Source organism: Bacillus sp. EKM202B, assembly GCF_011066025.1.
GTDB classification, from domain to species: Bacteria; Bacillota; Bacilli; order Bacillales; family Bacillaceae_G; genus Bacillus_A; species Bacillus_A toyonensis.
Map to the genome: position 1 here is coordinate 115,343 of NZ_JAAMNK010000001.1, position 57,671 is coordinate 173,013.

Here is a 57,671-nt window from a genome sequence, read left to right on the forward strand (position 1 = left end):
CGGTTGTATATCGATACGTACCACGCGCCACATCTCGCCCCTCTATAACAACAGGAACTTCAACAACCAAATCACCACCAAGCATCGGAATTGCTCCGTCACCAGATGATCCAAATGAGTTATTAAATACTTGATTTGATACACTACTTGTCATAGCCTGTTTACTATTTGACATATTTCCATACACACCACTCATGACAGTCTTTAATCCTGATAATTGGCTGACAGAACTAGCCATCATACGGCTCATGTCACCCATTAATTGATTTATTTCGCCTGGCATAGCAAATTGTTCTCGTGGCATGGCTGCTACGATTCCAGCACCAATAGCTCCAAGTGTCTTTTTATTAAGCGGAAGCACCGCTTCGTCCCCCGCTTCTCCTGCTGCTTGATAACGTCCATTATTCATCCCAAAGATAGTCGGCTTAGTGAAGATACCACCTTTTGCACGCCAATCAATATTAATTCCTGATGGATAAGTAACATCTTTACCTAAAACGTTTTTCGTACTTGTTTGTAAACTAAAGTGTGGAAGAGGTGGCATTTCAGGCTTTGGAATTTTTAATTTTAAATCACTAAAGAATCCCTTAATCTTCCCAATAAATTCTTCTACCTTACCAACTGCTTCTTTGATTGGATCGATGATGTTACGTTTAGCCGCATCGAATTTTTCTTGTGCTGCATTCTTTACAGCATCAAATTTTTCTTTCGCTGAATTATATAGATCAGTAAATTTTTGTTTGGCTTGATTATACGTTTCAGTTACTGGATTAATTACGTATTGTTTCACTAAATTCCAAGCTGTAAGTGTATAAGATTTTATCGTTTCCCAATTACTTAATATCCAATTAGCTAAATCTCCAAGTTTTTGCTTGGTTGTATTCCACAACTCTTGGACAGGTTGAATAACATACTGTTTTACCAAACTCCACGCTGCTGATGTATATGATTTTATTGTCTCCCATTGTGAATTTAGCCATGAAACTAAATCACTGAACTTTTCTTTTACTAAGTTCCAAGTGTCTACGACTGGTTGAATGATATATTGCTTAAATAATCCCCAGGCTACTTGTGCCACAGCTTTTGCAATTTCCCATTGTGTACCAAGCCAAGTAACCATTTCACTGATTGTTGTACTCACCCAATTGTAAGCCTCTTGAATTGGTTGAATAATATATTGGCTTATAGCTGCCCAAGCGATTTGCGCTCCTGCCTGAATAAGTAGCCAACCTGCTTCTAAAACTGTTGCGATAAATGAAATGATTGGATCTAAAACGGTAACAATGGTATTCCAAGTATCTTGCCAAGCTTGTACGAGTGTTCCCCACAATTCGGAAGCCGTTGTAACTAAAGAAGTCCACCAGGAAGACGCTGTTTCCACAATTCCGGACCATAAGTTACTAAAGAATTCGCCTATCGGATCAAAGAAACTATGCATCATTTCTGTGAATGAAGCCCAAGCTCCAGAAAAGAATTCAACAATCGAACTCCATGCACTGCTGCATACCTCACCTATCCCTGTCCATAAATCGCTAAAAAACTGACCTATTGGATCAAAGAATGCATGCATTGTTTCTAAAAATGAATTCCAAGCTTCACTGGATGATTGCACGATACCGTCCCAAACTCCTACTAAATATTCCGTAATAGAATCCCAAGTATCTATAATCCATTGTTTAATATCATCAAAGTTTTTATAAATCGCAATACCTATGGCTGCTATAGCGGCTATGATAAGGGGAATAGCCGCAACAAACCCAGCCGCTGCAGCCGCTCCAATCCCGAAGATACTCATGACCGTCACAACTATAGGCGCAAGTGCCATAATCGCACCGGAAATCACACCGATAGCTACTCCGATAGTCGCTAATGTCGCTGCTAATTCTGGATTATTAGAAATCCATTCAGCGAATTTAGAGACTAGATCTGCTACAACTCCAAGAACTGGTTTCAGCGCCATCTGTAAATCACCCATTGCTTTTTGAAATTTAACCGCTGGACTTGCATCCATTTTTTTAATAGATTCATTCAATTTATCCTGATTCTTCTGGAAGTCTACGGTTTTTTCTGAAGCACTTATTAAAGTGTTAGTTAAATTTTGTCCTTGGTCTTCAAACATAGTGGCTAGAACTTTAACCCCCACTTGATTTCTTTTTACTGGATCTTCTATCCCTTCAATTGCTTTAGCTACTTCTACCATAGCTTTCGAACCATCACTTCCACCTTTAGCGACAGCTGCACCCCACTTTTCTATTTGTTCTGTGACAATCCCAGAGCCATCTAGCGCTTCTTTCAAAGCCTTATCCGCACCTTGAGCAAATTCAGTTAATTGAATCCTTCCTTCTTTAAGCCCATCTAAGAGATTATCAATCATTTATATTCAACGTGATTCGCAACGTCACGCCCGTTCTCTTATGAACTGCTATACGTCACCGCATAGATTAGACTATATCTTCAACTACTTGAGTTGCTCCCCGTTTCGAGTGCCATTTGCTTACACCCTACGTCTTTCGACTAGTCGTTGCACGTTCCTTAATTAAAAGGCTTCGCTCAGTATTGTCTCATTTGAGAGTTTCACTGAATTAAAGGAGTTTTTCATTGTATGTCACCATACAAGGGAACTATAATCTAATTCCAACTACCTGTTTCAACACCTGCTTCCATAATCGCTTGGACTTCTTCAGCCTTAAAACCTGCACGAGTCAGCTGACTTCCGTATTCGGCAATGATATCTAGTTGTTCTGGTGGAAATCCCATTTTTAACAACGCATCAACCATACCAAGGGCACTATCTTGAGTTATCCCTAATTCATTTCCTATTTCATATGTTTCTTGGATTAACTCTGTAAAATCTATACCTTCATAAGATGTTGCAATTACCGCTGCCCCTTTTACTATAGATGCGTTAGCTTCATCGCTAATATTTTTATTTAAAGCCCATTGCCTGCGCACTCCCTCTAAAGATGCTTCAGCATCAACTCCATAAGTAGTGACACCTCTAATAGCTTCTTCTACTGATTTTTTGGAGGACTCGGGTACATCGAAAGTAATATCAATTTTTGTTTTTAGCTTAGACATATCAAGTGCTTTTTCAATTGTTCCGGCAATTCCACCACCAGCAACCATTGCTCCAAGAACATTTTCTAAGCCAATATCTAATTCTTGAAATTCTCTTTGCGTTCTTTGAGCTTCTTGTTGTAAGTCTCGTAATTCGTTTCGTACTTGTTGTATTGAATTACCAGCATCCACAGATCGTAATGCTCTTTGTAATTTTTCAATATCCGCTTCAGTTCCTAATGCTTCACGACCAATAATCCCAATTGCTTGCTCTAATTGGCGACTTGTAGCTGTTCCATTTTTAATTGCATTCACAAGACGATTTCCTAATGCCCCGGCAAAATCATCAACGCTTTTTCCTGTAGCTCTAAACAATGTTTCTAATTGCCTTGTGGAACTTGCTACATTCTCTTGCTCAGCTTTCATGTTTCCTAGTTTATTTTTAAGACCATTAAGTGACCCTTCTGTAAATTCAATTTCACGTCTGAAAGCACGATATTGTTCTTCAGAAATTTTACCGTTTTGAAATTGAGCCTGTACTTGTTGTTCCGCTGCCTTCAATTTATCGAGCTTTTGTGTTGTATTTTCAATTTGTTGTGTAAGTAACTTTTGTTTTTGGGCCAAAGCTTCCACGTTACCTGGATCAAATTTTAAAAGGCGCTCAACATCTTTTAATTCTTTAGCCAAAGCATCACTTTGTTTATTTACATCTTTTAAAGCATTTTGTAACGGTTGAGTATTCCCGCCGATTTCTATCGTAATCCCTTTAATTCTTCCTGCCATTTTCTCACCTCATTTCTTAGAATGAATCAAAGTCTTTTTGATTTGCTTTTCTAACTTTTTCTTTGTCTGGGTTCTCCATTTCAGCAAACTCAGCGATGTAATCAAAACAATCACCGATTGTCATGGTTTCTAAATCCCAATGCGTTAATTTTGCTTTATAACAAAGAGCAAGGAACAAATCAGTGGTTAATTCTTCATCACTGAATGTCCCTTGCTTTTCATCATTTCCTGTTATTTTTTTTTTGCTCCCATAGTGACTTGAACTAGTTCCATTATTTCTGGCATGATTTCTTCAATTGGGAATTCTTCAAATTCATCCAGCCACGTCATAGGATCAGGGATATTTGAATCAGCTGTTTTAGCGAATAACCAAGTCAAATCATAAACAAGCTCAAAGTCCACTTTACTTAAATCAAGATTAGATGTATCGATAGGTTGTTGCGATCCATCTGATGAAGTTAACGTACTAATTGCTCCTAACCCCATCATATCTGCAAATAAATTACGTCTGAATTGTGCTTTATATCGTTTAACTGTTGCCGCTGTACTCTTTAATCTGACTTGTTTTCCGTCTATTGTAATTGTTTTTTCCATCTAATTACGCTCCCTTTGGTGCTGCTGGTTTTTTAACGTACACTTCTTTGTACCAGTTATCGTAAATCGCTTGCGTTGTTTTAGAGGTTGTTTTTGTTTTAACCATTGGTCTTCCACCAGGCGCTAAAACAATTGGACTAGAAACAAATTTCAATTCATTTGTATTCGGTTCAGCTGAGTTTGTCTTTGTCTTAGATGCGATTGTCGGACGACTTGCTGCACAGTTATACATAACATGTCGTGTTGCGTTCACATCGCCATCGAATTCAAATAGTAATGCAAATGATTTTCCTTTGGCATCAGCTAATTCGTTTAAAACACCGTCTGTTTCATCTAATTGCTCGCCTAATGCATCGATAGCAAATTGCTCTGGAATAGTCGCAATTGATAGCGTTCCATCGTAACCTTGGTTATTACTTGCTGCATAGTAAAGCATGTCATCTGCATAGAACTCAATTAAATCACCACGTGGTTCAAAAGTTAATTCAACTCCACCAGGTAGTGGTATTGGTGTACCAAATTTCACTAAAAAATCTTGAACATCATATGGAACGTAATGTACATTCTTCAGACCAAACGTAACTTTATTTTCTTTATTCACTTACATCAACCTCGTTTCATAAATTTTTTGATACATTTTTTCAGATTCAATAAAAGTTCCATACGAGTCATAAGTAATTTCATGATCGTCTAGGACTTTTTCAAGTTTGGCTTCTGCAACTAAGTCTTTTTTAATTGTGTAAAGTTCTATATTTAAATCATTTATCTTGTGATAGACCTTGTTATCAGCCATGAGATTTGCTGATCCATCCACAAGAAAACAAATATAAGGTGGCGCGGGAACTGAATTATCTGGCGTTGCTGTGAAATGCGAATAAGCCACAGGATAACCGGTAGCTTCAAGAATTTTTGTTAATTCACCTAATGTCATTGTTGAGCCGCCCTTTCGATACGTCTTGGCAATTCGTCAATTACATACTCTTCAACTGGACGAATATGAACTTGTGCTGGAACTCGACCACCACCGACTTTCGCATGTCCCTTTTCTAAAAGATGCGTTAATTGTCCTTGCGTATTATGGAGAATAACACCATTACCTTCTTTTTTCTTACGCCATCCTTTACGATAAGCACCTGTTTTTTTAGGGCTTCCTTGCTTTAACTTACCAACAGCAATATCTCCCACTTCATCAATTTCATTTTCTAAGTTTTCTTCCACAACACGTGCATATCTTTGTAATTCTCTAGCAAGATCACTCGCAAAATCATTCATATCAAGTATGCTCCTTTGCGATAATAGTCAATGTTTGATACATTTCATCGTCATTCATTGGCGGTTCGATAATATCAAAGATGCGATTCTTCATTTTGATCCGCATTTCTTCTGTAATTCCCGATGTATAAGGGATTACAAAACGATAAATCCGAGTAGCTTGTGAAGCTGAAGCTTCAATATACTCAGAACCTTTTACCGTTTTTATCATTGCCCATGCTTTTTTTACTTCTTGCCAATCTGTTTCAATTGGCTGATTTAATTCATCTTTTATTACTACAGGTTGTTCGATGATAATTCGATTTCTACAATCTCCTGTATTCAGCGGTTTCTTGTACTGAAAAGAACGCATGTTAATCACCGTCCAATTTAATTTCTTCTAAAGCTTTTGCGATGCCAAAACTATTAATTTCAGTTAAAAAGTTCTTAGAAAAATACTCAAGTGCATCATTATAAACATAACGAGAACGCTCAAAAACTAATTCTTTGAACGTCTCATCTTCGTTTATGTCATACGCTCCACAATCTTTTATTAAAGCTTTTGTGGATGCAGAAAGGATGCGCTTTAGGTTATCATCTTCCTCATCCCCTAAGTGCATCCTATCTTTAAATTGCTGTAATATTTCATTTGAGATTACTATTTCCATTCAAATCACCCTTAGCTTACTGGAGTTTTAGGGACGAAAGAAATTTTTAAATCATAAACAAGAGCTGCTTTATTATCTTTTGATTTACCGTTAGCAAACTGTTTGATTGTATAAAGCGTAGCATCTTCAATTGCTAATGTTTGATCAAACTTTTTAAGCTTATATCCGCCAGCAATCGCTGCAAGATATTGTCCTTTTACAAAGAATAATGCTTTTCCAACAGGAACTTCTTCAGATTCAACAGTTTGAATGTTATAAGGCAACGCCATTACCCATTGACCATTAGGAGTTTGAATTGTGTTACGTGCTTGTACACCGATTGCATCCACAGGATTTACAACCATCACAATTTTATTTAATACTTTACGAGATTTTCCTTTTCCATCAACAGATAAAGCTTTTACCACTTCGTAAAGTTCACCAGCAATTACCTCACCATGTTCAGAAGGAGCAAATGTTAAAGTTCCAGATGATTTTTTATCAGTAACAGCGCCTGTAGTTGCATTTACATCTTTCATTAAACCTACAGGTTGATGTGCTACAGCTCCACCACCATTTACAAAACCAAACTCTAAACCTACTGAATAAGATTCTACTAATAAAGTTCGAACATAACGTTCAACCCATTCCGGCCCAAGTTCTAACATATCGTTCGGAATAGCAGCAAATGCAGTTAATTTAAGTTGACCAATTTGTTCTTGTCTAAATGCTGCATTAATTTGTCCTTTGATTTCACCGAATAATTCGCCCCAAGCATACGCTTTTGTCGCATCAGAATAAATAAATTTTGTAACTGCACCTAAATCTTGTAGACCTAAAGCATCAAGTAATGGATGTTCTTTAACTAAATCTTCAAATACGCGTTCTTGTGTAGTTACCGGAAGGATTGAACCGTCTTTAAATCCACCTTCTTGTACAACTGCATTGAAGAATTTTGTTTCTGCTGCTGTTAATACATTTTGACCGCGTTGTTGAAGAATAGAACGATCTAACATTTCATCATTTACTTGGTTACGGACTGTGTTAATTACATCCGTTTGCATCGCATCAAAGAAGCCTTCAAATGCTGCTGTTTGTTCTTGCTCTGTACTCTCTGCATTAGTTAAAGCATCCGTTAACTTTGCTTTCGCCTTATTGAATGCTTCAGATTTATTAAATTTAATCGTCATTATGTGTTTCCCCCATTTTTTATAATTTTATATTTTTATAAATTTATAAATTTAAAAGGAGCCCTTTAATCCCACTGTTTTTTACAGGTTTAGGATTCGGCTCCTTTGGTTGTTCTTCTATATTGTTTTGTAAATCATTCAGGATTTCGTTTTTTAACCCTGATAACGCTGCGTTTAAATCTTCTTTTGTAATCCCTTGGCCTTTGTTCATTGTTCCATTTCTAAAACCATCGATTACTTTCTGTGGAAGCATGGCAGAAGTCGCAGTTGACGCTGTCATTTTAACCTGATTATCCATAAACATGATTTCATCCACAAAATTATTTTCTAATGCTTGTTGTGGACCCATCCAAGTTTCTTCAGCCATCATATTAAGTAGTTCCTCTTCTGATTTCCCACTTTTAATGACATAGGCGTTTACAATCGCTCGATCTGTTGTTTTCAACATCTCAGCAGCCTTTTCCATATCACGATGATCTCCACCATTCCACATAGAAGCATTGTGAATCATAATTTGAGCTGTTGGAGAGATTCGAACTTTATCAGCACCCATCGCAATGAATGATGCTGCACTTGCCGCCAACCCAACAATTTGAGCTTCCACATGACCAGGATAATTTTTTAATGCTGTGTAAATCTCTGAACCTTCATTTACATAACCGCCAGGACTATTAATTGATACAACTAAGTCATCGCCATTTGCTTCATCAAGCGCTTTTGAAACCTTACCTGGGCTTGTAGCATCCATTTCAAACCAATCATAAATCCAAGCTTCATCATTAGAAATAATTGGCCCTTTAACGTCAATTTTCACCGTCATTTTCTTTCTCACCTCCTTCAGTTAAATGAGTTTCTGTATAGTTTTTGGTAATATAATGTTTGTTTAAATTCGGATCATTTGAAATATCATATCCTACTTCCAATCTAAGCTCATTACCTGTGAATGCACTAGAAGAAATGAGTTTATCGATACTTTCAGCAAGCTCAAATATACTCTGATAAGAAACGGATTTAATTTCAATTTTTTGACCTAAAAGATACTCTTCTTTTTCAAAAAATTTAACGTTTGCTTCATCTGAAATCTTTTTTAATAATGGTTTCACTGTGAAAAGCATATAATTTTTCGTTTGCTTCTCTACATCAGCCATTTCGCCATATAACAAAGCGGTCGGAATACCAAAAGCCATAGCTACTTGATTTAGAAAGCCATTCGTTACTTTGTTTATTTCATCCACACTTTGACCAGAATTTACACCACCTGATGTTTCTTCGTATTTAAATCCTGGTTGTTGTGGAATAATAGCAATATCATTTTCTCCAACAGCTTTATACATGTCATCTATAAAATTTTGGAGTTTTGCTTGATGGTCTTTACTCTTTGCAGCAAGCATGTCCATATCAACTGTGGCACGAATTTGATTTTTACGTTTTTGAGAGCTTAATATCCTACCGAATAAATCACCATAATCAGCAAAAAGCCCATCAATAAGCGGTGATAACTTGTCATTACGATATCTTAAATGAATGACTTCACTTTGTTTAAAACTTCTCTTAAACTGATAATCTTTTACGGTGACATTTGTAAAAGTATCTTCAAACACAGCGTACTCATTATGTTCAAAGTCATCAGCGATAAGTAGATCACCATCATCTGCTTGTATAATTAAAGCTTCATTATCATAAATAAGTTTGTAAATGAACTGTTCCCAAAAGGTACTTGCTGTCATATTCTTATTGGGCCTAACATTTAATCGGTAATAAAGCTCATCTTTTTCGAATTTCCCACCGTTTTTTACTCTGAATTCTGATTGACTAATTGTCCTTCCTAAAAATGATATACAGGTATCAATCGCTATTCGCTTCATGTGGACTCTATTTGCCTTTTCAATAAACATTTCCACATCAAACATAAATCCTAACTCACTATTTCTTTTAAATACCGCATCCAGCCATCCAATGATTATCACCCCCTTTATTAGAATTTAATACCATCTAGCATAAAATCAAATTCATCCACAAGAACGTTATCCGCTTGCCATAATGCATGGATAAAAGCTTGGAATCCATCTGTTTTTCGCTTGAATTCATCTTTTTTCAGATATTCTTTGTTACCGTCTTTTTTGATGTGGACGTAGACGTTATTGGTGTACCAACGCATTAATGGATTATCACCAAAGATAATGCGATTGTTTGCAAATAATGTTTCAACTCGTGGAGCTAAAAGGGAATGAATTGCTTTTGGATTACGAATGTATAACAATATGAAACCTTCAGCTTCAAGTGCTGATTTAACAAGATCAAGACGGAACGTATCAGCTACAATCGTATTAAACCCGTATAACTCACGCATTTTTACAAACCAATCTACAATGTGAGAGATATTAATGACTGGTTCATCTAGAATAGTAAGCAATCCTTGTTCTTCCCATTCTTTAATAGGTACTTTTAATTTCACTTTGTCCAAAAAGCCTTTTCTTACAAATGAATGTGATTTCCAAATGTAATCCTCACCATGTTTAAACAGTAATCCGACTGATGCAAAGTCCTTGATGCTGGCGAAGTCGAGGCCGCCCACAGCAGTTTTGTGTCTTAGATCTGGAACTTCTCTAAGCGTTACTCCATCTTCTTCATAACCAGTACGCATGATTTCCTCCCACGGAGCTACAGACTTTGTTAAATCTGTTTCGGGATAATTCATCCGTTTTGTTATAAATTCTTCACGGTTTGAAGGATTATTTTCTAATTGTTTATATTGAGTTAATACCTTTTTAAATAATTGTTTAGCGTAAGAACTTCTCGGCTCGCTAAACATAGGATTCGCTTTTTCCCACACATCAGGATTATCAATTTCTTCTGGATTATCGATCTTGCAGATGAAGGGAAACAATGGGTCTTCTAAATCTTTGCCTTTTAGAATATTCATCGCTCGCTCTTTCGTCTTGTCTAAGAACCCATCGCGAACAAAACCATCTGTACCAATAAAAAATTCTCTAGCATTTGGCACTTTTCCAAGTCCACTAGAGAATACATTTACTACATCAAAGTTTTCATATCGATGTATTTCATCGTAAATAACACAACCGTCACGAAGTCCATCCTTAGAACCAGCATTAGATGTATGATATTGCATAATGCTTTGAGTATCGTTACTCAGTATCTCTACCTTAGTTCGATAAAACATATCTTCTAGTATTTCTTTTCCTTTAATAGCATCATAGACTTCACGAAAAGAAACTTTAGCTTGCTTCTCGTTGTTAGCCACAATTGAAACATTGTAGCGTTCTATCCCGTGTAGTGGACTAATAAAGAAATGACATAATGATGAAATCAAACCATTTTTACCGCCACCACGAGCCATCATAATTAGAAACTGCTCGTAAAAAACCGAATCGTCTTCTTCATAAAAAAGAAAAACAAATGCGGTTAAAAACTTCTGAAATGGTTGTAATTCAAAATACCATTTTTCTGTAAACTTTATATAATCATCATGCATTTCATTATCGAAATACAGATCATCACGTATTAAAATGTATTTCTCTAGGTAATCAATTAGCATTATGCGCTCTTTATTTAGCTTAATTTTTCCCACTCGATACATTTCAATATATTTAGTTACATATTCATTTTGAATCATGTTAAATCTCTAGCAGAGCGCACAGGTTTTGAAGGAACTTTCTTTTCTTCTGCCGATGCTTCTAATCCAAGTGCATCTAAAATCTTTATCATCCGATCGTTAGTTTTATGTAAATCATTAATAGAAGGGTTGGATTTCGGACCGTGCATGCCGGATACCTTTATTCCTGTTTCTTCAATATCATCAACAAGAATACATTTTAAATCCCAAAGCGATAAATAATCTTGAATTAAGTCAACATAATGATTACCTACAATCTTTTTTTCTTTCAATTGATTTATTAAATCCTTTTCAATCCTTTTTCTCATTGTTTCACGCTTAACTCTAGCCACAATATCCCTCCCTTCTGATTTACATCGTTTTCCAATTTGATATAACGCGCGAATTTGCTTATAAATTTAGAAAATCGACCCCCTCCTCCGGTGCCCCTTAGACGAAAAAAAGCCCAATTCTTGAACCGGGGGGTGTTATTTCTGTTTTATTTTCACCATTTCTCATCATGTTCCCATTTATTTTGTTTCTTTTCGTAAACTCTTCCGTGTTCTTTGTTATGACAATTCACGCAAACCGTTTCAAGATTGTCTATATCTAATGCTAACTCTGGATGATGTTCTAGTTCTTTTATATGATGGACAACGAGCTGTATCTTCTTACGCTTTGCACTCTCACTGTATTCATTGGTATCTGTTTGAACTCGACCATTACGCTTGCACTCTTGACACTCATAGTTGTCGCGCTTCTTTACTGGTTCTCGTATGCTCTTCCACTCACCACAGTCATAGAACTTACGCTTCTGTTGTTTGGTTTTGTACTCATTCATTATGCCTTTACCTCAATCACTCCCGTATCAATTCTTTTCTCACGATGTTGAATATCAAGGCACTTTTCGCAGTAAAATGTAGCCGAAACATCTACCTCAAAATGTCTGGTATCAGAATAATAAGTAGTAGTCTCACTTTCTAACAGCTGGTATCTATGCTCACACATTATCCTCGCTCCTTACCTAAAAATAAAAAGCACCCGAATGGATGCTTTTTTCATTAATTATTAATCTATACTTCAATTACGGTAAATGAAGTTTTATCCTTCTTCCAATCACCTAATGTTGTTATATCATCTACGCCAATATTATTAAGTAACTGGAAGAAGAGCAAAAGCCCTTCTCCGTCTACACAACGTGAATTGCAATTGAATGTGAAAACAAGAAACAATTGTTCATCCAATCTACAACCACCGCCACCGGTCATGACGATCCATTTTCAGTTATCATGAATCTTGTGAGCGTTGTTTTCCGCCACTACTCACAATACAAATATAACATGCTAATTCCAAAACAACCGGCACATTTACTGCCAAAAAACGGTCACGATTCTGCCATTTATTTTAATTCGCTAATAACCTTTATTTTCCTAGATTACCTCACTGCAACAGCTACATTGAATAAATTGAACTTTCTTTCAATAACTATGCTTGATCGGATTGTAGAACATGTAATGGAGGCGGAATAATCCAACCTTTTTTCTTATTCAGACGAAGTAATATAGCTCCAGCTTGTGCTTTTTTCATATGAAATTGACCAAACATCATTCCAACATCTTCTCGAAGAGATTGTCCCATAGCTTGACTACATGCTACTAAGCCAGTAGCAAGATCCATAGAAACTTTAGCTGCAATTTCTGCATCATTAATACGAGCACCAGGAGGAATCGTTTCAATAGATGCAACTGGTCTTTCTGGAGGTGCTGGTGGTAATGCAACACCATTCAATTTCAAGATATTTTTTAATTCTTCAACTTCTGATTGGATATCATTCTCTACAAGGTTCTCTAAAAATTTCTTTAAATCCTCGTCCCCTGTATGGTTAATAAGAACTTGATATCCAGCAATCGCGCCTTGTGCCGCTGCAAGATAACTCCAAATCCCAAAGACTTCTCCGTAGTGCATTGGTTCATTTTGTGGATTTCCACTTAAAATACCCATAAAAATATTCCTCCTTAAAGAAATTAGACTTTCAGCAACAATACTTACTATAGAAAAAATTTTCCCAATCATGTTCTTGATTAAAGAAAATAAGTTCTTATAACTCATAAGGAACACCTTACCCAAATATAGTAATTACCTCTCATAGAATGTACCGTTACCAAAAATTTATGCTTATAAAGAATAAATACATTTCAATTAACTTAATCCATTATTATTAAGTATTTTTAATAATAAAAATTAAAGATACTTATCATAATTTGAATTCAAATGGTTTTATATATTTTCAACCGAATATTGTCTTTAGGAACTGGAGACATTACTAAATACGAAAGGAGGGAAAACCATGAAGAAAAAACTTACATCTATTTTAGGTGCCCTATTACTAACTATTACGGTTTTTGGTACAAGCATCCATGCTGAATACGATGGATATAATACGAATAGAGTTAACAATAATAATACTACAACTCGAGTTAATGACTATAACACGAATAGAGTTAATGACTATAACATGAATAGAGTTAATAATGATGTGAGAACTCGAAATGTAAATACGACAAATGATTTAAATGATAATCGTAATAAAAATAATAATTGGACTTGGCTTGGTTTATTGGGACTACTAGGATTATTTGGTCTTAGAAAAAAAGACAAAGATCCAGAAACACGTTAATGTAGAACATTGTATTTAATTTTAAAAGATATTTATTTATCAAAAGAATGCAAAATGAATACATTATGAATCGCCTTTAATAAGGCGATTTTTTATTTTTTAAAATCAATAAGAATCACAATAAACAGATGCTATTAATCGGAAACAATGAATTTCTTAATTTTATAGTAATAGAGCATTACATCTATTTGACGAACTACGCTCCTTTTTTATGCCTTTTCTTCACTTACCCATATCTTATATTGTGTGTAACTGACCCCTTCGCTGAATCCCTTGGTATCATTGATTTCATTTAATTTTCTCTTTTGAGTTACATAGTACGAAAATTATGAGTAACTGTATAGGGATACCACCAGCATTTTGCAAAATAACCTACGCTATGCGGAAAAATAAAATAAGCTGCCCATATGGACAGCTTATTTACATAATTATCGTTATCAAAAGTAAAATTCAACTCGAAAATAGCGAATTTTATCAGTTGTTGAATGTTTGAAAAAAATCAAACCAATGATATTGTTGAGATCCTTTGGCAATTTCTTGCTGTGATGACTATCATAGTGACTTTTTCTCCAGCAACAACTATTAGTAGCTAATTACCATAAGGACTTATTTTTGAAATTTGCTATTTTTTAGAAAGTGTGTTAATTTAAGAAAGACCTATTTTTGTTTGGCTTGAGATTAAGAATAAATTTTGTTTTTCGTCTAAGGTATTTGAGCAAGGGTAGTAACATATGTGTGGGTATCCACACTAGGAGGCAACAATTATGGAACAAGGTAAAGTAAAATGGTTTAATGCAGACAAAGGTTTTGGATTCATCGAGCGTGAAGGTGGAGAAGACGTATTCGTACATTTCTCAGCTATCCAAATCGACGGTTTCAAATCTTTAGACGAAGGACAAAGTGTAACGTTTGAAGTAGAAAAAGGACAACGTGGCCTACAAGCTACTAATGTTCAAAAAGCTTAATATTAGCTGATGAAAGACCTTCTTGTAGGGTCTTTTTTTTATTTTGTTACAATATTCCGAATACAACTTTTTCAAGGGGATTTTAGGTGCTTAACTTTTAATAAAAAAGAAGATGTTAGAAATCATAGTTGTAGCATTATGGGCTTTTTCTTTTAGTTATCTTACAATTATATTAGGAATACCCAAAAACCGATTATATATAGTTGTAGGATTTTCAATCTTATTTGTTGGTGGAATTTTGATTGTGCATCTATTTCAAAATAAGAATAAAAATGGAAAATAATTTTGTTTGATTGTATATCTCATACATGTCTCATTATTGGTAGTTAATACATCTAGAAATCTACAAAAATATCCTCCAGTCAATTACTCTGGAGGATATTCATATTTACATACTCATTCTTAAAAGAAGCCACACAAAATGAAACCTCTTTAGCTCCCAAAAGGCTTACTCTTATCTATTAATAACTGTACATCGTCTTGCTCCTCTACAGATTAAACGCTCGGCTTCTCTTAATGAAATTGGAACAAGTACAGCTTCATCAACATCGTCTTCTACATCAAAAACCGCAAATGCTTCCCCACCCACGATTAAAACACAAATGAATTCTACTTCTAAATCATCATGGGACCTAGGAATACAATTAGAAATAGTACAACGTTGAATACCTCCTGCTAACAATGTTCTAGCTTCTTGCTCAGATATTCGAATAAAAACAAATTCCTCTATGGCTACATTTCCAAATTCCACTTCAATTTCTACTAGAAGAAAGAATCTGTTTCTAATTCTCACTATACAATTTGCCCCAATTGAAATAATATCTTCATTCATTCTTTTCACCTCCTTTAATACTATATAATTCATAAAGAGGTGAAATGGTGTGGACAAGCAAACAAAAGAGTTGTTTTTTTGAAATGTGAGACATCAGTTAACAACTATCATCAAAAAAAACAGAAAAAACAACCTACACAACAGGAAGTTTTTTCTGTTTTTAGTCTGTATACGATATTCAAATTTAGTTAACATAACGTCTCATTTTTGGTAGCAAGAAACCTTCTTTTTTTGTTCTATGGATCTATGCATTTTTTATACATTCCTATCCTAGCGAGGTTTTAGGGTTCTTGTTTGTTACTGGAACTGTATAAAATCTTGCATACTCTTAGCGTAGTTTTTTTCCAAAATACTGCGATACCCCTAGATAAAAAAGAAATAAGCAATGATTAGATTTTAAACCTAGTCATTGCTTTATCCATTGCATCTTGGTTTACACCTATATAACGTAACGTGACCTTCTCTGATGAGTGATTGAATATCTCCATAAGTAATGCTATGTTTTTTGTTTGCATGTACATGTGATACCCGTATGTTTTTCTTAATGTATGTGTTCCGATTTCATCTAATCCAAACTCTGCCGCTGCTCCACTTAATATCTTATATGCCATGCTACGACCAATCGGACGATTCCTACCTTGTCTACTTTGTAATAGGTACTCATTATCTTCTCTTTTTTCAATAAACCATTTAAGTTCTCTTTTCAGTGCTACAGTAATTTGTATTCGTTTCTGTTTCCCTGTTTTCTTTTCTCTCATAGATATATGACTACCTTTGACATCTCCTACCTTCAATTTCAAAATGTCCGAGATTCTCAGGCCTGTATTGATTCCCATAATAAAGAGAATGTAATTACGTAAGCTCTTTTCCTTAAAATATTCTTTTAACTGCTGTATTTGCTCTGGATCACGTATTGGCTGAACAAAATTCATTGTTCATTACCTCCAGTTTCTTCAGTTTCATAAACTTCTAATCTAAGAGCAAAAGCAAGTTTATAAAACACTCTAGCTTTAACGCGTCGATAAGTACGCTCGCTCATGCCAAGTTCGTTATACACCATATAATCACATACATCTTCATCTTCTAAATAACGCTTAATAATAATGTTTCTTTGGTCCTTTCCAGCACTCCCATTTCCTAAACGACTTAGAAATTGATCAATACAAAATGATGTTTGCTTAATCCACTCTTCTCGTTTACTTTGTTGTATATTAGCCATTGCAACATCTTCTAATGGCTTTCCTACATCATTTGTAGGTCCGTGATATCTAATTTCATAAGAAGGAGTGACTTTCATTTCTTCACGCATCATTCCAAACTGCCTATATAAACGTACACTTTCCAGAACACCTTCTAATTTTTTCTGCGTTGCTGCTCTATCGATTTTTGGTAAGAAAGATAATTGTTTAGTCATGTAAGACCACTCCTTTTTATTTTTTATTACTTTTGTCTTAATGCTCCGCGTCTACGTTCATAACAAGGTCTATGCATCCCCATTAAATCCTCAATTTCACGAGTGCTTAACTTCTCTTTTCGTTTTTTCTTAGTTTTCTTTTTTGTTTGATTTGATTGCTTTTTCCATTCACATAATTGATCTCTTAACACCCTCATCTCCCCATCTCCCTTTTCAAAATAAAAAGGACACCTATTCGTAAAACAGCCTTAATTGCCGCTTTAATGAATTGGTGTCCTCTAGTTTTCTAGCCGGACTATATTCTGTTTGCTTTACTCTAAAAGGATTATTGTGTTAAGTTTCTACAAAATGGTGATTAGTATATAATTGAATTATTAAAATATTAGGTGGTGATGCAAATGACTGAAACAATCCAAATTGCTCTTTTCACTCTTGTAGGAATAAGTGCCATCTTTTCTGTAATTAAAGAATTCCAAAAACCAGAAAAAAGAAAGTTTTGAATTACATTCGAAACTTTAATTCTGATCGGAGCAGCCTGGATGTTAATAGGACTTCTCATGTAATCTACATACTTAGTAACCCTCTGAATAAAACTCAACATTCCGTCAATACTGTAGACAACCCATTAAGTTACTTTCTCCTTGTTCCCCCTTGGAGGACCGAGCAGTTAGCTTTTGCTAGCTGCTTTTTTATGTTAGTGACGAATCCATTAGTAATGTTGTATTTTTACTTGAATGAAAATCACAAGCTGCTTCAAAATATTCTTTACCACCATGTTTTATAGCCGATGTTATATATTTACCAAAAGCTATATTCTTTTTAACTTCTTCCGCTCTCCCCTCTGCCATAACACCTGCAATCGTATTACCTGCAACTTCAGTGTGATAAATTTCATACGCCTTTTTCTCGCTTTCTGCTGCAACCATAGCCCAATATTCATGCTCGAATAAATTTCTAAACCTTGTCCATACTATAAATGCACTTGAGTTCTGAACTTCCTTCTTAATGCTTTTCTGGAGAGCAGTTAGCTTTTGCTAGCTGCTCTTTTGTTTTTTTATCACTTTTTCAATTTAAAGCTCATATATTATTTTGAAGCAAAAAATCACTGCTTCTCAAATGAAAAAAGGTATTCTTTTTTCATTCATTTAACTAACTTAATTAGCTCCTCTCTGAAGAGCACTGTTCAAAGGTGCTCTTTTTATTCATCCGAATAATCCTCACAATTCTATACATACTACCTGTAAGCAGCTTTTTTAACAGTGATTGCAGCTTGGAACCTTTCGGCAGTTAGCTTTTGCTAGCTGCTCTTTTGTTTCGTTCCTCCTCCTGTTTCTTAAAGACATCTTTACTCCTTTTTGAATAAAATTAATAATTCAGCATATAATATCTATGCATCTAGATCATGACCTTTGTGTCGAGCAGTTAGTAGACTGGGCTAACTGCTCTTTTATTTGTAACAAAATGAAATTTTTATTAGATTATTTTCGCATAACATTTACAACTCTGTTCATACTATAGTTGTAATTCGCAATTACAACAGCAACATTTGATAAGCACCGTTTTCATTTCTTACCAGGACAGCTAGCTAATCATGCTAGCTGTTTTATTGTATAAAATGAAGTTTTTATTAAAAACCGAACATTATCCTTAAACAGCAGCTGCAAGTATTAATCAAATTCCGAACATTAAGCTTCATATTCATAAAACATATTGTTTGCGATCATCCAATTTTCACGTTCTGCCTGTGCAATCATTTCTTGTTCCGCTTCAATATCTAAACGCTCTTGCTCATTCCAAGTGTCTTTCATTTTATATTCTCCCTTTCTAATAAAATAGCGTTTTTGTTCAAAATAATGACCTTACCCATTTGGACACATTTACCAGTATTTTTACCAAAAAATTCATGATATGGTTATTTAGTCGAGTACGTCATTACTTGACAATTACCCTTAGGAACCCCGCAGACAAACGGGGTTTCTTTTATTCAAATCAAAATTCCCTTAAAAACTTCTCACATTTAAATCGGACAAGCATATGTTATTGTATGGAAGCTTTCCATTCATAGCATTCTACCTTTCTTATTTGAGAGCACACTTATATGTGTGCTCTTTTTTATTTAAGATAAAATAACGATTTTTTTATAAAATTTCACCTATCTAAAAAACATACATACAATATCTTGGGTATCCTTTTTCAACATTAGTTTTGGTCAGAGCGCCTTCCTCTCAAGGTGCTCTTTAATTTTCAAATAAGGATTTTGTAGTAATTACCACTCATCATGCATACGAATAATTTCTAGTTGTTCCTGCGTTATTTCCATATCAACCGGATCATAGTGTTTCTTAATAAATTCCACATCATTATTAAATGGAAGGCTTTCCATGAACTTATAAAAGTTTTGTACATCCTCTTCAGTTGGCTTTTTAAAATCTGTTTTTATGATGTGAAGAGCATCAGTGATTTCTTGTGTGTCTAAAAACTCATCGCTCCAGTCACCGCAATCCGGGCCATTACATAAGTAACGGTTTTCTTTATTTTTAGCTTTAAATACAATTGTTGGTATTTTCATTCTTCATTCCCCCTTTGTTCATATTTTTGTAACACCTGTACAAGAATTTGTGTGTTAAACTAAGCTCATTCGAAGAAGTCATTGGTTATTGGCCCGAAAATTCTTGATACCCTATCCCCTGCCCTAGCTCCCCTTGCTAGGGCTTTATTATTTTCCATTCAAATAACTATTTTGTAATAAATTACTCTTAATAAAATCCTCTTGTTACAATTATCCCTTTAATTAAAATTACTCCCTATGAGCCGTGCCCCCTTAATAGAAACAAGCATCTAATAAGGTGAAGTATTTTTATATTTCGATAAGTATTATTTAACAAATGAAAGGATGTTGTATATGTGTTGTTGTCCAGACCCTCAGTTTGTCTCTGTTTCTACATGCAATTCTTTCACGACAACAGGAGGTGATGTAGTTGGTGGAGCTACAGTATTTAACAATACTGGAGGTCCAGTTCTTTCCGGCTATGTCACTCTTACTAATAACCCTGCAAGTGGTGCAATTACTGCCTTTTTAGCAAACAATGGTACAAATATTATTGGCCCAATAACTCCAGGTAATAGCCAAACTGTGTTTGTGTCAAACATAGGAACATTGGTTGCTTTTTCTGGCACCGCTGGTCAACCTGTTAGTGGTAGAGTTTGTGTTGAAGCTGCACGTCAAGTAGCTTAGATTGTAAGAAAAAGATATTAATTCATTTTGGATTTAATATCTTTTTCTTAATTTATATACAACGCTTATACTATTGAAATGAGGCATTATATTATGAAAAAAAATTCTTTGGATTTTAAATATCTATTTCCAATACCCTGTGCTTTTCCAGTCCCAATCTGTGATTCATTACCAATACCAAAAGAAAAACAAAAACTTGTATGTAATGAAATTTGTGGTAACTTTCTACTTAATGACAACCATACCTTTCTAGAAGTTTGGGAAAAGAGAATTGAACAACCTGTTACTGCTACTGTCACAGTCTTTAACAGTTTACAAAGTTCACTAATTGAAGTTAGCGTACAACAAAGCATGAGTAAGTCCATCCTTTTCATAGTCCCTCCTGGAAATTCAATTTCCAAAACAATTGAAGATACCCAATCAGTTACTATCCGTCTCTTAGAACCTGGCAGTGCAAGCGGAAAATTCTGTTTAGATATACATTTCACTATAAAGTCCCTATAAATATTGAAGGGGCTTATACATACTCCCAAAAACCTCTTCCTTTTTCTTAATAAAATTCAAATTGTATGAAATTCTAACCACCAAAAATCCTCTTCATTAAAATCTGACACATTACCACAAACATCACATTCACCATAGTAGCCAATAAATTCACCGTCACCATGTTCATCAATCTTTTACATTTTGTGTACCGTAACCTTATTACACTTCACACAATTTATACCTGAATCAAACTTTTCTAAGATAACTGGTTTTATCATTTGAATCCTCCCTTTTTCATACAAAATTCAAATTTGATTAAAGTAACTGTGTTTTTCGTTCTTCCATACGAATTACTTTTCCACTTTGATATACAAATGATTGTTCCCCAAATCCACCTTGAGGTGGTTCTATTAGCTGAACCTGACCATTTTTAACAATATATATTCCGTTTATTTTCAAATCTATTTCAGCTGTCATTTCAACAAGATTTTCTTTTCTAATCCCCACCAAAATCACTCCCATATGTTATAATTACTTTGTCGAAGTAAGTTGAGAGTGATCTCAGCTTTTTTTATTTGTCTATAAATATCGCACAACATTTTCTGGAACAAATGGTTGTTCAAGTGACAAATGGAGCCGTATTGGAATCGGCTTTTTTTCATCCCTTGCTTGCTTACACATTTTTTCTGCCTCTTCCCATACAAATTGTTTATCCTCCACTCGCTTATAACGCCAAATCCCAATTGTATAATCCTCAAATAATTCGTAACGTTCATCAGGCGCTGTCGTTGGTTTTAATTCATCAATCGCTTTGGCTTGACGTGGTATTTGCACAATCACATCTGCATACCGTAATTTTGAATTCAAACGGTGAATATGAGCTTTCTTAGGATCAAATGATACAACCGGTTCCACGTCAAAAATTGTTAATTGCTTTGGCATTGTTTTTCCCCTCCAATACCTGCAAGCTTGCAATTAAGATTCCTTCAAGCTGCGTTAACGTTAATTGATCTAATGTTTGTCCGTTAATTTCAGCTAATCCTAATCCCAATAGTTTACGAATGATTGCTAGTTTTCTACGTTCTACTTCCTGACGTAACAACATAATCAAGCCTCCTGTTGTTGAATGAACTGTCTCTCTAAATTTACAAACTTACTAAATTCTTTAATGAATGCTAGTTCTACAACACCAACTGGGCCATTCCTCTGTTTCGCTAAAATAATTTCCGTTATATTTTTATTTTCTGTCTCGCGGTCATAGTAATCTTCACGGTATAAGAATGCTATTAAATCTGCATCTTGCTCAATTTGACCATTTTCACGTAAATCTGATAGCAACGGTCTCTTATCTTGCCTACTTTCTACAGCACGACTTAACTGTGATAATGCAACTACACATACATTTAATTCTCTTGCCATCAGTTTTAACTTACGACTAATCTCACCGATTTCTTGCATGCGGTTCCCTCTATGCTTTGGATCTCCCACAATAAGCTGCAAATAATCAATTGCGATTAACACCTTTTTATCAGGGTACTTACGTTTTAGTTTCCTAGCCTTTGCGTAAATCTCTTGCATTGTTACATTTGCTTTATCGTAAATTTCTAATGGCAAATCATTAATTAATCCCATCGCTTGACTAATCTTTTCCCAATCCTTTAAATTACATAGCTTCTTAGGATTTTTTAATTTCGTAGCATCTATATTTCCGGTACTTGAAATCATACGTTTAAGCAACTGCTCTTCTCCCATCTCTAGTGAAAAGATTCCTGTTGCTGTATGGGCACTTGCTGCATGAAAAGCGACGTTTAATACAAATGCTGTTTTCCCCATTGAAGGCCGGGCACCAACAATAATTAAATCGCCTTCTTGTAATCCTGCTGTCATTCTGTTCAAGTCGTCATAACCAGTTGGTATACCGGTTAAATCTCCTACATCGATTTGCATGTTCTTATACAAATCAACTAGGGTTTCCTTTAAATTAAATTCATCTGAATAACCTGTTTCCTCAATGGCGCTTAACTCATCAATCGAAGTACTAATAGCGCTCATATCTCTTTCTTGCTGAAGACGATTATATAAATTACCAGCAACCTCTTGAGCATGTCTCATTTTCCAAGCTTCGATAATTAAACCTTCGTGATACGAAAAGTTTTTCGTCGTTGGAACAACTTCAGTTAAGTTTACAAAGAACGCAATACCACCAATTTGATTTATAAAACTGTCTTCAAATTTCCCAATGAGAGCGACAAGGTCTATCGGGACTTCGGCATCCTCTAATTCTCTCATCGCCTTGAAAATCACTTGGTGCGTTGGTGAAGAAAACTGTTTTACCTTTAGCTGACAATCTTTAATTAAATCGCCTTCTTCGATAATGCTACCTAAAACGCTTTGTTCAGCTTCTACATTACGAATCATATCGTTACTCATTGGGCCAACCACGTATTCTGTTGGTTAAGTACTGCAAGTTCTTCTTCTGTTGGAATGTTCTGCTCCCATGCTTGTTGCTGCTGTATTACGTTTTTAGTAGATTCCGATAAACCTTTTTGTTGATAAGGAGCTTGAATATTTGGTTGCCCCTTTGCTAATCGTTGATCACGAAATGCTTTATCAGCTGCTTCCACATCCATTATTGTTTTCACTCCCTTAAGATGCCAATCTCTTAAAATCGTATTTACGTAATTCATGTTTCTTGTATTTTTCTCTAAAGCGATTTCCATAGCTTTTACAACAAGCTCTGCATTTAAATCATCTATCCATGCATGAATACCATCTGCAATAAAAGGTGTAATCAGTCCGAAGTTTTGTTCGTAAAAAGAAATTGGATTAACCTCAACAACTTCTTCCGCGCTTGCGCGTTCTTCTTGTTGTTGTTCTTTTTCTTGTTCTTTTTCTTTTTCTTCTTCCTTGCTAGGGTCTTGGAAGCCCCTTATAAGCCCCTCCAAACGGACTGATAAATACCCCTTAATACGAGGTATTTTGAAATCTTGTTCACGTTCTAATTGCAAACATGTTTCATAGAAATCAGCTAAAAAATCTTGGTCCTTCACAGATTGAATCTCTTTTAAAACACACTTTTCAATGTTTACATTTTTAATCGGATTGAATTTCAACCAGTTGATTAAGAACAACTCTTTTGTTTTTTGGTTGTAATTAATTTTTCCGTACTCAGCAAAACGTTCTAATAGCTTCATAACAGTTTCACGGTTATATCCTGTATCAGTTTCAATGATACGAAGTGGAAGCTCATAGATTCCTGATTGAGACGTCTTACTATTTGTCATCAAATATAAGTAGAAATACTTCTCCTCCGGTGTAAGATCTAAAACAAATGAATCCTGCCAAAATGAAACATGTACTGGTCTATAAACTGCCATATTATTTATCCTCCCGTTTACATATCGCGAATCCGTCCTCTACACGTAATAAGCGATAATTCTTGTATCCTGTTTTGAGATATTGGTTTACTAAGTAAATTAAGTGTTGCGTTGATGTTGCTCGTTGAAACACTTTAGGGTTCAGCAACACTCTATGTAATGACTTGTCTAAAAGCATGCAACACACCCCTTTGTTATACGAATGCTAATTTGATATAATTAATCCTAAGATCTTTTGCAAAGCTACTTTTCTATCACTCTGCCAAGTGATAGATTTTTTTATTTTCTCCGTGTTACTAACGAAGCGTTAACTCCTCTTGCTCTTAAATCTTTAATCACTACGCGATAACTCATCGATGCCTCATGTTCCTCTTTTGTATCACGAAGCATTTTAAATTCCCTCATACATCGCTCCAGCTCTTCTTCCCAGTGATTTGATTCTTCGGTTGATTCTGCATTAAACATGTTATGAATACATGCACTCATACAGTTATGAAGTTTATTAGCGAATGAGAAATCTCCTGGAAGAACTAGATCATGAAGACGATTGTTTTTATCATTCATAAATTACATCTCCTTTCTAATTAAATTAATGCTGTACGCATCGTTACGACCAGAAAGGAACATTGTAGGGGTATGGAAGGAACAATCCCTTTCTGGTCATAACGACAAGCACAACGCTTGTCTAATTACTTAAAATATCTAAAAACCTATTATTTTGGTATAATCTCCCATAGAGGGAGGTGTTACATATGAAAGACATTGTATTTACTTTAGAATTTGATGACGACATAGCTAACTCACGTGCCAATGATTATTTAGAACAAGGTTGGACGCTATTGCATGTTGGTACAAAGCTAATCGACATCTATAACGAGCAAGCATACTACAACACTACTTATGTTGTAGGTGCTAACCAAGAGCAATACGACAAGTACAAAGAAGAGTTAGAAGAAGATAACCTCAGTTTAATTTAATGATTTTTCACAAGAACTATTAATAACTCTTTTATAAAGCTCTTCATCTACCACATGAAGAGCTTTATTTACTTCCACATAACTCAAACTACTATTCAAACATGCCGTCTTAATTATCTTCACTAACTCGACCGCTCCTGATTTGAGATCTTCTCTCCTAACACTTGTTGGTTGTCCGTCTGTTAATTGAACCCTTTTCATCTTTACTTTCCTCCCTCATACAGTTTTAACTGATGCTGTACGCATCGTTACAACCAGAAAGGAACATTGTAGGGGTATGGGAGGAACAATCCCCTTTCTGGTCATAACGACAAGCACAGTGGCTTGTCCAAATGATTTATATAATGTTATAATTGCTTTACGATATTTTTCAGAGCTACTGTTGTCTAGGCGGTAGCTTTTTCTTTTGCCCATTTATGTTTCAAAATGAATGATGCTTCGATAATTTTGATTCGAATCTCCAACAATTTCTTCTCTTGTTTTAACTCAACTGATTTTGAATCCTCATTAAGTAATTCTGCTATTTTAATTTCACCAGTTAGCTTTGCATCATAGCGTATTAGTTCCTTATATTCTCTTAAACTTGGTTTCTTATAATCTACTGTCATTTTTCTTCCTCCTTTACAGCACCTTTGTTAAAGTCATTAAGCTATCCACCGATTGAATAATAACGTTCTCTGACATAGCCTTTTGCAACCAACTTCTTTGTATTTGTTCCATAATGCCAAAATGAACTTGTTCAAGAGCTTGTACTACACACTGAGTAGCTTGGATTGTATCGAAGATTTCTTTTGCATGAACTGTGTATTCATGTTTCTTCTTTTCATCCAGCTTCCATGACCTTGTGGCAACTTGTAAGTTCATGATTTCCTTCGCTGCCGCAATCCCCTCTTCAGCTTGTTTAATGTAGTTCATCAATTGTAGATTTACATCTTGAGTTAAACGTGGATCTGTAGGCGGTAACCCAACCCCATAAATATGTTTAATCGCTTGTTGATTCAACTTTGCTCCTGTTGCATGACACCAATCCATCGCAAGTTCAAATTCTGGTTTAGAAAGTCCAGATTCAATTCGGGTTAATCGTTCATGTGTAATACCAAGGTACTTAGATAACCCTTTCTTCGTTTTCAGCTGAACATTATCACAACATTCTCTAGCATTCTGTAATAATTCCCCTATTGCTGAATTGCAGTATATGCTTGTTCCCATATCTGTTCGCCTCCATATTTAGTTTTCAAATGGTTACAATGAATTTAGTACATATGTAACTTGTCTATTATTCATGTAAAAAGAGAGGAACTATTCCTCAATGTTTTCTTTCACTTGTATTTCTTTGATGATGGCCCAACCAGCCTTATAATACGCTTGACGGATTTTATCAATATCCTTTTGTGATTTTGGCTCAGGAGCCACAACATGGACTTTCGTTTTTCCAAATTCATAAGTCGCCGCATATTCTTCTTGTTGGCTCATGGTGTCACCTCTTGAAGTGCTTTTTATATGTTTATGCGACGAATCTGTTGGTACTGCCATGTTAGTTGATGGCATTTTCTCACCTACCTTCAATCCATTTTGTATAAGATTCTTGTACTTATATACATCAAATTAAATCTTTTATATCACGACCAAGAATAGCGGCTAATCTAATTGCCTTTTCAAGATTTGGATTACTATAACCATTTTCCCAATTACTTATTGTAGATTTTGTAACTTGCATTCTATTTGCAATATCTTGCTGCGTTAACTTACTTTTTTTCCTAGCTTTAATTAATTTGATGTTTTTGTTCACCGTATCGCTCCTTGTATAAGTATTTTGTACTTTAATTATAAGTATAAGATTCTTGTACGTCAATACATTTGTACAATTATCTTGTACAAAGTTTTACAATCTATCTATATAAGGTACAATATCTTTGTACTTTTTATTAACGGGAGGTGCTAAAAATGTTGAGACAAAGATTAAAAGAAACGCGTAAAACGCGTAAACTCACTCAACAAGAATTAGCCGATAAAGTAAATACCACTAAAGGAACCATTAGTAACTATGAGAATGGCCATAGCACTCCCTCAAACGAAATGCTAAAAGATTTAGCAAATGTTTTAGGAGTAACAACAGATTATTTATTAGGAAGAGAAGATGAATCAAGAGTATCCAATACGCTTCCTGATTTAAACAAAAAGGATACTCGTGATATTGCTCGTGACCTAGAAAAAACTTTAAAAGACTTAGAAAATAGCGAAGATGCTTTAATGTTTGACGGAGAACCAATAGACGATCATACCAAAGAAATGATTCGTATTTCTCTAGAAAACTCCATGCGTATGGCAAAGCAATTAGCAAAACAAAAATTCACTCCAAATAAGTATAAAAAAGATTGAATGGAGCGAGAAATGGAAATAAAAAAATACGTACTCCAAATCGTAAAAAAACACGGCACAACAAACCCCTTTGAAATTACTAAACGAAAAAACATTATAGTGTTGTTTGAAGACCTTGGGAATACTCTTGGTTTTTACAACACTTATAAACGCTTTAAATTCATTCATATCAATAATAGGATTGACGAAATCACCCAACGCTTTGTGTGTGCTCATGAACTAGGACATGCCCTATTACACCCAAAAGCTAACACCCCATTTTTAAGAAATAAAACTCTATACTCTGTAGATCGATTAGAAATTGAAGCAAATACATTTGCTGTGGAATTGTTACTCTCTGATGAAATGATTTCCGAATATAAGAATACGAATCTATCTATTCAAGAAGTTGCGGAAATCCATGGGATTCCACAGGAGTTTGCTCGTTTAAAAGCTTACATCAATTAAATTATTATAAAATAATTTAATAATATATAGGAGGAGTAAAAAAATGTCCCAATTATTAACACTTATTAAAAATAACTTAACATCATTTATCGCCATCGTTACATTAGTTATCCCTATTTTAACCTATTCTGGAAAAACTACATTTGACTTAGGTTTCGAGGAAAGACACACTAAATTTATCGCCAAATGCATAAAATTTTTCATATCAACAGTTATAATGTACTCCCTATTCCAAATTGGATCAATTGTTATTTCTCTAACTATAATACCTTTAAAAATTAATGCTACTATCTATAATATTTTAGTTTTTACTGATGCTATTGCATTTCTATTTGTTGCTCTATATTGGATGCTTAGTATGGTGAAGTTTATTACACCAAAAAAACATGTAATTCTTTTAAAAGTTTTATCGTTTTTCACTAAAAAATCTGGTTTTATTATGTATACTATTGTTTTTGTTGGAAGCATATTAATTCAATCATTTGCTTGGAAACCACTTGTCTCTAAAGTTATTAATGGAAATTTCAACATCGATTTTACTTTAGATTTAATCCAGAACCTTTTTATTTCCCCTCTGATTTTAACATTCGTCTTACTAGCTATTTTATTTCTTCATAGAATTAATCAGGGAAAAGATAACCCTTACTTTTATGCGATGAAGATACTAGATTATAGTGAAATCAAAAATAAAGAGTTAATCCACCTTTACTCAAGAAAGGTTAATGAGTGGGTCTTTGTCAAAAAAGAAGATTTCCATTCACAAAAAATTCTCTATTTATATGAGAAGGATAAAGAAAAATGGTATGAATTCACTAAAACAGAAATTTCGAATCCGAATAATTAATATTAGTCAATTTGTTTCACTAATAAATTTTAGATCAGATAATATCTAAAAGAAAGAAGTGGTAATAATGAATTCCGATGATATCAAATTAAACACTAAAGAAAAATTCCATCTTGGCATTGAAGCGTGCTTACAACTAATACCAACCATTGGTGGAACAATTTCAACCTCTTTTTATGGTTATCAAAAAGAAAAACAGCTCAAACGACTCGAAGCCTTTTATAATGAGCTAGCAGAAAATATGGAAGAACTAAAACTTTCTAAGAATACATCATCTCCAAATATGGAAGAACTTCTAAGTATCATCGAAAGTTTAAACGACAAAGTAGAACGAGAACACCTTAAAGAAAAAATCGATTATTTTAAGACTTACTTCATTAACAACATTTCACATGCAGATCGAATAAGTTATGATAACAAAAAGTTCTTTTTAGATATTTTAGCCAACATGACTTTAATAGAATGCAACAGTATCTTACACCTCTATAATCAATTCGAAAGAGTGACTATGGATAGTATCATATCTGGTGCAACAAGTAAGTTCCAAAAAATAGGTGCAATACATCGATTACAATCCTATGGTTTTATTGAGATAGAAGAAGAATTCCAGACATATTTTAATGGTAAAACCACCCGTGAAAAATATATTGTGATTACTGATTATGGAATTAAATTCGTACAATTTTGCCTAAAAAAAGACTAAAAACTGACTTTGAATTAAATTAATACAATTATTAAAAAAATTATGTATAAAACCCTCTTCTTATCTATTATTTTATCAAAATAGGATAAAACGCATAAATCTATATCAAAATAAAAGCTCCTTTGTGTGGAGCTTTTATTTTCTCATTAAATACATCTACTTCTTTACTATCTTGACTTTTAATATAAATAAATATTAACAAGGAGGTAAAACCATGAAAACCGCAATCTACTTACGTAAATCCCGTGCCGATCTCGAAGCCGAAGCACGCGGCGAAGGTGAAACGTTAGCAAAACATCGAACTACCCTGCTGAAAATTGCCAAGGAAATGAACTTAAATGTTTTATCTGTCCGTGAGGAAATTGTTTCTGGTGAGAGCTTAGTGAAACGTCCTGAGATGTTAGCACTGCTTGAAGAAATTGAAGATAATAAATACGATGTTGTCCTTTGTATGGATATGGACCGTTTAGGTCGTGGTGGCATGAAAGAACAAGGAATCATTTTAGAGACGTTTAAACGCTCGAATACGAAGATTATGACACCTAGGAAGACTTATGACCTTAATGATGAGTGGGACGAAGAATACAGCGAATTTGAAGCTTTTATGGCACGTAAGGAGTTAAAGATTATTACACGCCGTATGCAACGCGGCCGTGTCGCTAGTGTGGAGGCTGGGAATTACCTCGGTACCCATGCGCCTTATGGTTATGATATCCACCGTTTAAATAAGCGAGAACGTACTTTAACAATTAATTCAGAAGAAGCTTCTGTTGTAAGAATGATATTCGATTGGTATGCAAACGAGGATATGGGCGCTAACGCAATCCGAAGCAAATTAAATGATCTTGGCTACAAAAGTAAGCTAGGTAATGAATGGAACCCCTACAGCATCTTGGATATATTAAAAAATAATGTGTACATCGGAAAAGTAACGTGGCAAAAACGAAAAGAAGTAAAACAGCCTGATGCCGTAAAAAGAAGTTGTGCTCGTCAAGATAAATCAGATTGGATTATTGCTGATGGAAAACATGAGCCTATCATACCCGAAAGCTTATTTGAGCAAGTACAAGAAAAATTAAATTCAAGGTACCACGTTCCTTACAATACAAATGGAATTAAAAATCCACTGGCTGGCATTATTAAATGTAGTAAATGTGGTTATAGTATGGTCCAACGTTATCCGAAGAACCGAAAAGAAACGATGGATTGTAAGCATCGCGGTTGCGAAAACAAATCAAGCTATACTGAATTAATTGAGAAGCGTTTACTCGAAGCCTTAAAAGAATGGTACATCAATTATAAAGCTGATTTTGAAAAACATAAGCAAGATGACAAGTTAAAAGAAACACAAGTTATTCAAATGAATAAAGCTGCATTACGTAAGCTTGAAAAAGAATTATTGGATGTCCAAAAACAAAAAAATAACTTACATGATTTATTAGAACGTGGCGTTTACACAGTCGATATGTTTTTAGAACGCTCGAATGTAGTTTCTGATCGTATTACTGAAATTACTTCCACGATGGAAAACTTAAAGAAAGAAATTAAAACCGAAATTAAGAAGGAAAAAGTTAAGAAAGATACAATACCTCAAGTGGAGCATGTTCTTGATCTGTACTTTAAAACAGATGATCCCAAAAAGAAAAACAGCCTCCTAAAGTCGGTTTTAGAAAAGGCTGTTTATAAGAAAGAAAAGTGGCAAAGGCTCGATGATTTCGAACTTGTGCTTTACCCTAAGCTTCCTCAAGATGGTGACATATAAGCGTTTATGCTTTGTCGTCACCTTGTTGGTGTAATTAGATTTACCCCGTTTAATCCTAAAGCATCATTCGTCGAAACCGCCAATACGACAGGCTTACCATTTCTCAGCGTCGCTTTTGCTGCCATTAATACTGGAGAATCTGTCATTGCATTTGCAAATTTACTCATCGAATTTCCTGTTAGTGGTGCAATTACCATACAGTCTAATGGAATTTTAGGTCCTAGCGGTTCTGCGCCAACGATTGAATTAATTGCTTTAAATCCTGTTGTTTCTTCAATCTTTTTAATCCACTCTGCTCCCTCACCAAATCTTGTATTTGTTGATTGAACAGTGTAAGAAACAACGGGACGTACTTCTGCTCCCTCAGCAATTAATTTCTCTAAATGAGGCATCACTTCTTCATACGTACAATGTGAACCTGTAAACCCAAATCCAATTCTTTTCCCTTTTAAATTCATTCCCCATTCTCCTTTCTTGCTATTACGTCTTCTGCTAATAACTGAGAAAGAACGTTCGCTAAAATTTGTCCTGCTGTTTTCGGAGCAACAATCCCTGGCAATCCAGGTGCTAATAGCGCTTTAACTCCTCTTTTTTCTGCGTATCTAAAGTCGGTACCACCTGGTTTAGAAGCTAAATCAATTACTAACGTATGAGCTGGCATTTTTGAAATAACATTCGCTGTCACAACGAGATGTGGAATTGTGTTAATCACAATATCCATATTTCCTACTTCTTTCTCAATGTTTTGCATATGAAAAGGAGAAAACATCATCTCTGTAATACGTGCAATATGTTCCGATCGTCTTGCTCCAACTTTGACGTGGGCTCCTAATGATTGAAATGCTCTGGCAACACTCATCCCTGTTCTACCAAATCCTAAAACCATTACATTGGACCCATGAATTGTATAGTCGGTATGTTGAATTACCATCATTAATGTGCCTTCTACAGTCGGAATAGAATTGTAGATTGCCACATCATCACGATCAAATAATTTAACAAGTTTTCGGTTTGTAGTAGATACGAGATTTTCCAAGTAAGGCGTACCAATACCTGAATATATAGTAAAGTGTTCTGGTGTATTTTCAATTTGTTCTTTCGTTATAGAAACTTTTTCATTTGAAAAAATAGTATCTACTTCTCCTTTGGCATTTGTACCTGCAACTGGCAAAATGATTGCATCTACAGAAGTAAAATCTAAATTTTGTATACTTTCTTTTGCTGCCCCTGTGAAGCCATGATCCAACTGATCAAACCCTATCAATGAAAGTTTCGCATCCAATTCAACTAGTTTACGAATTACTTCTAGCTGCCTTGCATCTCCTCCTATGACAGCAATATGCATCTCAGTCAACATTCCCTAATTCACCTTCTTTTTCTGTCATTTATAAGAAAAGTGCCTACTTTTTCTTTTTCCTCCACATCATATGTAATGTACGAGTTTGAGGTGATTGAAAAACAAAAAGCACATATGATTTATCAGCTTTATATATACAAAAAAAAGACGGCCGAAATGGCCATCTTTCACTCCGAATTTGAATGGTCAGATATATCACAAAGTATCATGTCATGCCCCACTTTCTTAATATCTCTCCATTCCACCCTTACCTCTTGTTGTCCTTTTTTAAAACCTCCCCATTTTGTAACAGGTATGATAAGCGCTTGTATTTGTCCATCGCTCTCATTAATTTCTAAATCTAGATGCCCTAAAATCCCCATTTTTTCCGCTCTTTCTAAATCTACAATTTCTTTACCACTTAATTCACTTAATCGCATACACTCTCCCCCTACCGAATTTTCAATTTAAGTTATCCATTATTAGTACCTATTCTGTATGTCTAAAAAAAATAACCGTATCTCATTTAAAAGAGATACGGTTATTTTCGAGTACATCACAAAAATCAATTATAGTTTTATTCCTTTTGGAAGTTTTCCATCTGGACTAATAAGTGCAGCAGAGAATTCATCCGTAAACATATTGCGGATTAACTCATCTACATTTTGTTTTGTTACAGTGTTTACACTTTCAATAATCTCATCAAGTGAACGATGCTTACGAAGCAGCAATTCATTTTTACCGTTACGGCTCATACGACTATTCGTACTTTCTAAACTTAACATTAAGTTTCCTTTTAATTGCTCTTTACTATTCATAAGCTCTTTTTCTGTAATACCTGTATTTTTCAATGTTTCTAGTGTTTCTTGCATCGTTTCATACAGTGTATCTAATTGTTGGCTACCTGTTCCACCGTACAGTGTTAACATACCTGTATCTTCATAAGAAGAGTGGTAAGAAAATACCGAGTAAGCTAACCCACGTTGCTCACGTACTTCTTGGAATAAACGGCTACTCATACTACCGCCTAAAACGTTATTTAATACGATTAAGTTATAAATATCTTCGTGTCCCATTTGTAAGCCTTTATATCCTAAACATAAATGAGCTTGTTCTGTTTCTTTTTTACGTGCTACCTTATTAAAATGGAAAATTGGGCTATGTACTTGTTCACGGTTTGTTGTTCCTTCATAACTACCGAAATATTGCTCTACTGTTTGTAAAAATGCTTCATCAATATTTCCTGCAACTGAAACAACTACATTTTCAGGTGTATAATGATCTTTTATATATTGACGTAGTGTATCACCTGTAAACGTATCAAGCGTTTCTTCTGTTCCTAAAATAGGATATCCAAGCGGATGCGTTTCATATGTCGCTTTCGTTAACATATCATGCACAATATCATCTGGAGCGTCTTCGTACATTTTAATTTCTTCACATACGACATTCTTCTCTTTTTTCAGTTCTTCCTCATCAAATGTTGAATTAAAGAACATATCTGCTAAAACATCTAAAGCATATTTAGCATGCTCATCTAACACTTTTGCATAGTAACATGTATATTCTTTTGAAGTAAAAGCATTTACTTGCCCACCAATGCTATCAAATGATTCCGCAATTTCGCGCGCACTACGTGTTTCCGTCCCTTTAAAGAACATATGCTCTAAAAAGTGGGAAATCCCGTTATTTTTTTCATTTTCATTTCTTGATCCTGCATGGATCCAAATACCAATCGCAACCGATCTTACAGTTGGTATGTTCTCCATAACTATTCTTACACCATTTTTACAAGTATATTTTTTAATCAAAAACTTTCCTCCTACTACCAGTTTCTCTAAATTAACGCTATTATTTAATGATAACAAGTTTAAGGATGAATGTCATGCAAATGTATTTAATCCACACGTTTTTCATCCAGTAATTCTGTTATATTCCCCACTCTATATCCTTGTTCCTTCAATTTTGTAATCATTGTATCTAATGCTTCTGCTGTAGATGAAGTAGGATGCATTAATACAATGGCACCTGAATGTATTTTTCTCATTACTCTCTGCAATAATACGTCTGGCTCTGGTCGCTTCCAATCAATTGTATCTACTGTCCACATAATCGTTCCCATTTGGAAATCATCTGCAATTTGTACGACTTCATCTCGAAAACTTCCACTAGGCGGGGCAAACCATCTTACTTTTTGATTCGTGGCTGCTTCTATCATTCGATTTGTTTTTTGTAACTGTTCTCGTATTTCATCAGACGATAATGTTTTCATATTAGGATGTGTGTAAGAGTGATTTCCAACTTCTTGATTTGCATCGACAATCATTTTTGCAAATCGTAAATTTTCTTTCACCCAACGTCCTTCCAAAAAGAAAGTTGCCTTCACATCATGTTTTTTCAATATCTCTAATATACGAGGCAAATACTCATTTCCCCATGCCACATTTATTGTTAATCCAACCATCTTTTTATTTGGATGTCCCCTGTAAATTGGGGCTGGTGATAAATCTGCTAAATGGACACTCGGTGATACTTCCTTGAATTCAAGATGTTTTTGATCAAATTTCTTTAGCTTCTTCATATTGTTATAGGATGCTTCAATATCGACTTGTCTTCCATTATATCCAGGTGTTGCTTTCCATATCTTATCAATGATCGCATTTTGAGGTGCAATCTCATATTGTTTTGCATGTTTTTGAATTTCTTCATACAAGTTATCCTGTGCAAAAACGGAATAAGAGCCTAAACTGACATATAAAAAAAATACACATATGTATGCCAATATACGAACTTTCATATAAACCCTCCCATTAACTAAATAAAAAATATTTTTCTTCTTATCTTTGTTAATTTGAGCGTTATAATGAAAACTATACCTATACTGACATAAAAATATGTGTACATCATGTTTTTTACATAACAAAAAAGCCAGTTGAACTGGCTTTTACTTATTGCTGCTCTTGTTTGTTTTCTTCTTTAGCAGCTTCTTTTTCTTGCTCTTCTTTTAGCAATACTTTTCTAGATAGATTTACGCGACCTTGCTTGTCAATCTCGATAACTTTAACTGTAATTACATCACCGATTTTCACAACGTCTTCTACTTTACCTACACGCTCAAGTGCAAGTTCAGAAATGTGAACTAATCCATCTTTACCGCTGAATAATTCAACGAAAGCACCGAATTTCTCAACACGTTTCACTTTTCCTTCGTAGATTTCACCTACTTGTACTTCGCGAACAATATCTTCGATAATTTTCTTAGCTTTGTCATTCATTTCTTGATTTATTGAAGAAATAAATACTGTACCATCTTGCTCGATGTCAATTTTAACTCCAGTTTCTTCAATAATTTTATTAATTTGTTTACCGCTCGGTCCAATAACGTCACGGATTTTATCTGGATTAATTGTCATTGTAATAATCTTTGGAGCGTAAGCTGATAATTCAGTACGTGGCTCTGCAATAACAGATAGCATATGATTTAGAATGTGCACACGACCAACTTTCGCTTGTTGTAATGCCTCTTCTAAAATTTCACGAGATAAACCATCGATTTTAATGTCCATTTGCAGTGCAGTTACACCTTGTGCTGTACCTGCTACTTTAAAGTCCATATCACCTAAATGATCTTCCATACCTTGAATATCAGATAAAATTGTGTAATGCTCACCAGATTTAACTAGACCCATTGCAATACCAGCAACTGGAGCTTTAAGTGGAACACCAGCATCCATCATTGCTAAAGTACTACCACAAATACTTGCCTGTGAAGTAGAACCATTTGATTCTAACACTTCAGATACAAGACGTACTGTATATGGGAAATCTTTTTCAGATGGAATTACAGGCTCAAGAGCACGTTCTCCTAGTGCACCGTGACCAATTTCACGACGACCTGGTCCACGCATCGGTCTTGTTTCACCAACACTAAACGATGGGAAATTGTAATGGTGCATGAATCTTTTTGATTCTTCTACACCAAGACCATCTAAAATTTGCACATCGCCTAAAGCGCCTAATGTACAAATACTTAATGCTTGTGTTTGTCCACGTGTGAATAAACCAGAACCGTGTGTACGAGATAAAATACCAACCTCTGATGCTAAAGGACGAATTTCATCACCTTTACGGCCATCTGGGCGGATTTTTTCAACTGTAATAAGACGACGTACTTCTTCTTTTACAATTTTATATAAAATCTCATTTACTTGTCCTAATGTGTCAGCGTCAGCTTCCTCAGCTTCGTAATGCTCAATTACACGCTTTTTCACTACGTTGATTGCATCTTCACGTGCATGTTTCTCATGTACTTGAATTGCAGAATGCATATCCTTCTCAGCCATCTCACGTACAGCTTGGTTAAGATCAGCATCGACTTCATATAGTTTTATTTCTAATTTCGCTTTACCTACAGCTTGTACAATCTCTTCTTGGAATACAATTAGACGTTTAATTTCGTCATGTCCAAACATAATTGCTTCTAACATTGTTTCCTCAGGTACTTGATCTGCTCCTGCTTCAACCATGTTAATTGCATCTTTTGTACCAGCTACAACAAGGTGAATATCACTTTGTTCTTGCTGTTCTACTGTTGGATTAATAACGAATTCGCCATTAATACGACCAACTGTTGCACCAGCGATTGGACCTTCAAATGGAATATCTGAAATCGATAACGCTAATGAAGAACCAAGCATAGCTGCCATTTCAGAAGAACAATCTTGATCAACACTCATTACAATGCTGACAACTTGTACTTCGTTACGGAAACCATCTGCGAAAAGCGGACGAATTGGACGGTCGATTAAACGACTTGCCAAAATTGCTTTTTCACTTGGACGACCTTCACGTTTAATAAAACCGCCTGGAATTTTTCCGACTGCATATAAACGCTCTTCATAGTTTACTGTAAGTGGGAAGAAATCTACATTTTTAGCCTCTTTTGATGCAGTTGCTGTAGATAGAACCGCTGTATCGCCATATCTTACTAATACTGCCCCGTTCGCTTGTTTTGCAAGCTGACCAGTTTCAACTGTTAGCTGGCGACCAGCTAAATCTATCGAGAAGACTTGCTTTTCTTGACTCATTTAAGTACCCCTCTCAATTTAAAGTATTCAATTCTTCTATGTAAATGGATAGTATATCACAATATTCTACCTCTAGTATTGCCGAAAATTAAGTAAGCTATAAAGCGTAGAAGATATATTTTTACCTAACAAAAAAGCGGGAATATTCCCGCTTCTTTGACTATCGACGTAAGCCAAGCTTTGTGATTAATTCACGGTAACGTGTGATATCGCTATTACGAAGGTAAGTTAGTAAGTTACGACGTTTACCAACCATCTTTAATAGACCACGACGTGAATGATGATCTTTCTTGTGAGTACGTAAGTGCTCGTTTAGAGTGTTAATTTGCTCCGTTAGGACAGCAATTTGAACCTCTGGAGAACCAGTATCAGTCTCATGAGTTCTAAATTGTGCAATGATTTCATTTTTACGTTCTTGTGTTAAAGCCATCCTATTTCACCTCCTATTAATTAAACCCCCAATTACCGAGCAAGCGTCGGTGAGTCGCAATGCCAAGCAATGGTTGTCATAAAGTACATAACATAGAATACTACTTTTCATTTGAAAAAGCAAGTATATTCTTTTCACTCGCAAAATATTCTTGTGCTGTTTTCTTATCTTTTGCGATTTGTTCAACTAGCTCATCAATACCATTGAATTTCTTCTCTTCTCTTATACGCATATGCCACTCAACTGTAACACTTTGATCATATATGTCTTTGTTGAACTCAAATAAGTGTACTTCAATAGATAATTGACGCTCATTTTCTTTAAAAGTTGGTTTATATCCAATATTACATACACCATCGTACCATTCATCGTGAACTTTTAATCTCACTGCATAAACACCTACAGGTGGCAATAAATACTCATCACTTAAACCTACATTAGCGGTTGGAAAACCAATTTGTCGTCCACGTTTATCGCCATGTACAACCGTTCCTCCCACTGTATAGGCTCTACCTAAAATAGATGGAATTTGTTCCATTTCACCATTTCGAATTAACTTTCGTAATGCTGTAGAACTTACCTTCTCTTCTTGAAATTCAACTTTTTCAATCACAGTTTGTGTAAACTCCCCTCTTGCATGAAATGGTAAAGTCTCCATCTTCCCTTTTCCTAAACGTCCATATGAATAATCAAACCCTGCTACTACATGCTTTACATTTAAACCAATAATATAATCATCTACAAATTGCTGTGGCAATAAACCTGCAAACGATTCATCAAATTTAATAACATATAATATATCGATTCCTAAGTTTTCGACTATTTTTTCTTTATCACGCATCGGTGTAATATACTCCACATGCGCTTCCTTTTTCCCTAAAACAACAGATGGATGGGGATGAAATGTCATAACTGCACTTTTATATCCGCGTTCATCCGCTATTTGTTTCGCAGTTCGAATCACACACTGATGCCCTAAATGAATGCCATCAAAAAATCCTAATGCCATTACAGTAGGTGGTAATTCTAATTTATTTTGTTCATGTGGATGAGTTAAATGAATAAGTTTCACGCTTGAATTCACCTTTTTCTGTAATAATCCTTCCAATAATTCATTATAGCTTTAGTTCTTGATTATTCACAAGTACTTTCATTGGCTTTAGCATACCAGGGTGTTTTGGATGATGCTCATAAATTGCTAAGCAACGGTCATTTTTATCAAATACTGTAATGAATGGTGCTGTTATTTCTAATTCATTCTTTAAGAACATACCATTTTTTATTTTTTCTGCTTGCTTTTCATCTACAACCATTTTTGGGAATTTACTTAACGCTTCATCAATTGAAATGAAGATAGACTCTACTGTTCCATTTTGCACGTTTTCTTCAATTTCTTCAAATGATATGCAATCTTCTAGTAAAAATTCACCAGATGCCGTTCTTACAAGATGGGACATGTGTGATGGAAAACCTAGTTTTTCACCAATCATTACTGCTAGCGTTCTTACATATGTCCCTTTACTACACGTTACACGGAAACGGAATGAAATGTTTTCCCCTTCAAACATTTCACGGTCATCAAGTAATACGAATTCATGAATTGTAATGGTACGAACTGGACGTTCAACTTCTTGTCCCGCTCTTGCATATTCATATAATTTTTTTCCGTTAACTTTTACAGCTGAAAACATTGGAGGCGTTTGTTCAATCGTACCTGTTAATGCTGCGAGAACTCCTTCTACTTCCTTACGAGTAATACTACGATCTACATTTGTCGTTTCAACAACTTCACCAGAAGCATCTTCAGTTGTTGTTGAAAATCCTAATGTTACTTCACCTTCATATGTTTTTGTTTCACTCGTTAAAAACTGTGCAATCTTCGTTGCTCGTCCAACACAAATCGGTAATACCCCTGTTACATCTGGATCTAATGTTCCCGTATGACCAATTCGTTTCTCACGTAATATCTTTCTTAATTTAAATACACAATCATGTGATGTCATGCCTTTTGGCTTATGTAATAATACTACACCTTCCATATATGTTCACCTCATCATAATTCTTTCATAATAATTATCCAAACTTATTTTTCATTGAAAAAATGGATAGACAAATGTCTATCCATTATTCTTCACGTTTACCGTCTTTATTAATTTCATGTAAAAGTGTATCAATTCGATGACCATATCCAATAGACTCATCAAATTCGAAAGAAATTTCCGGTGTTTTACGAAGACGAATACGTTGGCCGATTTCTGAACGAATGAAGCCTTTTGCCTTCGCTAAACCTTTTAATGTACTTTCTTTCTGTTCATCGTCACCTAAAACAGAAATATACACTTTAGCGATTTGTAAATCTCCACTCACTTGCACATCTGTTACTGTAACAAATCCGACACGTGGATCTTTAATTTTACGACTGATAATGTCGCCTAATTCTTTTTTCATTTGCTCGCCTACACGGTTTGCACGTAATTTCATAACTCTTCACCTCATTCAGTACCATTCCAATTGTGTTATCGTACGTTCAATTTCAGGAAATGAATCGATGTACTCAAGTACACGATTCATTTCTTTTTCACAGATAACACGATTTGAGGATACGGAAACAATTGCAATTTCTGTACGTTGCCATACATCTTGATGCCCTACTTCTGAAACAGCTACGTTATAACGCTGCTTCACACGAGTGAGCACCCTTTGCAAAATTGCTCGTTTCTCTTTTAAAGAATGCACATCGTAAATCATACACTCGAATGAGAGTGAAGCGATAATCATCGCTTCACTTCTTCCATAATGTATGCTTCAATGATGTCCCCTTCTTTAAGATCATTATATCTCTCAATTGTAATACCACACTCATAGTTTTGTGCAACTTCTTTTACGTCGTCTTTGAAACGTTTTAACGTATCAAGTTGTCCTTCGAAGATTACTACGCCATCACGGATAATACGAACGCCACTATCACGTGTGATTTTACCGTCTATTACGTAACAACCTGCAATTGTTCCAACTTTTGTTACTTTGAACGTTTGGCGTACTTCCGCTTGACCGATTACTTTCTCTTCGAATTCTGGATCCAGCATCCCTTGCATTGCTGATTCGATTTCTTCGATTACTTTATAGATAATACGGTGTAAACGAACATCAACGTTCTCTAATTCAGCTGTACGCTTCGCATTCACATCAGGGCGTACGTTAAATCCAATTACAATTGCATTAGATGCAGAAGCTAAAATAATATCAGATTCTGTAATCGCACCTACACCAGTGTGAATGATTTTTACTTTTACGCCTTCAACATCGATCTTACGAAGTGATGCAGCCATTGCTTCAACAGAACCTTGTACGTCTGCTTTCACAATTAAGTTAATTTCTTTTACATCGCCCTCTTGGATTTGTTGGAATAAATCTTCAAGGCTTAATTTAGATTTTTCACCACGTTGAGCAACTAACGCTTCTTGTGCACGTGATTCACCGATTTGACGAGCTTTCTTCTCATCAGCGAATGCCATGAAACGATCTCCCGCTTGTGGTACTTCATTTAAACCTGTAATTTCAACAGGAGTTGATGGACCAGCAACTTTTACTCGACGACCAATATCACTTACCATTGCACGAACACGACCGAATGATGTTCCAACAACAATTGGATCTCCAACTCGAAGTGTACCGTTTTGAACAAGTAATGTCGCGATAGTTCCTTTACCTTTATCAAGCTGCGCTTCAATTACAGTACCAGTTGCATAGCGATTTGGATTTGCTTTATATTCTTCTACTTCACTCACAAGAAGAATCATTTCTAGCAAGTTGTCAATTCCCTCGCCTTGAATTGCAGAGATTGGTACGAAAATTGTGTCTCCGCCCCATGCTTCTGGAACCAATTCATATTCTGTTAATTCTTGCATTACGCGATCAGGATTTGCCGCTGGTTTATCCATTTTATTCACAGCAACAATAATTGGTACTCCAGCTGCTTTCGCATGGCTAATTGCTTCCACTGTTTGTGGCATAACACCGTCATCAGCTGCAACAACAAGAATTGTAATATCCGTTACTTGTGCCCCACGAGCACGCATCGTTGTAAATGCTGCGTGACCAGGCGTATCTAAGAATGTAATTTTCTTATCGTTTACTTCAACTTGGTATGCACCAATATGCTGAGTAATCCCACCAGCTTCGCCAGCAGTTACTTTTGAATTACGAATAGAGTCAAGTAAAGTTGTTTTACCATGGTCAACGTGTCCCATAATTGTAACAACAGCTGGACGCTCTTTTAAGTTTTCTTCATCATCTTGCTCATCGATGAATGTTTCGAATTCAGTTTCACTTACAACTACTTCTTCTTCTACTTCAATACCGTAATCAGTGGCAATTAACTCAATTGTATCTTTATCTAAGTCTTGGTTAATTGTTGCCATAATTCCTAGCATGAAGAGTTTCTTAATAATTTCAGACGGCTCTTTGCTTAATTTTTTAGCAAGCTCACCCACTGTAAGGCTTCCAGAGAAAGTAATTTTATCTGGTGTTTCTACAATTTGCGTTTGTTGTCTTCCGGCAAAGTTATCTTGACGCTTGTCTTCGTTATCTTTGCCTTTTTTCTTCTTCTTATTACTGTTCTTTTTACTGCGAACAACTTTCTCTTCTACTTCAAACTCATCTGCAACAGAAGGTTTTTCTTCTTGGTACTCATTATCTAATTTGTTTACTACTTCATCGTCTAACATTGTCATATGATTCGAAACCTCGATATTCATTTCTTTTAGTTTTGTCATAAGATCTTTACTTGAGATATTATGTTGTTTTGCATATTCATGCACTCGAATTTTACTCATACCTTCACCCCCGGTAATTTGTATCGAGCATGCTACGCAGCTTTTTCGCAAAGCCTTCATCTAACACAGCTACAACGACTCGCTCATCTCTCCCAATCGCATGCCCTAATTGTTGTCGATTTTCGACCTTTCTCATTGGTACGTTGTAATACGTCGTTTTATCCGTCATGCGTTTTGTTGTATTCACTGACGCATCTTCAGATAGCAACACAAGCTTTGCTTTGCCACTTCGTACTTCTTTTAAAACAAGTTCTTCACCCGAAATAATTTTCCGAGCCCGGTTTGCTAGTCCTAAAAACGATTTCCAATCGGACACTTATTTCGACTCCTTCTCAACAAGCTCAAGAAGCTCTTCGTATAGAGAACCGTCGATTTTCGCTTTTAGATGATGTTCCAAAACATTTTTCTTTTGAGCTTGAAGAATACTTTCTTTATCTTTCGATAAATAAGCACCTCGTCCTGATTTCTTTCCAGTTAAATCAATGGACACTTCTCCCTCTTTGGAACGAACAATGCGAACGAGCTCTCGTTTTGATTTCATTTCTTGCGTTGCAACACATTTTCGTAACGGAACTTTTCGATTGCTCATACTCATCACCTCTATTCGATTTCGTCTTCAACTGAATCGAATCCGAATGCGATTACGCTATCTTCTTCTGTTACAATACCTAGTTGTTTCGCATCAGACTCACTCTTAATATCAATTTTCCAACCTGTTAATTTAGCTGCAAGACGCGCGTTTTGTCCACGCTTACCGATAGCTAATGAAAGTTGGTGGTCTGGAACAACAACAGTTGTTGCTTTTTCTTCTTCATCTACAAGTACTTTAACAACTTGTGATGGGCTTAAAGCATTTGCAACATATTCTACTGGATCATTTGACCAGCGAACGATGTCAATCTTTTCACCTTTTAATTCATCTACAATGCGTTGTACACGTTGTCCTTTCGGTCCTACACAAGAGCCTACTGGATCAACATCAATGTTCTCTGCATGTACAGAAATTTTAGAACGATCGCCTGCTTCACGTGCCACAGAACGAATTTCAACAGTTCCATCATAAATCTCAGGAACTTCCATTTCGAATAAACGTTTTAAAAGACCAGGATGTGTACGTGATACGTAAATTTGTGGTCCCTTCGTTGTTTTTTCTACTTTCGTAATGAATACGCGAATGCGATCATGTGGTTTGTATTGTTCGTTTGGCATTTGCTCACTTACAGGTAATAAAGCTTCTACTTTCCCTAAGCTTACATAGATGAAACGAGCATCTTGACGTTGTACAATACCAACCATGATGTCTTCTTCACGGTCACTAAACTCCGAGTAAATAACACCACGCTCTGCTTCACGCACTCGTTGTGTTACAACCTGTTTTGCAGTTTGTGCTGCAATGCGGCCGAAATCTTTTGGTGTTACTTCAATTTCTAGTACGTCACCATCTTGATAGTTTGGATTAATTTGTCTTGCTTCTTCAACAGAAATTTCAAGACGTGGATCAAACACATTATCAACAACGTCTTTACGTGCTAAAACTTGAATTGTTCCCACTTCTGGGTTAAAGCTCACACGAACGTTTTGTGCTTGGTTAAAATTGCGTTTATAAGCAGAGATTAATGCTGCTTCAATCGCATCAATAATAATATCTTTGCTAATTCCTTTTTCTGACTCTAATACGAGCAAGGCATCTAACAACTCAGTGCTCATGAAGATCCCCCTTCTAACTAAAACGTAACAGCAAGTCGCGCATTTGCAACTTTATCCATTGGAATTTGGATTTCTTTTTTACGTGTTTTAATTGTTAATAATAGTGTAATTGTAGTACCATCGTAGGAAAGTAGCTTTCCTTCAAACATTTTTTCACCATCAATCGGCTCATATGTTTTAATTGCCACTTGTTTTCCTACCGCTTGCTGGAAGTCTTTCTCTTTCTTTAATGGGCGTTCTGCTCCAGGAGATGATACATCCAAAAAGTAAAGATGAGGAATTGGATCCTCTTTATCTAAAGCTTCGCTTAAACGTTCACTTACCGCACCGCATTCTTCAATGTCGACTCCCTTTTCAGAATCGATGAATACGCGTAAGAACCAGTCCTGTCCTTCTTTCACATACTCTACATCTACAAGTTCAAGATTTAACTCTTCAACGATCGGCTGCGCAAATGCTTCTACAACTTCTGTGACTTTCTTATCCATAAACAGCCTCCTTCCTGCCGCCATGTACCATTTACAAGAAAAGATTCCGTCCATAAAAACGGTCTATCTTATTCTTTCTCGTTAGCTAACAAAAGCCCCTGCCGTTAAGCAGGGAATATCTGTCTTAGTATTACCAAATTTAAGAAGTAAAACTTGTAACAAAATATGTATATACGACAGAAATTTCTTACCTCTCTACATCAATAAAACGTAGATAGTAACACGAAAGAGTGGGTTTCCCCACTCTTTTTTTCACACAATATACATGACATGGTTATCTCGGTTAATAGTATACCATAGCAAATACTGATTTGCAAAGACTTTTCCTACCTGCTAGAACAGTGATAATTGGTTTTGATCAGGTAGATCACCTAAGCAACCTTGACTATCTAAATACTCAATAATCGTTTTAGAAACCTTACTGCGCTGCTGTAAATCTTCTTTTGATAAGAAATCTCCATTTTTACGAGCTTCTACGATACTTAAAGCTGCGTTTGTACCAAGACCAGGCACCGCATTAAATGGAGGAATTAATGAGTCTCCATCAATAATGAATTCTGTTGCATGCGAGCGATATAAATCAACCTTTTGGAATGAGTATCCACGCTCACACATTTCAAGTGTCATTTCTAGTACCGTTAATAAACTCTTCTCTTTCGGCGCTGCATCTAATCCTTTTTGCGCAATTTCATCAATCTTTACACGTATAGATGCTGAACCTTTTGCCATCGCCTCTACATCAAAGTCATCTGCACGAACCGTAAAGTATGCCGCATAGAATAAAAGTGCAAAATGTACTTTAAAATATGCGATACGTACAGCCATAAGTACGTAAGCAGCCGCATGGGCTTTAGGGAACATGTATTTAATCTTCTTACATGAATCAATATACCAACCTGGTACATTATTACTTTTCATGTCCTCTTCCCATTCTTCCGGTACACCTTTACCTTTACGAACCGACTCCATAATTTTGAAGGCTAATGATGGATCTAAACCTTGATAGATTAAATATACCATGATGTCATCACGACAACCGATAACTTCACTCAGCGTACATGTACCGTTATAAATTAACTCGTTTGCATTACCGAGCCATACGTCCGTACCATGTGATAGTCCAGAGATTTGGACTAACTCTGAGAATGTCGTTGGTTTTGTCTCTTCTAACATTTGTCTTACGAATTTCGTACCGAATTCCGGTATACCAAGTGTACCTGTTTTACAGTTAATTTGTTCTTCCGTTACTCCTAATGATTCCGGACCTGAGAAAATTTTCATTACTTCCGGATCATCTGTTGGGATTGTTTTCGGATCAATACCACTTAAATCTTGTAACATACGAATAACTGTCGGATCATCGTGTCCTAGTATATCAAGTTTCAATAAATTATCATGAATTGAGTGGAAATCAAAGTGTGTCGTTCTCCACTCAGCCCCTATTGAATCTGCCGGATACTGTATTGGTGAGAAATCAAAGATGTCCATGTAATCTGGCACAACGATAATACCACCTGGATGCTGTCCAGTTGTACGTTTTACACCGGTACACCCTGCTACTAAGCGGTCAATTTCTGCATTTCGTATCGTTAAATTATGATCATTTGCATAACCTTTTACATATCCATAAGCCGTTTTTTCTGCAACTGTACCAATCGTTCCTGCACGATATACATAATCTTCACCGAACAGTATTTTCGTATAGTTATGGGCACGTGGTTGGTATTCGCCGGAGAAGTTCAAATCGATATCGGGTACCTTATCTCCTTTAAATCCAAGGAACGTTTCGAACGGAATATCATGTCCATCTTTTACATATGAAACATTACATGTTGGACATTCTTTATCTGGTAAATCAAAACCAGAACCTACCGAGCCGTCATTAAAGAATTCTGATTCCTTACACTTCGGACATACATAATGTGGTGGTAATGGATTTACTTCTGTAATTTCCATCATCGTTGCAACGAATGATGAACCTACAGATCCACGCGAACCTACTAAATATCCGTCTACTAACGATTTTTTCACCAGCTTATGTGAAATTAAATAAATTACAGCAAATCCATGTCCGATAATACTTTTTAATTCTTTTTCCAATCGGGCTTCTACGATTTCTGGTAGCTCTTCCCCATAAATGCTACGCGCCATTTTATAACTCATATCACGCGTTTCATCATCAGCACCTTCAATTTTCGGTGTGTATAAATCATCTTTTACTGGATGAACATCACCAATTAATGACGCAACCTTTTGTGTATTCGTTACTACAATTTCTTTCGCTTTGTCTTCACCTAAAAATGAAAAACACTCTAACATCTCATCTGTTGTACGGAAATGTACCGGCGGTAATGAATGTCGATTTAACGGATTTGCTCCGCCCTGCGAACTCACTAAAATTTTACGATACATAGCATCCTCTTGATCTAAATAATGCACGTTCCCTGTAGCGACAACCGGTTTATCTAACGTCTCACCCAGTTTTACTAAGTTAGAAATAATTGTTTTTAATTGTCCTTCATCTCGAACAAGTTCACGTTCTACTAAATGACGTAACACCTCTGGAGGCATTACTTCAATGTAATCATAGAATTGCGCAATTTCTTCTACTTCTTCAGGTGCTTTTTGCATCATTGCCTCAAACACTTCACCTTTATCACAAGCCGTTCCTACTAAAATTCCTTCACGATATTTTTTTAATAGTGACCTTGGTACACGTGGCACACGGTAAAAATAATTCAGGTGAGAATATGAAACAAGTTTATATAAATTTTTCAATCCAACATCTGATGTAGCAAGTAATGTCATATGACTTGGACGCCCACGTTTATACGCATCCCCTTGTCCCATACTATCATTTAATTGATCATGATATTCAAATCCCTTTTCAATTACATCTTTTAGCATTTTCACAAGTAAGTATCCCGTTGCTTCAGTATCATAAATCGCACGGTGATGTTGCGTTAATTCAATATCAAGCTTTTTACACATCGTATTTAATCGATGGTTTTTCATTTCCGGGAATAAGAACCGCGCAAGTTCTAACGTATCAATAACAGGGTTATTCGTTTTTGCTAGCCCTGCCTTTTTAAAACCTACGTTAATAAAGCCCATATCAAAGCTTGCGTTATGAGCAACAAGTGTATGGTCACCCATCCATTCCTCAAACTTTTTAAACACTTCGTCCACTTCTGGTGCATCAGTTAACATATCATCTGTAATACCTGTTAATTCAATAATCGTCGCAGATAATGGTTGATGCGGATTTGCGAAAGATTCAAAACGATCAATGATTTCGCCACCTTTTATCTTTACGGCAGCTAACTCAATGACTGTATCGTATACAGCTGATAAACCTGTCGTCTCAACGTCGAAAACAACATACGTTTCCTCTGCAAGTAAACGATGCGCTTCGTTATATGCGATCGGTACACCATCATTAACTAAATTTGCCTCTACACCGTATATAACTTTAACCCCAGCTTTTTTACCCGCAGAGTATGCTTCTGGGAAAGACTGAGCAACAGCATGGTCTGTAACTGCAATAGCCTCATGTCCCCATTTACCAGCTTGAGCAACAAGCCTAGAGACAGGCGTAACAGCGTCCATTTGACTCATTGGGGTATGAAGGTGAAGCTCTACACGTTTTTCACCTTCTGGCGCCTTATCTTTACGAGATGGTCCTGTTATTTCATTAATATCGTTTGCAATCATTACTAAATCTCGAACGAATGTATCATTTTGAACAGAACCACGTGCTTTCACCCACATTCCTTTTCTCAAGGATTGCAGCATTGGAATATCTTCTTTGTCACGCGAAAACATTTTGATCATAATAGAATCCGTATAGTCCGTTATTTTTAAAGTTAATAACGTACGCCCACTACGAAGCTCTTTTGTTTCTACATGGAATACATACCCTTGAACCGTTTTTCTTCGTTCTTCATCTTGAATTTCTCGCATCGGTGTAATCTCTTCATCTGGCTTAATAAGATATCCGAGTACAACCGGTCCTTCATGCACAACGCTACTTTCTTCAGCTTGCTTCTTCGCCATTTCTTCCATAGCTTGTATTACACGCTCACGGTCTTCTTGCTGAGTTTGCTCACGAAACTTTTGCATTTCTTCTGCATTTTGCTTTATATGTGTGTCTAACTGAAAACGTGGGAATCCAAAAGCTTCGTATTGATCACCTACTGGTTTCGTAACATTTTTCTTTAAAGCAGTAGATTCTAACTCGTTATTCACATTTATTAACAACTTCACTCCATTTACCTGAGGTAGTTGCTTCTTTAAGTAAGCAAACATAGGTGAAAATGTAATTCGCTCCGTACAAAGCGGCCAATATGCCTTCACTTCTTCTTCTGTAAATTGTTTATTCTCTGCTTGTAATGCAAATGTTGTTCTTGCAATATGAGAAAATGATTGCTTAAGCTTCACTTCTAGCAATTCATATAATTCTGTCGGCAAAATACGTGGCACTTGTAAGTCAAAATGCCAACCTTTATTCGCTTTATCAATAACTAGCTTTTCAATACCACCGCCCTGTAAATATTGATTTATAAGGTCTTCTGGTATTTGCAACTGCTGGAGCAAAATTTGAAATCGCTCTTGTTGTTCATTTGTTAATGACATAAGCACTCTCCTTCCATTTGCTATTATAAATTGAAACGTACTACAAAGAAAGATGTCTCCCTTCTTCTTTTACAAAATACGTTTACAAAGAAAGAGAAGGTACCTCATTACGAGGTACCTCTTCTTATTTTAAAATATTAGCAATATATGTTTGAAGTTCTTCTACTTTCACTTCTTCAGACTCGCCTGTAGCACGTACTTTCACTTCTACAATACCTTCATCTGCTTTTTTACCAACCGTAACGCGAACTGGAAGGCCAAATAAATCTGCATCTGCAAATTTAACACCTGCACGTTCTGCACGATCATCTAGTAATACTTCATATCCTTGCTCTTGTAATGAGTTGTAAATATTTTTACCCATTTCACGTTGTGCATCAGATTTCATATTTACTGGAATTACATGCACATGGAACGGTGCTACAGCTTTTGGCCAAACTAAGCCGTTCTCATCATTAAACTGCTCTGCAATTGCTGCCACTGTACGAGATACACCGATACCGTAACAACCCATAATAAGTGCTTGTGTTTTCCCGTTTTCATCTAGGAATGTTGCGTTCATCGCTTCACTATAGCGAGTTCCTAATTTAAATACATGACCAACTTCAATTCCGCGTGCGAAAAGAATTGTTCCGTTTCCATCTGGAGATTGGTCTCCTTCTTGGATGAAGCGTAAATCTGTATATTGACTTACTTTAAAGTCACGTTCTGGATTTACATTTACATAATGGAACCCTTCTTCATTCGCTCCTGAACATCCGTTTACAATTGATGCTACAGCATGGTCAGCAATAATTTCGATATCACCTGTTACACCAATCGGTCCTAATGAACCAACTTCACAATTTAATAATTCTTTTACTTCTTCATGAGAAGCAAGCTCAACAACTGAAGCGCCGTATACATTTTTCACTTTTACATCGTTTACTTCATGATCACCACGAACAAGTACAACTACTAATTTCTCGTCTACTTTAAATACCATAGACTTAATACACTGTTCTGCTTCAATGTTTAAGAATGCAGATACTTCTTCAATTGCTTTTTGATCTGGCGTTGCTACTTTTTCAAGTGCCTTTTCTGCTTCGTCACTCTTCGTATACGTAGCTACAACAGGAGCCATTTCGATGTTCGCTGCATAATTGGATGTATCCGAGTATGCAATAGTATCTTCACCAACATCAGATAATACCATAAATTCATGTGTATCTTTTCCGCCCATTGCTCCAGAGTCAGCAATAACCGCACGGAAATTTAAGCCACAACGAGCAAAAATGTTAGAGTATGCTTTATATAAGCGATCATACACTTCATCTAAGCTCTCCTGCGTAGCGTGGAAAGAATAGGCATCTTTCATTAGAAACTCTCTTCCACGTAATAAACCGAAACGAGGTCTTTGTTCGTCACGGAACTTTGTTTGAATTTGGTATAGCGTTAACGGTAATTTTTTATATGATTTTACTTCATCACGTACAAGATCAGTAATTACTTCTTCATGTGTCGCCCCTAAAGCAAATTCACGAGCGTTACGATCTTTCATACGCATTAATTCAGATCCGTAAGAATACCAACGGCCTGATTCTTGCCATAATTCTGCAGCTTGCATCGCTGGCATTAATAATTCTACAGCTCCTGCGCGTTCCATTTCTTCTCGAACGATACGTTCTACTTTGTGTAGTACTTTTAAACCAAATGGTAGAAAACTATAAATACCAGAAGCATTTTGACGCATAAAACCTGCGCGAAGTAATAATTGATGACTCTTAATTTCAGCATCAGCTGGAACTTCACGTAATGTAGGACTGAATACCATACTTTGTTTCATTTATTCGCACCTCTTCATTTTACTCTTACACGCAGTAAAACCCCTCACCTCGGGTTAGGTGAGGGATTTTATTCTACGAGCTCTATTTCATTATAAGTTTCACTTTATTTTACAAGAAAAACTTACGAATGTCATTCCATGTTACAACTAACATTAGTAACATTAATAATGCAAAACCAATAAAGTGGACCATTCCTTCTTTTTGACGGTCAATCGGTTTTCCTCGTAACGCTTCGATTAAGAAGAAGAATAAACGTCCACCGTCTAAAGCAGGGACTGGTAATAGATTAAATAAACCAAGGTTTATACTTAAAACTGCCGCTAAACTTAGCACACGCGTAAATCCATAATCTACGACTTGATCTGTTAGATTGTAAATTCCTACTGGACCTGACAACTCATTAATAGAAAATTGACCAGTTACTAATTTCACAAGAGACTCAAAAATTAGTTTCGTCCATTCGTACGTTTGTTCAAATCCTGATTTAATCGAACCCATCACTGTTTTCTCTACAGGAGAGTAAACACCAATTCTACCAACTTCTTCTTTACCTTCTTTATCGAGTGTTGGAGTTACTTTTACATTAAGCTGTTCATTATCACGCTTTACTTGTAACGTAATTTCTTTATTCGGGTTTTCACGTACAATGGCAACAACATCTTTCCATGTACTTGTACTTTTCCCATCAATTGCTTGAATTGTATCGTTTTCTTTTAATCCAGCTTGCTGCGCTGCACTATTTTCCATTATTTTTCCGACCATTGGTTTGTCAATGGGAACCCCTTGTACAAATCCAAGAATCACAAAAATAACAAATGCTAAAATGAAGTTCATTGCAGGACCCGCAAAGATTGTTAAAGCACGTTGACCCAATTTTTTAGAGCCAAATTGCCTGTTATACGGAGCAATTTGAATTTCTTCTCCAGCAGTAATGATACGAGCCTTTTCATTCACTCGGAATGTTTGAAGCTCTTCCTCATACTCTTCATAGCCTGAAATCGTTAGATTATGCTCTAAATCGGCTTGTTCGACTTCAATAACACGAACATTTGGATATTTTTCATATCCATCAAAAACTAATTTCACAGCTTCGTCTTTTTCATTTAGCACAAGGCCAACCTTTTTCCCTGGCTTTAACTCAACTGTGTCCGCATCCTCGCCAGCCATTCTTACATAGCCACCAAGGGGCAGTAATCGAATCGTATACACCGTTTCATTCTTTTCAAATGAGAATATTTTCGGACCAAAACCAATCGCAAACTCGCGGCATAAAATGCCTGCTCTTTTCGCGAAATATAGATGCCCTAGCTCATGGAAAAATACGAGTGCACCGAAAATTAATATAAAGGCAATCGCTGTATTCAATTCCATAACCACCTTTGCTAAATTTGTTCCATCACAAACCGTCTTGTGGCTGCATCAATTTCCAGAATTTCCTCTAAGCTCGGACGTGCAATGACATTGTGATGGTTCATTGCTTTTTCAATGAGGTCTTCCACTGTTAAGAAACCTATTCTCTTTTGTAAAAAAGCTTCAACAGCTACTTCATTTGCAGCGTTCATTACAGCTGGCATACTTCCACCTGTTTTCCCAGCCTCATACGCAAAACGTAGACAACGGAAACGTTCTTGGTTCATTTTTTCAAAATGCAATGTTCCCATTTCCCATAAGTTTAACTGTTTTGTATCTGAAAGAGGTAATCTATCAGGATATGTAAGCGCGTATTGAATTGGTACTCGCATATCAGGTGAGCCAAGCTGCGCCATTACACTACGATCTTCAAATTCAACCATAGAATGAATAATACTTTCTTTATGTAAAACAACATCAATTTGCTCATAAGGGATACCAAAAAGCCAATGTGCTTCAATTACTTCTAGTCCCTTATTCATCATTGTAGCAGAATCAATTGTAATTTTCGAACCCATTGACCAGTTTGGATGTCGAAGCGCATCTTCTACGGTCACATGATGCAATTCATCTCTCGTTTTATCACGGAAACTTCCACCAGAAGCCGTTATAATGAGTCGAGAAATTCTTTTTTCATTTTCACCATTCAAGCATTGAAAAATAGCTGAATGTTCACTATCTACCGGAAGTAACGAAACATTATGTTTTCGCGCCGCTTCCATTACTAGATGCCCTGCAGTTACTAACGTTTCTTTATTTGCAATTCCAATTGTTTTTTTCGCCTCAATTGCACGAAGTGTTGGTAACAACCCTACGCTACCTACAACGGCATTTACTAAAATCTCCGCATCTGGATGTAATGCTACTTCTAAAAGACCTTCACTACCATACACAACTTTTGTATTACCAGAAACAGCTTGTAATTTTATAACATCTTCTGCTCTTTGCACAGAAACGATTTGCGGAGAAAATTCTTGAATTACTTTTACTGCGTAGTCAATATTTTTCCCTACAGAAAAAGCAACGAGACGGAATTGGTCTGGGTGCGAGCGTAACACATCTAAAGTTTGTGTACCAATTGATCCGCTTGCACCTAATAAACTAATGTTTTTCATGACTCCAACCCCTCGTTCATTTATTAATTGTATTGCAATAAGAAGTAGAGAATTGGTAACACAAATAACCAACTATCTGTTCGATCTAATATACCACCATGTCCAGGTAAAATTGTACCTGAATCTTTTACGCCATAATGACGTTTAAATGCAGATTGTACTAAATCACCAATTTGTCCAAAAATAGAAATGATAATTGTCAGCACAATTAAAATTACTACATTCGATTCAACTGGGAAGAACACGTTGTATACAAGTGCCACAATAATTCCACAAACGATGCCACCTACTGAACCTTCAATCGTTTTATTTGGACTAATTTCTGGCCATAATTTTCTTTTTCCTAATGCTTTTCCTACGAAATATGCACCTGAATCAGTAGCCCATATAACAAATAATGCGCAAAACACATATTTAATTCCTAATATTCTCGTTTCATTCAGATATAAGAATCCCATTGCAACATATGTTGTTGCCATAAGTAAAAATGAAGCATTATCAAAAGTAAATGTATTCTTAGAAAGGACTGTATATGATAAAAGTAATAAAACAATCACAAACGTAATTTCTAATTTACCTAATCCAATCCACCTAAATAGTTCTGATGCACTACTTGGAACTAAAATAGTCCATAATAATACCGCAGCTAAAACTGTTGGTACTGAAATAAGCGTAAGCTTATTCATTCGAATTAACTCATATAAACCTATAGAAGCAAGTGCATACACTAAAACCGTAAAAGGCACGCCACCGTAAATTACGATGGGAATGAATAGCGCGGCAGCAACCACTCCAGTAATAATTCTCTGTTTCACTACCAAACCCTCTCTTTCTACACGCCTCCGAATCTGCGCCCTCTATGTTGAAAGTCTGTAATCGCACTAAGCAAATGTTCTTCCGTAAAGTCTGGCCAATACACATCCGTAAACCAAAATTCCGAATATGCAATTTGCCATAACATGAAATTACTAATACGTAGCTCTCCGCTTGTACGAATTAACAACTCTGGATCAGGTAAAGAACCCGTCATTAAGTAGGAAGAAATCATTTCTTCACTTATCTCTTCAGCACGAATTTTTCCTTCCTCACTATCTTTCATCATATGTTGCACAGCAGAAACGATTTCATCTCGACTTCCATAGTTTAACGCGAAATTGAGAATTAATCCCGTATTCTCTTGCGTATCTTCCATGGCTTTTTCCATCGCTCTGCGTGTATGCGTAGGAAGACGATCTTTTTGCCCTATTACTCGGACTTGTACGTTTTCTTCAATCAATTCTGGTAAAAATGTACCTAGAAATTCTTCTGGAAGCCTCATTAAATAGTCAACTTCCTTTTTCGGTCTTTTCCAGTTCTCAGTTGAAAAAGCATAAAGAGTTAACACTTTCACATTAAGCTTACTTGCAAATTTTGTGATTTTCTTTACAACTTGCATACCTTCATGATGTCCCGCAATACGAGGCATAGCTCTCCTCTTTGCCCATCTTCCATTACCATCCATAATGATGGCAATATGTTCTGGTATATACCCTTTTTTCACTTCTTCAACGAGATGATCAAACGATGCGTCCTTTTTACTTTTAAAAAAAGGAAAGTTTTTAAACATCATTCATACCCTCCAGCAAGCAGACATATGCCTAAAAGTGTAAAAAGACCCCCTTAAGAAGAGGGTCATATTTGCGAAGTTATCGCTATTACACTTCCATGATTTCTTTTTCTTTGTTTTTTGCGATTTCGTCAACTTTTGCAATATATTTATCTGTTTCTTTTTGGATATCTTCAGTATATCCTCTTAAATCATCTTCCGTAATCTCGCCAGCTTTTTCAAGCTTCTTAAGATCATCGTTACCGTCACGACGTACGTTACGAACCGCAACTTTTGCTTCTTCAGCATATTTTTTCACAACTTTTACAAGATCACGACGACGCTCTTCTGTTAATGCAGGGAATGCAATACGAATTACAGTTCCGTCATTAGAAGGGTTTAAGCCTAAATCTGCTTTTAAAATTGCTTTTTCAATATCACCGATAGAAGTTTTATCATACGGTTGAATTACAAGCAAACGTGCTTCTGGAACTGTAATGTTCGCTAATTGCACAACTGGTGTTGGTGCACCATAGTAATCAACTTGTACCTTATCTAATACAGACGAGCTTGCACGACCAGCGCGAACTGTTGCTAATTCACGAGAATAAGCAGCAACTGCTTTTTCCATTTTTTCATTTGAAGACTTCAATACTTGTTGTCCCATAATTATTTCCCCCTTACGACTGTTCCGATATTTTCGCCTAAAACGGCACGTTTAATATTACCTTTTTCCATAACCGAGAATACAATTAATGGAATATCATTATCCATACATAGAGAAGAAGCTGTAGAATCCATTACACCTAAACCTTCTTTTAATACATCTAAGTAAGTAAGCGTTTCGTACTTCGTAGCAGTTGGATCAATAGATGGATCTGCACTATATACGCCATCCACATTATTTTTCGCCATTAAAATAACGTCCGCTTCGATTTCCGCTGCACGTAATGCTGCTGTCGTATCTGTAGAGAAGTATGGGTTACCAGTACCTGCGGCAAAGATAACAACACGTTTTTTCTCTAAGTGACGAATTGCTTTACGACGAATGTAAGGCTCTGCCACTTGACGCATCTCAATTGAAGTTTGAACGCGAGTTTGAATTCCAATATTCTCTAAACTATCTTGAAGAGCTAGTGAATTCATAACTGTCGCTAACATGCCCATGTAATCTGCTCCTGCACGATCCATGCCCATTTCGCTTCCAATTTTCCCACGCCAAATGTTACCGCCACCAACAACAACAGCAACCTCTACATCAAGTTCTGCAATTTCTTTCACTTGTTCCGCAACTGACTTGATAACAGCTGGGTTAATTCCAAATCCTTGCTCGCCAGCTAAAGCTTCTCCGCTCAGCTTTAAAACGACACGATTATATTTCGGTTTACTCATAATGAACCTCCAATTGCTTACATCTTTATTTTAAAAAAGGGAACACAATGTGTTCCCTAATCTGTATTAGTTGTTACCTTTTACTTGGTTCATTACTTCTTCAGCAAAGTTGTCTTCGCGTTTTTCGATACCTTCACCAACAGCGTAGCGAACGAATCCTTTTAATGTTCCGCCTTTAGACTCAACGAATTGACGAACTTTCATATCAGGGTTTTTAACGAATGCTTGGTCAAGTAAGCAAATTTCTTCGAAGAATTTGCCAAGACGGCCTTCTACCATTTTTGCAACGATTTTTTCAGGCTTGCCTTCGTTTAAAGCTTGTTGTGTTAATACTTGACGCTCATGCTCAACTTCTTCAGCTGTTACAGCATCACGGTCAATGTATTTAGGGTTAACTGCTGCAATGTGCATTGCTACATCTTTAGCAGCTGCTTCGTCAGTAGAACCTTCAAGAACTGTTAATACACCAATACGTCCACCCATGTGTAGGTAAGCGCCGAATGCATCAGCATCCGTTTTTGATACGATTTCGAAACGACGAAGTGTAAGTTTTTCACCAATTTTAGCAATTGCTTCATTGATGTGCTCTTCT

General features: G+C 35.9%; 67 protein-coding genes and 2 pseudogenes (2 of these 69 running past the window's edge). 10 read left to right on the top strand and 59 right to left on the bottom strand.

The window, feature by feature from the left end; translation table 11 throughout:
- The 16 genes and pseudogenes from G9F74_RS00540 to G9F74_RS00615 all read right to left on the bottom strand — a co-directional run.
- Positions 1–2,371, bottom strand: a pseudogene (locus G9F74_RS00540) (phage tail tape measure protein) (its annotated part extends 41 nt beyond the left edge of the window); the annotation flags it as partial.
- A gap of 257 nt (positions 2,372–2,628) precedes the next feature.
- The gene (locus G9F74_RS00545; protein WP_016108985.1) at positions 2,629–3,840 is read right to left on the bottom strand and encodes a hypothetical protein; all 1,212 of its coding nucleotides are present in this window, start codon (positions 3,838–3,840) and stop codon (positions 2,629–2,631) included.
- Between the two features lie 231 nt (positions 3,841–4,071).
- Positions 4,072–4,434, bottom strand: coding sequence for a hypothetical protein (locus G9F74_RS00550; RefSeq protein WP_016108986.1), 363 nt, complete (start codon positions 4,432–4,434; stop codon positions 4,072–4,074).
- Between the two features lie 4 nt (positions 4,435–4,438).
- Positions 4,439–5,035, bottom strand: a complete 597-nt coding sequence (locus G9F74_RS00555; protein WP_016108987.1) for a major tail protein — start codon at positions 5,033–5,035, stop codon at positions 4,439–4,441.
- Positions 5,036–5,365, bottom strand: coding sequence for a hypothetical protein (locus G9F74_RS00560; protein ID WP_016108988.1), 330 nt, complete (start codon positions 5,363–5,365; stop codon positions 5,036–5,038).
- Positions 5,362–5,706: an HK97 gp10 family phage protein gene (locus tag G9F74_RS00565; protein ID WP_016108989.1), complete on the bottom strand. Its 345-nt coding sequence runs from the start codon at positions 5,704–5,706 to the stop codon at positions 5,362–5,364. The genes G9F74_RS00560 and G9F74_RS00565 overlap by 4 nt, the downstream gene beginning before the upstream one ends.
- Before the next feature lies 1 nt (position 5,707).
- On the bottom strand, positions 5,708–6,058 hold the full coding sequence (locus tag G9F74_RS00570; protein WP_016108990.1) for a phage head closure protein: 351 nt from the start codon (positions 6,056–6,058) through the stop codon (positions 5,708–5,710).
- 1 nt (position 6,059) lies between these two features.
- Positions 6,060–6,353 carry a hypothetical protein gene (locus G9F74_RS00575; RefSeq protein ID WP_016108991.1) on the bottom strand — a complete coding sequence of 98 codons (294 nt, stop codon included), beginning with the start codon at positions 6,351–6,353 and terminating at the stop codon, positions 6,060–6,062.
- A gap of 11 nt (positions 6,354–6,364) precedes the next feature.
- A complete protein-coding gene (locus G9F74_RS00580) occupies positions 6,365–7,522 on the bottom strand; it encodes a phage major capsid protein (RefSeq protein ID WP_016108992.1) in 1,158 nt (385 codons plus the stop codon).
- 43 nt (positions 7,523–7,565) lie between these two features.
- Positions 7,566–8,342: a head maturation protease, ClpP-related gene (locus tag G9F74_RS00585; RefSeq protein ID WP_016108993.1), complete on the bottom strand. Its 777-nt coding sequence runs from the start codon at positions 8,340–8,342 to the stop codon at positions 7,566–7,568.
- A complete protein-coding gene (locus G9F74_RS00590) occupies positions 8,326–9,489 on the bottom strand; it encodes a phage portal protein (protein ID WP_033668552.1) in 1,164 nt (387 codons plus the stop codon). The genes G9F74_RS00585 and G9F74_RS00590 overlap by 17 nt, the downstream gene beginning before the upstream one ends.
- A gap of 8 nt (positions 9,490–9,497) precedes the next feature.
- Positions 9,498–11,156 carry a terminase TerL endonuclease subunit gene (locus tag G9F74_RS00595; RefSeq protein ID WP_016108995.1) on the bottom strand — a complete coding sequence of 553 codons (1,659 nt, stop codon included), beginning with the start codon at positions 11,154–11,156 and terminating at the stop codon, positions 9,498–9,500.
- Positions 11,153–11,488, bottom strand: a complete 336-nt coding sequence (locus G9F74_RS00600) for a P27 family phage terminase small subunit (protein WP_016108996.1) — start codon at positions 11,486–11,488, stop codon at positions 11,153–11,155. Before G9F74_RS00600 ends, G9F74_RS00595 begins: the two co-directional genes overlap by 4 nt.
- A 152-nt stretch (positions 11,489–11,640) precedes the next feature.
- Complete coding sequence (locus G9F74_RS00605) at positions 11,641–11,976, bottom strand: HNH endonuclease (RefSeq protein ID WP_001008143.1); 336 nt, start codon at positions 11,974–11,976, stop codon at positions 11,641–11,643.
- A 232-nt stretch (positions 11,977–12,208) separates the two neighbouring features.
- Positions 12,209–12,379: a hypothetical protein gene (locus tag G9F74_RS00610; RefSeq protein WP_000344287.1), complete on the bottom strand. Its 171-nt coding sequence runs from the start codon at positions 12,377–12,379 to the stop codon at positions 12,209–12,211.
- Between the two features lie 241 nt (positions 12,380–12,620).
- Complete coding sequence (locus G9F74_RS00615) at positions 12,621–13,136, bottom strand: DUF3231 family protein (RefSeq protein WP_033668553.1); 516 nt, start codon at positions 13,134–13,136, stop codon at positions 12,621–12,623.
- 346 nt (positions 13,137–13,482) lie between these two features.
- Here G9F74_RS00615 and G9F74_RS00620 point away from each other — a divergent pair, with 346 nt between their 5' ends.
- Together G9F74_RS00620 and G9F74_RS00625 are read left to right on the top strand one after the other, a co-directional pair.
- Positions 13,483–13,812 carry a WGxxGxxG family protein gene (locus G9F74_RS00620; protein WP_000728240.1) on the top strand — a complete coding sequence of 110 codons (330 nt, stop codon included), beginning with the start codon at positions 13,483–13,485 and terminating at the stop codon, positions 13,810–13,812.
- Between the two features lie 764 nt (positions 13,813–14,576).
- On the top strand, positions 14,577–14,777 hold the full coding sequence (locus G9F74_RS00625; protein WP_000434816.1) for a cold-shock protein: 201 nt from the start codon (positions 14,577–14,579) through the stop codon (positions 14,775–14,777).
- 454 nt (positions 14,778–15,231) lie between these two features.
- On the opposite strand, the gene G9F74_RS00630 is transcribed toward G9F74_RS00625, so the two are convergent.
- The 7 genes from G9F74_RS00630 to G9F74_RS00655 form a co-directional block, all read right to left on the bottom strand.
- Positions 15,232–15,609: a hypothetical protein gene (locus tag G9F74_RS00630; RefSeq protein ID WP_001001282.1), complete on the bottom strand. Its 378-nt coding sequence runs from the start codon at positions 15,607–15,609 to the stop codon at positions 15,232–15,234.
- 389 nt (positions 15,610–15,998) lie between these two features.
- The gene (locus tag G9F74_RS00635) at positions 15,999–16,541 is read right to left on the bottom strand and encodes a site-specific integrase (RefSeq protein ID WP_016108998.1); all 543 of its coding nucleotides are present in this window, start codon (positions 16,539–16,541) and stop codon (positions 15,999–16,001) included.
- Positions 16,538–17,023, bottom strand: a complete 486-nt coding sequence (locus G9F74_RS00640; protein WP_016108999.1) for an ArpU family phage packaging/lysis transcriptional regulator — start codon at positions 17,021–17,023, stop codon at positions 16,538–16,540. Before G9F74_RS00640 ends, G9F74_RS00635 begins: the two co-directional genes overlap by 4 nt.
- Positions 17,024–17,049: 26 nt before the next feature.
- Positions 17,050–17,220, bottom strand: coding sequence for a hypothetical protein (locus G9F74_RS00645; protein WP_016109000.1), 171 nt, complete (start codon positions 17,218–17,220; stop codon positions 17,050–17,052).
- Between the two features lie 492 nt (positions 17,221–17,712).
- Positions 17,713–17,949, bottom strand: coding sequence for a hypothetical protein (locus tag G9F74_RS00650; RefSeq protein WP_016109002.1), 237 nt, complete (start codon positions 17,947–17,949; stop codon positions 17,713–17,715).
- A 759-nt stretch (positions 17,950–18,708) separates the two neighbouring features.
- Positions 18,709–18,831: a hypothetical protein gene (locus G9F74_RS29945; protein WP_000655798.1), complete on the bottom strand. Its 123-nt coding sequence runs from the start codon at positions 18,829–18,831 to the stop codon at positions 18,709–18,711.
- Positions 18,832–19,289: 458 nt separating this feature from the next.
- The gene (locus tag G9F74_RS00655; protein ID WP_016109003.1) at positions 19,290–19,592 is read right to left on the bottom strand and encodes a hypothetical protein; all 303 of its coding nucleotides are present in this window, start codon (positions 19,590–19,592) and stop codon (positions 19,290–19,292) included.
- Positions 19,593–19,925: 333 nt separating this feature from the next.
- On the opposite strand from G9F74_RS00655, the gene G9F74_RS00660 reads away from it, so the two are divergent.
- Both G9F74_RS00660 and G9F74_RS00665 read left to right on the top strand, forming a co-directional pair.
- Complete coding sequence (locus tag G9F74_RS00660; protein ID WP_097872876.1) at positions 19,926–20,258, top strand: S-Ena type endospore appendage; 333 nt, start codon at positions 19,926–19,928, stop codon at positions 20,256–20,258.
- Positions 20,259–20,351: 93 nt separating this feature from the next.
- Positions 20,352–20,762, top strand: coding sequence for an S-Ena type endospore appendage (locus G9F74_RS00665; protein WP_016109005.1), 411 nt, complete (start codon positions 20,352–20,354; stop codon positions 20,760–20,762).
- Positions 20,763–21,059: 297 nt separating this feature from the next.
- Here G9F74_RS00665 and G9F74_RS00670 read toward each other — a convergent pair whose 3' ends face one another.
- The 6 genes from G9F74_RS00670 to G9F74_RS00695 form a co-directional block, all read right to left on the bottom strand.
- Positions 21,060–21,251, bottom strand: a complete 192-nt coding sequence (locus tag G9F74_RS00670; RefSeq protein ID WP_000512851.1) for a DUF3954 domain-containing protein — start codon at positions 21,249–21,251, stop codon at positions 21,060–21,062.
- A 72-nt stretch (positions 21,252–21,323) separates the two neighbouring features.
- Positions 21,324–21,686, bottom strand: a complete 363-nt coding sequence (locus G9F74_RS00675; RefSeq protein WP_016109006.1) for a hypothetical protein — start codon at positions 21,684–21,686, stop codon at positions 21,324–21,326.
- Positions 21,661–21,849: a hypothetical protein gene (locus tag G9F74_RS00680; RefSeq protein ID WP_016109007.1), complete on the bottom strand. Its 189-nt coding sequence runs from the start codon at positions 21,847–21,849 to the stop codon at positions 21,661–21,663. The genes G9F74_RS00675 and G9F74_RS00680 overlap by 26 nt, the downstream gene beginning before the upstream one ends.
- A 2-nt stretch (positions 21,850–21,851) precedes the next feature.
- Positions 21,852–23,174, bottom strand: a complete 1,323-nt coding sequence (gene dnaB, locus G9F74_RS00685) for a replicative DNA helicase (protein ID WP_016109008.1) — start codon at positions 23,172–23,174, stop codon at positions 21,852–21,854.
- Positions 23,171–24,121, bottom strand: a complete 951-nt coding sequence (locus tag G9F74_RS00690) for a DnaD domain-containing protein (protein WP_016109009.1) — start codon at positions 24,119–24,121, stop codon at positions 23,171–23,173. The genes dnaB and G9F74_RS00690 overlap by 4 nt, the downstream gene beginning before the upstream one ends.
- A gap of 279 nt (positions 24,122–24,400) precedes the next feature.
- Complete coding sequence (locus tag G9F74_RS00695) at positions 24,401–24,685, bottom strand: hypothetical protein (RefSeq protein WP_016109011.1); 285 nt, start codon at positions 24,683–24,685, stop codon at positions 24,401–24,403.
- Between the two features lie 188 nt (positions 24,686–24,873).
- Here G9F74_RS00695 and G9F74_RS00700 point away from each other — a divergent pair, with 188 nt between their 5' ends.
- The gene (locus G9F74_RS00700; RefSeq protein WP_016109012.1) at positions 24,874–25,098 is read left to right on the top strand and encodes a hypothetical protein; all 225 of its coding nucleotides are present in this window, start codon (positions 24,874–24,876) and stop codon (positions 25,096–25,098) included.
- Here G9F74_RS00700 and G9F74_RS00705 read toward each other — a convergent pair.
- The 5 genes from G9F74_RS00705 to G9F74_RS00725 all read right to left on the bottom strand — a co-directional run bounded on the left by G9F74_RS00705 (position 25,090) and on the right by G9F74_RS00725 (position 26,887).
- Positions 25,090–25,299: a hypothetical protein gene (locus G9F74_RS00705; protein ID WP_000832648.1), complete on the bottom strand. Its 210-nt coding sequence runs from the start codon at positions 25,297–25,299 to the stop codon at positions 25,090–25,092. The two genes, G9F74_RS00700 and G9F74_RS00705, sit on opposite strands and share 9 nt — an antisense overlap.
- 185 nt (positions 25,300–25,484) lie before the next feature.
- Positions 25,485–25,706 carry a hypothetical protein gene (locus G9F74_RS00710; protein WP_016109013.1) on the bottom strand — a complete coding sequence of 74 codons (222 nt, stop codon included), beginning with the start codon at positions 25,704–25,706 and terminating at the stop codon, positions 25,485–25,487.
- A 13-nt stretch (positions 25,707–25,719) separates the two neighbouring features.
- Positions 25,720–26,307 (bottom strand): hypothetical protein, encoded by a 588-nt coding sequence (locus tag G9F74_RS00715; protein WP_016109014.1) that lies wholly within the window; start codon positions 26,305–26,307, stop codon positions 25,720–25,722.
- Between the two features lie 90 nt (positions 26,308–26,397).
- Entirely contained in the window at positions 26,398–26,646 is a 249-nt protein-coding gene (locus G9F74_RS00720) for a hypothetical protein (RefSeq protein ID WP_016109015.1), read from the bottom strand.
- A gap of 52 nt (positions 26,647–26,698) precedes the next feature.
- A complete protein-coding gene (locus G9F74_RS00725) occupies positions 26,699–26,887 on the bottom strand; it encodes a helix-turn-helix transcriptional regulator (RefSeq protein ID WP_001038780.1) in 189 nt (62 codons plus the stop codon).
- Between the two features lie 155 nt (positions 26,888–27,042).
- Between G9F74_RS00725 and G9F74_RS00730 the strand changes: the two genes are divergently transcribed.
- The 5 genes from G9F74_RS00730 to G9F74_RS00750 all read left to right on the top strand — a co-directional run bounded on the left by G9F74_RS00730 (position 27,043) and on the right by G9F74_RS00750 (position 31,233).
- A complete protein-coding gene (locus G9F74_RS00730) occupies positions 27,043–27,477 on the top strand; it encodes a helix-turn-helix domain-containing protein (RefSeq protein ID WP_000946011.1) in 435 nt (144 codons plus the stop codon).
- A 12-nt stretch (positions 27,478–27,489) separates the two neighbouring features.
- A complete protein-coding gene (locus G9F74_RS00735; protein ID WP_000403508.1) occupies positions 27,490–27,924 on the top strand; it encodes an ImmA/IrrE family metallo-endopeptidase in 435 nt (144 codons plus the stop codon).
- 43 nt (positions 27,925–27,967) lie between these two features.
- Positions 27,968–28,768 (top strand): hypothetical protein, encoded by an 801-nt coding sequence (locus G9F74_RS00740; RefSeq protein ID WP_000080598.1) that lies wholly within the window; start codon positions 27,968–27,970, stop codon positions 28,766–28,768.
- Between the two features lie 67 nt (positions 28,769–28,835).
- Positions 28,836–29,471 carry a hypothetical protein gene (locus G9F74_RS00745; protein ID WP_001083448.1) on the top strand — a complete coding sequence of 212 codons (636 nt, stop codon included), beginning with the start codon at positions 28,836–28,838 and terminating at the stop codon, positions 29,469–29,471.
- 214 nt (positions 29,472–29,685) lie between these two features.
- Positions 29,686–31,233 carry a recombinase family protein gene (locus G9F74_RS00750; protein ID WP_016109016.1) on the top strand — a complete coding sequence of 516 codons (1,548 nt, stop codon included), beginning with the start codon at positions 29,686–29,688 and terminating at the stop codon, positions 31,231–31,233.
- A gap of 32 nt (positions 31,234–31,265) precedes the next feature.
- On the opposite strand, the pseudogene dpaB reads toward G9F74_RS00750, so the two are convergent.
- The 25 genes and pseudogenes from dpaB to tsf all read right to left on the bottom strand — a co-directional run.
- A pseudogene (dpaB, locus tag G9F74_RS00755) lies at positions 31,266–31,691 on the bottom strand (dipicolinate synthase subunit B); the annotation flags it as partial.
- Positions 31,688–32,590 carry a dipicolinic acid synthetase subunit A gene (gene dpaA, locus G9F74_RS00760; RefSeq protein WP_000954741.1) on the bottom strand — a complete coding sequence of 301 codons (903 nt, stop codon included), beginning with the start codon at positions 32,588–32,590 and terminating at the stop codon, positions 31,688–31,690. The pseudogene dpaB and the gene dpaA, both read right to left, overlap by 4 nt.
- Before the next feature lie 167 nt (positions 32,591–32,757).
- Complete coding sequence (locus G9F74_RS00765) at positions 32,758–33,009, bottom strand: YlmC/YmxH family sporulation protein (protein WP_016109017.1); 252 nt, start codon at positions 33,007–33,009, stop codon at positions 32,758–32,760.
- Between the two features lie 129 nt (positions 33,010–33,138).
- Complete coding sequence (locus G9F74_RS00770) at positions 33,139–34,380, bottom strand: M16 family metallopeptidase (protein ID WP_000592990.1); 1,242 nt, start codon at positions 34,378–34,380, stop codon at positions 33,139–33,141.
- Between the two features lie 86 nt (positions 34,381–34,466).
- Entirely contained in the window at positions 34,467–35,366 is a 900-nt protein-coding gene (locus G9F74_RS00775; protein WP_000868234.1) for a polysaccharide deacetylase family protein, read from the bottom strand.
- Between the two features lie 151 nt (positions 35,367–35,517).
- Positions 35,518–37,656, bottom strand: coding sequence for a polyribonucleotide nucleotidyltransferase (gene pnp, locus G9F74_RS00780; protein ID WP_016109018.1), 2,139 nt, complete (start codon positions 37,654–37,656; stop codon positions 35,518–35,520).
- A 160-nt stretch (positions 37,657–37,816) separates the two neighbouring features.
- The gene (gene rpsO, locus G9F74_RS00785) at positions 37,817–38,086 is read right to left on the bottom strand and encodes a 30S ribosomal protein S15 (protein WP_001229392.1); all 270 of its coding nucleotides are present in this window, start codon (positions 38,084–38,086) and stop codon (positions 37,817–37,819) included.
- Between the two features lie 100 nt (positions 38,087–38,186).
- Complete coding sequence (gene ribF, locus G9F74_RS00790) at positions 38,187–39,158, bottom strand: bifunctional riboflavin kinase/FAD synthetase (protein ID WP_000766714.1); 972 nt, start codon at positions 39,156–39,158, stop codon at positions 38,187–38,189.
- A 43-nt stretch (positions 39,159–39,201) separates the two neighbouring features.
- On the bottom strand, positions 39,202–40,125 hold the full coding sequence (gene truB, locus G9F74_RS00795; protein ID WP_000399360.1) for a tRNA pseudouridine(55) synthase TruB: 924 nt from the start codon (positions 40,123–40,125) through the stop codon (positions 39,202–39,204).
- Positions 40,126–40,210: 85 nt separating this feature from the next.
- A complete protein-coding gene (gene rbfA / locus G9F74_RS00800) occupies positions 40,211–40,567 on the bottom strand; it encodes a 30S ribosome-binding factor RbfA (protein ID WP_000776439.1) in 357 nt (118 codons plus the stop codon).
- Positions 40,568–40,582: 15 nt separating this feature from the next.
- On the bottom strand, positions 40,583–40,864 hold the full coding sequence (locus G9F74_RS00805; protein WP_000582364.1) for a DUF503 domain-containing protein: 282 nt from the start codon (positions 40,862–40,864) through the stop codon (positions 40,583–40,585).
- Complete coding sequence (infB, locus tag G9F74_RS00810) at positions 40,861–42,921, bottom strand: translation initiation factor IF-2 (protein ID WP_000036352.1); 2,061 nt, start codon at positions 42,919–42,921, stop codon at positions 40,861–40,863. The genes G9F74_RS00805 and infB overlap by 4 nt, the downstream gene beginning before the upstream one ends.
- A 4-nt stretch (positions 42,922–42,925) precedes the next feature.
- A complete protein-coding gene (locus G9F74_RS00815) occupies positions 42,926–43,237 on the bottom strand; it encodes a YlxQ family RNA-binding protein (protein WP_001286525.1) in 312 nt (103 codons plus the stop codon).
- A complete protein-coding gene (rnpM, locus tag G9F74_RS00820) occupies positions 43,238–43,510 on the bottom strand; it encodes an RNase P modulator RnpM (RefSeq protein ID WP_000071127.1) in 273 nt (90 codons plus the stop codon).
- 11 nt (positions 43,511–43,521) lie between these two features.
- Positions 43,522–44,628, bottom strand: a complete 1,107-nt coding sequence (nusA, locus tag G9F74_RS00825; protein ID WP_000102596.1) for a transcription termination factor NusA — start codon at positions 44,626–44,628, stop codon at positions 43,522–43,524.
- A 17-nt stretch (positions 44,629–44,645) separates the two neighbouring features.
- Positions 44,646–45,116 (bottom strand): ribosome maturation factor RimP, encoded by a 471-nt coding sequence (gene rimP, locus G9F74_RS00830; protein WP_000359095.1) that lies wholly within the window; start codon positions 45,114–45,116, stop codon positions 44,646–44,648.
- A 333-nt stretch (positions 45,117–45,449) separates the two neighbouring features.
- A complete protein-coding gene (locus G9F74_RS00835; protein ID WP_016109019.1) occupies positions 45,450–49,751 on the bottom strand; it encodes a PolC-type DNA polymerase III in 4,302 nt (1,433 codons plus the stop codon).
- A gap of 124 nt (positions 49,752–49,875) precedes the next feature.
- Complete coding sequence (locus G9F74_RS00840) at positions 49,876–51,576, bottom strand: proline--tRNA ligase (protein ID WP_000814325.1); 1,701 nt, start codon at positions 51,574–51,576, stop codon at positions 49,876–49,878.
- Between the two features lie 109 nt (positions 51,577–51,685).
- Positions 51,686–52,942, bottom strand: a complete 1,257-nt coding sequence (rseP, locus tag G9F74_RS00845) for an RIP metalloprotease RseP (RefSeq protein WP_001090232.1) — start codon at positions 52,940–52,942, stop codon at positions 51,686–51,688.
- 17 nt (positions 52,943–52,959) lie between these two features.
- On the bottom strand, positions 52,960–54,102 hold the full coding sequence (gene dxr, locus G9F74_RS00850; protein ID WP_000790354.1) for a 1-deoxy-D-xylulose-5-phosphate reductoisomerase: 1,143 nt from the start codon (positions 54,100–54,102) through the stop codon (positions 52,960–52,962).
- Positions 54,103–54,125: 23 nt separating this feature from the next.
- Complete coding sequence (cdsA, locus tag G9F74_RS00855) at positions 54,126–54,917, bottom strand: phosphatidate cytidylyltransferase (RefSeq protein WP_000813595.1); 792 nt, start codon at positions 54,915–54,917, stop codon at positions 54,126–54,128.
- Positions 54,918–54,934: 17 nt separating this feature from the next.
- On the bottom strand, positions 54,935–55,711 hold the full coding sequence (uppS, locus tag G9F74_RS00860; protein WP_000971308.1) for an undecaprenyl pyrophosphate synthase: 777 nt from the start codon (positions 55,709–55,711) through the stop codon (positions 54,935–54,937).
- A gap of 85 nt (positions 55,712–55,796) precedes the next feature.
- Positions 55,797–56,354 carry a ribosome recycling factor gene (frr, locus tag G9F74_RS00865; RefSeq protein WP_000531505.1) on the bottom strand — a complete coding sequence of 186 codons (558 nt, stop codon included), beginning with the start codon at positions 56,352–56,354 and terminating at the stop codon, positions 55,797–55,799.
- Between the two features lie 2 nt (positions 56,355–56,356).
- On the bottom strand, positions 56,357–57,079 hold the full coding sequence (gene pyrH, locus G9F74_RS00870; RefSeq protein ID WP_000042662.1) for a UMP kinase: 723 nt from the start codon (positions 57,077–57,079) through the stop codon (positions 56,357–56,359).
- A gap of 66 nt (positions 57,080–57,145) precedes the next feature.
- Positions 57,146–57,671 carry the 3' portion of a translation elongation factor Ts gene (gene tsf / locus G9F74_RS00875; protein WP_001018579.1) on the bottom strand. It continues 362 nt past the right edge of the window, so the window shows 526 of its 888 coding nt (coding positions 363–888); the start codon falls outside the window, past its right edge; the stop codon is at positions 57,146–57,148.

Bases quoted from the DNA above. Each gene is read 5' to 3' on its own strand.
- G9F74_RS00545 (WP_016108985.1), bottom strand. From the start codon at position 3,840: ATGGCAGGAAGAATTAAAGGGATTACGATAGAAATCGGCGGGAATACT.
- G9F74_RS00550 (WP_016108986.1), bottom strand. From the start codon at position 4,434: ATGGAAAAAACAATTACAATAGACGGAAAACAAGTCAGATTAAAGAGT.
- G9F74_RS00560 (WP_016108988.1), bottom strand. From the start codon at position 5,365: ATGACATTAGGTGAATTAACAAAAATTCTTGAAGCTACCGGTTATCCT.
- G9F74_RS00565 (WP_016108989.1), bottom strand. From the start codon at position 5,706: ATGAATGATTTTGCGAGTGATCTTGCTAGAGAATTACAAAGATATGCA.
- G9F74_RS00570 (WP_016108990.1), bottom strand. From the start codon at position 6,058: ATGCGTTCTTTTCAGTACAAGAAACCGCTGAATACAGGAGATTGTAGA.
- G9F74_RS00575 (WP_016108991.1), bottom strand. From the start codon at position 6,353: ATGGAAATAGTAATCTCAAATGAAATATTACAGCAATTTAAAGATAGG.
- G9F74_RS00580 (WP_016108992.1), bottom strand. From the start codon at position 7,522: ATGACGATTAAATTTAATAAATCTGAAGCATTCAATAAGGCGAAAGCA.
- G9F74_RS00585 (WP_016108993.1), bottom strand. From the start codon at position 8,342: ATGACGGTGAAAATTGACGTTAAAGGGCCAATTATTTCTAATGATGAA.
- G9F74_RS00595 (WP_016108995.1), bottom strand. From the start codon at position 11,156: ATGATTCAAAATGAATATGTAACTAAATATATTGAAATGTATCGAGTG.
- G9F74_RS00605 (WP_001008143.1), bottom strand. From the start codon at position 11,976: ATGAATGAGTACAAAACCAAACAACAGAAGCGTAAGTTCTATGACTGT.
- G9F74_RS00615 (WP_033668553.1), bottom strand. From the start codon at position 13,136: ATGGGTATTTTAAGTGGAAATCCACAAAATGAACCAATGCACTACGGA.
- G9F74_RS00620 (WP_000728240.1), top strand. From the start codon at position 13,483: ATGAAGAAAAAACTTACATCTATTTTAGGTGCCCTATTACTAACTATT.
- G9F74_RS00625 (WP_000434816.1), top strand. From the start codon at position 14,577: ATGGAACAAGGTAAAGTAAAATGGTTTAATGCAGACAAAGGTTTTGGA.
- G9F74_RS00630 (WP_001001282.1), bottom strand. From the start codon at position 15,609: ATGAATGAAGATATTATTTCAATTGGGGCAAATTGTATAGTGAGAATT.
- G9F74_RS00635 (WP_016108998.1), bottom strand. From the start codon at position 16,541: ATGAATTTTGTTCAGCCAATACGTGATCCAGAGCAAATACAGCAGTTA.
- G9F74_RS00640 (WP_016108999.1), bottom strand. From the start codon at position 17,023: ATGACTAAACAATTATCTTTCTTACCAAAAATCGATAGAGCAGCAACG.
- G9F74_RS00645 (WP_016109000.1), bottom strand. From the start codon at position 17,220: ATGAGGGTGTTAAGAGATCAATTATGTGAATGGAAAAAGCAATCAAAT.
- G9F74_RS00650 (WP_016109002.1), bottom strand. From the start codon at position 17,949: ATGGTTGCAGCAGAAAGCGAGAAAAAGGCGTATGAAATTTATCACACT.
- G9F74_RS29945 (WP_000655798.1), bottom strand. From the start codon at position 18,831: ATGAAAGACACTTGGAATGAGCAAGAGCGTTTAGATATTGAAGCGGAA.
- G9F74_RS00655 (WP_016109003.1), bottom strand. From the start codon at position 19,592: ATGAAAATACCAACAATTGTATTTAAAGCTAAAAATAAAGAAAACCGT.
- G9F74_RS00660 (WP_097872876.1), top strand. From the start codon at position 19,926: ATGTGTTGTTGTCCAGACCCTCAGTTTGTCTCTGTTTCTACATGCAAT.
- G9F74_RS00665 (WP_016109005.1), top strand. From the start codon at position 20,352: ATGAAAAAAAATTCTTTGGATTTTAAATATCTATTTCCAATACCCTGT.
- G9F74_RS00675 (WP_016109006.1), bottom strand. From the start codon at position 21,686: ATGCCAAAGCAATTAACAATTTTTGACGTGGAACCGGTTGTATCATTT.
- G9F74_RS00680 (WP_016109007.1), bottom strand. From the start codon at position 21,849: ATGTTGTTACGTCAGGAAGTAGAACGTAGAAAACTAGCAATCATTCGT.
- dnaB (WP_016109008.1), bottom strand. From the start codon at position 23,174: ATGAGTAACGATATGATTCGTAATGTAGAAGCTGAACAAAGCGTTTTA.
- G9F74_RS00690 (WP_016109009.1), bottom strand. From the start codon at position 24,121: ATGGCAGTTTATAGACCAGTACATGTTTCATTTTGGCAGGATTCATTT.
- G9F74_RS00695 (WP_016109011.1), bottom strand. From the start codon at position 24,685: ATGAATGATAAAAACAATCGTCTTCATGATCTAGTTCTTCCAGGAGAT.
- G9F74_RS00700 (WP_016109012.1), top strand. From the start codon at position 24,874: ATGAAAGACATTGTATTTACTTTAGAATTTGATGACGACATAGCTAAC.
- G9F74_RS00705 (WP_000832648.1), bottom strand. From the start codon at position 25,299: ATGAAAAGGGTTCAATTAACAGACGGACAACCAACAAGTGTTAGGAGA.
- G9F74_RS00710 (WP_016109013.1), bottom strand. From the start codon at position 25,706: ATGACAGTAGATTATAAGAAACCAAGTTTAAGAGAATATAAGGAACTA.
- G9F74_RS00715 (WP_016109014.1), bottom strand. From the start codon at position 26,307: ATGGGAACAAGCATATACTGCAATTCAGCAATAGGGGAATTATTACAG.
- G9F74_RS00720 (WP_016109015.1), bottom strand. From the start codon at position 26,646: ATGCCATCAACTAACATGGCAGTACCAACAGATTCGTCGCATAAACAT.
- G9F74_RS00730 (WP_000946011.1), top strand. From the start codon at position 27,043: ATGTTGAGACAAAGATTAAAAGAAACGCGTAAAACGCGTAAACTCACT.
- G9F74_RS00735 (WP_000403508.1), top strand. From the start codon at position 27,490: ATGGAAATAAAAAAATACGTACTCCAAATCGTAAAAAAACACGGCACA.
- G9F74_RS00740 (WP_000080598.1), top strand. From the start codon at position 27,968: ATGTCCCAATTATTAACACTTATTAAAAATAACTTAACATCATTTATC.
- G9F74_RS00745 (WP_001083448.1), top strand. From the start codon at position 28,836: ATGAATTCCGATGATATCAAATTAAACACTAAAGAAAAATTCCATCTT.
- G9F74_RS00750 (WP_016109016.1), top strand. From the start codon at position 29,686: ATGAAAACCGCAATCTACTTACGTAAATCCCGTGCCGATCTCGAAGCC.
- dpaA (WP_000954741.1), bottom strand. From the start codon at position 32,590: ATGTTGACTGAGATGCATATTGCTGTCATAGGAGGAGATGCAAGGCAG.
- G9F74_RS00765 (WP_016109017.1), bottom strand. From the start codon at position 33,009: ATGCGATTAAGTGAATTAAGTGGTAAAGAAATTGTAGATTTAGAAAGA.
- G9F74_RS00775 (WP_000868234.1), bottom strand. From the start codon at position 35,366: ATGAAAGTTCGTATATTGGCATACATATGTGTATTTTTTTTATATGTC.
- pnp (WP_016109018.1), bottom strand. From the start codon at position 37,656: ATGAGTCAAGAAAAGCAAGTCTTCTCGATAGATTTAGCTGGTCGCCAG.
- rpsO (WP_001229392.1), bottom strand. From the start codon at position 38,086: ATGGCTTTAACACAAGAACGTAAAAATGAAATCATTGCACAATTTAGA.
- truB (WP_000399360.1), bottom strand. From the start codon at position 40,125: ATGGAAGGTGTAGTATTATTACATAAGCCAAAAGGCATGACATCACAT.
- rbfA (WP_000776439.1), bottom strand. From the start codon at position 40,567: ATGAAATTACGTGCAAACCGTGTAGGCGAGCAAATGAAAAAAGAATTA.
- G9F74_RS00805 (WP_000582364.1), bottom strand. From the start codon at position 40,864: ATGATTATCGCTTCACTCTCATTCGAGTGTATGATTTACGATGTGCAT.
- infB (WP_000036352.1), bottom strand. From the start codon at position 42,921: ATGAGTAAAATTCGAGTGCATGAATATGCAAAACAACATAATATCTCA.
- rnpM (WP_000071127.1), bottom strand. From the start codon at position 43,510: ATGAGCAATCGAAAAGTTCCGTTACGAAAATGTGTTGCAACGCAAGAA.
- nusA (WP_000102596.1), bottom strand. From the start codon at position 44,628: ATGAGCACTGAGTTGTTAGATGCCTTGCTCGTATTAGAGTCAGAAAAA.
- rimP (WP_000359095.1), bottom strand. From the start codon at position 45,116: ATGGATAAGAAAGTCACAGAAGTTGTAGAAGCATTTGCGCAGCCGATC.
- G9F74_RS00835 (WP_016109019.1), bottom strand. From the start codon at position 49,751: ATGTCATTAACAAATGAACAACAAGAGCGATTTCAAATTTTGCTCCAG.
- G9F74_RS00840 (WP_000814325.1), bottom strand. From the start codon at position 51,576: ATGAAACAAAGTATGGTATTCAGTCCTACATTACGTGAAGTTCCAGCT.
- dxr (WP_000790354.1), bottom strand. From the start codon at position 54,102: ATGAAAAACATTAGTTTATTAGGTGCAAGCGGATCAATTGGTACACAA.
- uppS (WP_000971308.1), bottom strand. From the start codon at position 55,711: ATGATGTTTAAAAACTTTCCTTTTTTTAAAAGTAAAAAGGACGCATCG.
- frr (WP_000531505.1), bottom strand. From the start codon at position 56,354: ATGGGACAACAAGTATTGAAGTCTTCAAATGAAAAAATGGAAAAAGCA.
- pyrH (WP_000042662.1), bottom strand. From the start codon at position 57,079: ATGAGTAAACCGAAATATAATCGTGTCGTTTTAAAGCTGAGCGGAGAA.